Origin of the sequence: Pseudomonas nitroreducens NBRC 12694 (assembly GCF_002091755.1) — a bacterium.
In the GTDB taxonomy this organism is placed as follows: Bacteria; Pseudomonadota; Gammaproteobacteria; order Pseudomonadales; family Pseudomonadaceae; genus Pseudomonas; species Pseudomonas nitroreducens.
In genome coordinates, this window is sequence record NZ_BDAI01000002.1 from 336655 (window position 1) to 394325 (window position 57671).

The 57671-nt window shown below is 65.5% G+C and carries 46 protein-coding genes and 2 pseudogenes (2 of these 48 only partly in view); 23 read left to right on the forward strand and 25 right to left on the reverse strand.

Features of this window, described 5'->3' with window-relative positions; all coding sequences use genetic code 11:
* The 11 genes from PNI01S_RS07420 to PNI01S_RS07470 all read right to left on the reverse strand — a co-directional run.
* A protein-coding gene (locus PNI01S_RS07420; protein ID WP_084357714.1) for an acyl-CoA dehydrogenase crosses the window boundary here: on the reverse strand, window positions 1-598 show its 5' portion. 1196 nt of this gene lie to the left of the window's left edge; only the first 598 of its 1794 coding nucleotides appear in the window; it begins with the start codon at window positions 596-598; its stop codon lies beyond the left edge, outside the window.
* 122 nt (window positions 599-720) lie between these two features.
* Complete coding sequence (locus PNI01S_RS07425) at window positions 721-2157, reverse strand: patatin-like phospholipase family protein (protein WP_084357715.1); 1437 nt, start codon at window positions 2155-2157, stop codon at window positions 721-723.
* 74 nt (window positions 2158-2231) lie between these two features.
* On the reverse strand, window positions 2232-3740 hold the full coding sequence (locus PNI01S_RS07430; protein ID WP_084357716.1) for a wax ester/triacylglycerol synthase family O-acyltransferase: 1509 nt from the start codon (window positions 3738-3740) through the stop codon (window positions 2232-2234).
* Between the two features lie 30 nt (window positions 3741-3770).
* Window positions 3771-5759, reverse strand: coding sequence for an alkyl/aryl-sulfatase (locus PNI01S_RS07435; protein WP_084357717.1), 1989 nt, complete (start codon window positions 5757-5759; stop codon window positions 3771-3773).
* Between the two features lie 63 nt (window positions 5760-5822).
* On the reverse strand, window positions 5823-6647 hold the full coding sequence (locus PNI01S_RS07440) for an SDR family NAD(P)-dependent oxidoreductase (protein ID WP_084357718.1): 825 nt from the start codon (window positions 6645-6647) through the stop codon (window positions 5823-5825).
* Between the two features lie 11 nt (window positions 6648-6658).
* Window positions 6659-7078, reverse strand: coding sequence for a MaoC family dehydratase (locus PNI01S_RS07445; RefSeq protein WP_084357719.1), 420 nt, complete (start codon window positions 7076-7078; stop codon window positions 6659-6661).
* Window positions 7079-7092: 14 nt separating this feature from the next.
* Window positions 7093-7533, reverse strand: a complete 441-nt coding sequence (locus tag PNI01S_RS07450; protein ID WP_037009498.1) for a MaoC family dehydratase N-terminal domain-containing protein — start codon at window positions 7531-7533, stop codon at window positions 7093-7095.
* 18 nt (window positions 7534-7551) lie between these two features.
* Complete coding sequence (locus PNI01S_RS07455; RefSeq protein ID WP_084357720.1) at window positions 7552-8739, reverse strand: lipid-transfer protein; 1188 nt, start codon at window positions 8737-8739, stop codon at window positions 7552-7554.
* Window positions 8740-8758: 19 nt separating this feature from the next.
* Window positions 8759-9898 (reverse strand): acyl-CoA dehydrogenase family protein, encoded by a 1140-nt coding sequence (locus PNI01S_RS07460; RefSeq protein WP_084357721.1) that lies wholly within the window; start codon window positions 9896-9898, stop codon window positions 8759-8761.
* A gap of 122 nt (window positions 9899-10020) precedes the next feature.
* Window positions 10021-10848, reverse strand: a complete 828-nt coding sequence (locus PNI01S_RS07465; protein ID WP_084357722.1) for an enoyl-CoA hydratase/isomerase family protein — start codon at window positions 10846-10848, stop codon at window positions 10021-10023.
* A gap of 85 nt (window positions 10849-10933) precedes the next feature.
* A complete protein-coding gene (locus PNI01S_RS07470; protein WP_084357723.1) occupies window positions 10934-13750 on the reverse strand; it encodes a winged helix-turn-helix domain-containing protein in 2817 nt (938 codons plus the stop codon).
* A 248-nt stretch (window positions 13751-13998) separates the two neighbouring features.
* Here PNI01S_RS07470 and PNI01S_RS07475 point away from each other — a divergent pair, with 248 nt between their 5' ends.
* The 19 genes from PNI01S_RS07475 (at window position 13999) to PNI01S_RS07565 (ending at window position 37854) form a co-directional block, all read left to right on the forward strand.
* Window positions 13999-15153 carry a CaiB/BaiF CoA transferase family protein gene (locus PNI01S_RS07475; RefSeq protein WP_084357724.1) on the forward strand — a complete coding sequence of 385 codons (1155 nt, stop codon included), beginning with the start codon at window positions 13999-14001 and terminating at the stop codon, window positions 15151-15153.
* Between the two features lie 45 nt (window positions 15154-15198).
* Complete coding sequence (locus PNI01S_RS07480) at window positions 15199-16398, forward strand: acetyl-CoA C-acetyltransferase (RefSeq protein WP_084357725.1); 1200 nt, start codon at window positions 15199-15201, stop codon at window positions 16396-16398.
* Window positions 16399-16413: 15 nt separating this feature from the next.
* A complete protein-coding gene (locus PNI01S_RS07485) occupies window positions 16414-16809 on the forward strand; it encodes a Zn-ribbon domain-containing OB-fold protein (RefSeq protein ID WP_084357726.1) in 396 nt (131 codons plus the stop codon).
* Window positions 16806-17951 carry a thiolase family protein gene (locus PNI01S_RS07490; protein ID WP_024762811.1) on the forward strand — a complete coding sequence of 382 codons (1146 nt, stop codon included), beginning with the start codon at window positions 16806-16808 and terminating at the stop codon, window positions 17949-17951. Before PNI01S_RS07485 ends, PNI01S_RS07490 begins: the two co-directional genes overlap by 4 nt.
* Window positions 17952-17960: 9 nt before the next feature.
* Entirely contained in the window at window positions 17961-18707 is a 747-nt protein-coding gene (gene fabG / locus PNI01S_RS07495) for a 3-oxoacyl-ACP reductase FabG (protein WP_084357727.1), read from the forward strand.
* 3 nt (window positions 18708-18710) lie between these two features.
* Entirely contained in the window at window positions 18711-19514 is an 804-nt protein-coding gene (locus PNI01S_RS07500) for an enoyl-CoA hydratase/isomerase family protein (protein ID WP_084357728.1), read from the forward strand.
* A gap of 21 nt (window positions 19515-19535) precedes the next feature.
* Window positions 19536-20690, forward strand: a complete 1155-nt coding sequence (locus PNI01S_RS07505; protein WP_024762813.1) for an acyl-CoA dehydrogenase family protein — start codon at window positions 19536-19538, stop codon at window positions 20688-20690.
* Between the two features lie 35 nt (window positions 20691-20725).
* On the forward strand, window positions 20726-21643 hold the full coding sequence (locus tag PNI01S_RS07510; protein ID WP_024762814.1) for an SDR family NAD(P)-dependent oxidoreductase: 918 nt from the start codon (window positions 20726-20728) through the stop codon (window positions 21641-21643).
* 10 nt (window positions 21644-21653) lie between these two features.
* The gene (locus PNI01S_RS07515; protein WP_084357729.1) at window positions 21654-22886 is read left to right on the forward strand and encodes an acyl-CoA dehydrogenase family protein; all 1233 of its coding nucleotides are present in this window, start codon (window positions 21654-21656) and stop codon (window positions 22884-22886) included.
* Window positions 22887-22935: 49 nt separating this feature from the next.
* A complete protein-coding gene (locus tag PNI01S_RS07520; RefSeq protein WP_024762816.1) occupies window positions 22936-24663 on the forward strand; it encodes a long-chain fatty acid--CoA ligase in 1728 nt (575 codons plus the stop codon).
* A 40-nt stretch (window positions 24664-24703) separates the two neighbouring features.
* Entirely contained in the window at window positions 24704-26260 is a 1557-nt protein-coding gene (locus PNI01S_RS07525) for a long-chain-fatty-acid--CoA ligase (RefSeq protein WP_024762817.1), read from the forward strand.
* Window positions 26260-26700, forward strand: coding sequence for a PaaI family thioesterase (locus PNI01S_RS07530; protein ID WP_084357730.1), 441 nt, complete (start codon window positions 26260-26262; stop codon window positions 26698-26700). The genes PNI01S_RS07525 and PNI01S_RS07530 overlap by 1 nt, the downstream gene beginning before the upstream one ends.
* A 273-nt stretch (window positions 26701-26973) precedes the next feature.
* Window positions 26974-28824: a DUF1302 domain-containing protein gene (locus PNI01S_RS07535; RefSeq protein WP_024762819.1), complete on the forward strand. Its 1851-nt coding sequence runs from the start codon at window positions 26974-26976 to the stop codon at window positions 28822-28824.
* A 22-nt stretch (window positions 28825-28846) separates the two neighbouring features.
* Entirely contained in the window at window positions 28847-30214 is a 1368-nt protein-coding gene (locus PNI01S_RS07540; RefSeq protein ID WP_024762820.1) for a DUF1329 domain-containing protein, read from the forward strand.
* Window positions 30215-30525: 311 nt separating this feature from the next.
* Window positions 30526-32865, forward strand: a complete 2340-nt coding sequence (locus tag PNI01S_RS28550; protein WP_143514249.1) for a helix-turn-helix transcriptional regulator — start codon at window positions 30526-30528, stop codon at window positions 32863-32865.
* Window positions 32866-32976: 111 nt separating this feature from the next.
* The gene (locus PNI01S_RS07550; RefSeq protein WP_037006588.1) at window positions 32977-34314 is read left to right on the forward strand and encodes a coniferyl aldehyde dehydrogenase; all 1338 of its coding nucleotides are present in this window, start codon (window positions 32977-32979) and stop codon (window positions 34312-34314) included.
* Window positions 34315-34362: 48 nt separating this feature from the next.
* The gene (locus PNI01S_RS07555) at window positions 34363-35448 is read left to right on the forward strand and encodes a Zn-dependent alcohol dehydrogenase (RefSeq protein ID WP_038803184.1); all 1086 of its coding nucleotides are present in this window, start codon (window positions 34363-34365) and stop codon (window positions 35446-35448) included.
* Between the two features lie 48 nt (window positions 35449-35496).
* On the forward strand, window positions 35497-36696 hold the full coding sequence (locus PNI01S_RS07560) for an acyl-CoA dehydrogenase family protein (protein WP_024762822.1): 1200 nt from the start codon (window positions 35497-35499) through the stop codon (window positions 36694-36696).
* A 12-nt stretch (window positions 36697-36708) separates the two neighbouring features.
* The gene (locus PNI01S_RS07565; RefSeq protein ID WP_084357732.1) at window positions 36709-37854 is read left to right on the forward strand and encodes an acyl-CoA dehydrogenase family protein; all 1146 of its coding nucleotides are present in this window, start codon (window positions 36709-36711) and stop codon (window positions 37852-37854) included.
* 48 nt (window positions 37855-37902) lie between these two features.
* Here PNI01S_RS07565 and PNI01S_RS07570 read toward each other — a convergent pair whose 3' ends face one another.
* Complete coding sequence (locus PNI01S_RS07570) at window positions 37903-38244, reverse strand: hypothetical protein (protein ID WP_084357733.1); 342 nt, start codon at window positions 38242-38244, stop codon at window positions 37903-37905.
* A gap of 121 nt (window positions 38245-38365) precedes the next feature.
* On the opposite strand from PNI01S_RS07570, the gene PNI01S_RS07575 reads away from it, so the two are divergent.
* Window positions 38366-39139, forward strand: a complete 774-nt coding sequence (locus PNI01S_RS07575; protein ID WP_084357952.1) for an ABC transporter ATP-binding protein — start codon at window positions 38366-38368, stop codon at window positions 39137-39139.
* 406 nt (window positions 39140-39545) lie between these two features.
* Here the strand turns inward: PNI01S_RS07575 and PNI01S_RS07585 are convergent, their stop codons facing one another.
* From PNI01S_RS07585 to PNI01S_RS07630, 10 genes and pseudogenes are all read right to left on the reverse strand, one after another.
* Complete coding sequence (locus tag PNI01S_RS07585; protein WP_065084797.1) at window positions 39546-40742, reverse strand: MFS transporter; 1197 nt, start codon at window positions 40740-40742, stop codon at window positions 39546-39548.
* 51 nt (window positions 40743-40793) lie between these two features.
* Window positions 40794-41504 (reverse strand): annotated as a pseudogene (locus PNI01S_RS07590) (PepSY-associated TM helix domain-containing protein); the annotation flags it as partial.
* 459 nt (window positions 41505-41963) lie between these two features.
* A pseudogene (locus tag PNI01S_RS07595) lies at window positions 41964-42437 on the reverse strand (sigma-70 family RNA polymerase sigma factor); the annotation flags it as partial.
* A gap of 94 nt (window positions 42438-42531) precedes the next feature.
* Window positions 42532-43473, reverse strand: coding sequence for an aldo/keto reductase (locus PNI01S_RS07600; RefSeq protein WP_084357735.1), 942 nt, complete (start codon window positions 43471-43473; stop codon window positions 42532-42534).
* 10 nt (window positions 43474-43483) lie between these two features.
* Window positions 43484-45100 carry a gamma-glutamyltransferase family protein gene (locus tag PNI01S_RS07605; RefSeq protein ID WP_084357736.1) on the reverse strand — a complete coding sequence of 539 codons (1617 nt, stop codon included), beginning with the start codon at window positions 45098-45100 and terminating at the stop codon, window positions 43484-43486.
* A gap of 17 nt (window positions 45101-45117) precedes the next feature.
* On the reverse strand, window positions 45118-46203 hold the full coding sequence (locus tag PNI01S_RS07610) for a polyamine ABC transporter substrate-binding protein (protein WP_084357737.1): 1086 nt from the start codon (window positions 46201-46203) through the stop codon (window positions 45118-45120).
* 21 nt (window positions 46204-46224) lie between these two features.
* Window positions 46225-47004 carry an amino acid ABC transporter ATP-binding protein gene (locus tag PNI01S_RS07615; protein WP_084357738.1) on the reverse strand — a complete coding sequence of 260 codons (780 nt, stop codon included), beginning with the start codon at window positions 47002-47004 and terminating at the stop codon, window positions 46225-46227.
* Window position 47005: 1 nt separating this feature from the next.
* A complete protein-coding gene (locus tag PNI01S_RS07620) occupies window positions 47006-47773 on the reverse strand; it encodes an amino acid ABC transporter permease (RefSeq protein ID WP_024762832.1) in 768 nt (255 codons plus the stop codon).
* A gap of 11 nt (window positions 47774-47784) precedes the next feature.
* Entirely contained in the window at window positions 47785-48591 is an 807-nt protein-coding gene (locus PNI01S_RS07625; RefSeq protein ID WP_037009662.1) for an ABC transporter substrate-binding protein, read from the reverse strand.
* A gap of 106 nt (window positions 48592-48697) precedes the next feature.
* Window positions 48698-49363 (reverse strand): GntR family transcriptional regulator, encoded by a 666-nt coding sequence (locus tag PNI01S_RS07630; protein WP_084357739.1) that lies wholly within the window; start codon window positions 49361-49363, stop codon window positions 48698-48700.
* Window positions 49364-50046: 683 nt separating this feature from the next.
* On the opposite strand from PNI01S_RS07630, the gene mqo reads away from it, so the two are divergent.
* Window positions 50047-51681, forward strand: a complete 1635-nt coding sequence (gene mqo, locus PNI01S_RS07635) for a malate dehydrogenase (quinone) (protein ID WP_065084802.1) — start codon at window positions 50047-50049, stop codon at window positions 51679-51681.
* Between the two features lie 56 nt (window positions 51682-51737).
* Here the strand turns inward: mqo and PNI01S_RS07640 are convergent, their stop codons facing one another.
* Together PNI01S_RS07640 and PNI01S_RS07645 are read right to left on the reverse strand one after the other, a co-directional pair.
* Window positions 51738-54449, reverse strand: a complete 2712-nt coding sequence (locus PNI01S_RS07640; RefSeq protein ID WP_084357740.1) for a cation-transporting P-type ATPase — start codon at window positions 54447-54449, stop codon at window positions 51738-51740.
* A 77-nt stretch (window positions 54450-54526) separates the two neighbouring features.
* Complete coding sequence (locus PNI01S_RS07645; RefSeq protein ID WP_084357741.1) at window positions 54527-55249, reverse strand: helix-turn-helix transcriptional regulator; 723 nt, start codon at window positions 55247-55249, stop codon at window positions 54527-54529.
* A 217-nt stretch (window positions 55250-55466) separates the two neighbouring features.
* On the opposite strand from PNI01S_RS07645, the gene PNI01S_RS07650 reads away from it, so the two are divergent.
* Both PNI01S_RS07650 and PNI01S_RS07655 read left to right on the forward strand, forming a co-directional pair.
* The gene (locus PNI01S_RS07650; protein WP_024762838.1) at window positions 55467-56378 is read left to right on the forward strand and encodes a LysR substrate-binding domain-containing protein; all 912 of its coding nucleotides are present in this window, start codon (window positions 55467-55469) and stop codon (window positions 56376-56378) included.
* Between the two features lie 201 nt (window positions 56379-56579).
* Complete coding sequence (locus tag PNI01S_RS07655) at window positions 56580-57572, forward strand: MBL fold metallo-hydrolase (RefSeq protein ID WP_084357742.1); 993 nt, start codon at window positions 56580-56582, stop codon at window positions 57570-57572.
* Here the strand turns inward: PNI01S_RS07655 and PNI01S_RS07660 are convergent.
* A protein-coding gene (locus tag PNI01S_RS07660) for a LysR family transcriptional regulator (protein ID WP_084357954.1) crosses the window boundary here: on the reverse strand, window positions 57562-57671 show its 3' portion. Its footprint extends 766 nt past the window's final position; only the last 110 of its 876 coding nucleotides appear in the window; its start codon lies beyond the right edge, outside the window; its stop codon occupies window positions 57562-57564. The two genes, PNI01S_RS07655 and PNI01S_RS07660, sit on opposite strands and share 11 nt — an antisense overlap.

Genomic DNA, 57671 nt, shown 5'->3' on the forward strand with positions numbered 1-57671 from the left:
CGTAGGTGATGAAGATCTTCTGCCCGAACAGCTTGTAGGTCCCGTCACCCTGCGGCTCGGCTCGGGTGCGCACGGCGGCGAGGTCGGAGCCGGCCTGGGGCTCGGTGAGGTTCATGGTGCCGGTCCACTCGCCACTGACCAGCCTGGGCAACCAGGTCTGCTTCAGTTCTTCGGAGCCACGCAGTTCGATGGCCTCGATGGCGCCGCGGGTCAACATCGGGCACAGGCCGAAGGCGACGTTGGCGGCATTCCACATCTCCTCGACCAGCGCCGACACCAGTCGCGGCGCACCCTGGCCGCCGAAGTCAGGCGGGCAGGAGAGGGCGTTCCAGCCATTGCTGGCGAACTTCCCGTAGGCGTCGCGCCAGCCGTCGGCGGTATGGACTGTGCCGTCATTCCACTTCGCGCCCTGGCGGTCTCCGATAGCGTTCAGCGGTGCCAGTACGCCCTGGGCGAAGCGGGCGGCCTCATTGAGGATCGCGTCGACCAGTTCGGCGCTCATGTCTTGCTGGTTGGGCAACTGTTTCAGGCTGTCGAGCAGTTGCAGCTCACGCAGGACGAACTGCATGTCGCGCAGCGGGGCGCTGTAATCACTCATGGTGAAACTCCTGTCCGGGGGGCGTGGCTGTTATCCCTGGCCGCGGCGAGGGAAACGTCGGTCACCAACGCTTGAGACCGATGCAAGGCGGCGAAGGTGCCGTCGTCGTGCGGCGCAGACCGTCAAGCCGTCCAGTGGCGGGCGCGCAGGATGCCGTCCAGGGTGCGGCTGATGGCGGTGCAGTTGCGCACCATCTCCATGCGCTCCCAGGTCGCCTGTTCACCCTCGCGCAGCAACTGGCGCAGCTCGCCCAGAGGCATGGGGGCCAGCAGCTTGAGCGGGTTGTGCCAACGCTTGCCGAGGAAGATGTTGATATCGGCGATGTAGTCCTGCACCAGCACGCTATAGCTCAGGTGCTGCCAGCGGGCGAGGGTGGGATTGCGGATGCGCAGGTGGTCGCGGCCCAGCCGCAGCAGGTGGGTGGCGACGCCTTTGCTGAGGCGTATCTGCTGGTTGAATACACTCTGCAACAGGTTCGGCTGGGCGTTCGGGTTGGGCGTGAAGAACAGCGCGGCGGGATTGGCCATGCTGGAGATGAAGTGGTTCACCCCGTACAGGCGACCCAGGCGCTTGGCGGGCAGATCGTCGAGGAAGGAACCGTCGATCCACTGTTGTTCCGGCAGGTAGGGCACTTGGACGCCCGCTGCATTCTTCGCCTGCAGCGTTACCGGCGGGTAAATGCCGGCAATGGCGCAGGAGGCCATGACCGCCGAGCGCACCAGGACCGTCGGTGCGGTGATGGCGTTGAGCAGGCGCGGCGCCTGGCGCGGTTCCAGCCCGGTGACGGTGATGTTCAGGTGGCGACCGCTGACCTTGTGGGCTTCGGCGAAGGTCAGGTCGGGAATCAGGCGCTCCAGGTAGTTGGCCAGGTCGCCGGCTTCCAAGGCGGGGCGGGTCCTCGGCCGGCGTTTGCCGGCCCGGCCTTCCGGATGCATCAGCAGGAGTTCCGGCTGCAGCTTGTCGAGCATTTCGCTATCGGCGTGGGTGCAGGCGATGGAGGCGAGGATGGAGCCGGCACTGGAGCCGGAGATGATGCTCGGCAACATGCCTTCCTCGAACAGTGCCTTGAGCACGCCGGCATGGAAGTAGCCCAATACTGCACCGCCGCTGAGCATCAGGGCGGAGCGGCCGAAGCACTGGCTGGCGCGGAGGAAGAAGTCCTTGCGCTCGTCCAGCGCGATGACACTCTCGTCGAGGGCGTCGATGGCCTGCAGTGCCAGGCAGACTTCCTCGATGTACTGGTGGATCAGGTGCTTGGTACCCAGGTTGGCGCGGCCATAGAGCACGGCCTTGCCCATGCCGGCGAGGTTGCCGTGGATACCCTCGTTGAGGACGAACATGAGGTTGGCGTAGGCGCCGGCGTTGCGCATGCCGCGCAGGCGCTCCATGCGCTGTCGCACCGTGCGGTAATCGTAGTCGCTGGAAACTTCGTTGCCGCGCCAGTCGTCCATGCCGGTCGCGTGGTCGAGGGCGGCGGCGTGTTCCGCCCATTCCTGGTAGCTGTGGGCATGGTCCATCTTGTCGCTCAATTGCCGGACCGCTGACTTCTGCCTGAACATCGGGACTCTCCCTGTTCGCTGATGGATGACGGCGGCGCGCGGGGCGTCCCTGCTTTTCACGCGCCGCCGCAGTTTTACTCGGCGCTCGGCTCGGCCGGTTGCGAGGCGGGGCGCTTGCGCGGGGGCGCCGGGCGCTTCGTCGATTGGCTGGCCGCTTCGGCCCCGCGCTGGTGTGCCAGGGTCAGGTACTCCTCGGTCGATTCCTGAAGGCTTGCCATGTACACATCCATGTCCGGCAGCATCTGCCGGTCGGCCAGTACGCCGAGGATGATGTTGCCGTAGAGGCTGGTGATGCCGTGGCTCAGGCCCATGCCGTCGAACACCGGCACTATGGGGTAGGTGGCGAGGATCTCGGCGCCGGCGAAGTACTTCTTCTCCGCGCCGTTGGTCGGGCCCGGGACGTTGGTGATCAGGGTGTTCTGCAGGTGGAAGCGGCTCACGTAGCGGACCTGGTTCTGCAGCCAGCCGCCGAGCATGCGCATCGGCGCGGGCAGCACTTCGCCCATGGAGGTGATCAGCTCGTGCATCACTTCCTTGGCCAGCGGTGCGCCGCGCTGGGTGCGCTCGGTGATGGCCTGCAGGCGCAGTTGCGGATCGGCCATGTCGGTACCCATGCCGATCAGCATCATGGAGATCAGGTTGCCCATGTCGCGCCGGGCGCTTTCCGGACGCATCGCCACCGGGCACAGGGCGACCAGCGATTGCTCCACCGGCAGCGCCTCGCGCCGCAGCAGGTAGCGCCGTAGCCCCCCGGCGATGATGGCGATGATCACGTCGTTCAGGGTGGCGCCCTCGGCGCAGCGGCGGATCTGCTTGAGATCGGCGATCGGCCATTGGGTGGCGCCATAGCTGCGGTGTGGAGAAATCTGCGCGTTGAACAGCGTGCTGGGCACACGGTTCTGGTCCGGGCTGGCATCGCCGCGCAGCTGGGCCGCCAGTTGCAGGCTCTTGCGCGCGATGCTGAGGCTGGCCTTGGCGCTGCGCAGGGACTGGCCGAGCAGGCGCGGGACGGTCTTGGCCCACATCTGGGTGCGGGTGGGCAGGCGGTCGCTGACCGGCTGGCGGTAGGTGTTCTCGTCAAAGTCGATCTGGTCGTCCATCAGCAGGGTGGTGATCTCCACCCCCGACTTGCCATCGACATAGGCGTGGTGCAGCCGCAGCAGGAGCGCAAAGCTTCCCGGCGGCACGCCCTCGACGTTGTTCAGACCCTCGATGACGGTGATTTCCCAGGGGGCCCGTTCCATGTCCAGGGTCCGCGACATCGCCCGGGCGGTGAAGATGCACAGTTGCCGCCAGTCGCCCGGTTGCGGCAGGCCGACATGGCGGATGTGGTACTCCAGGTCGAAGTTCTTGTCTTCCAGCCAATAGGGGTCGTCGAGCCGCAGCGGCGCGTGTTGCAGGCGGCGGCGGAACAGCGAGGTGCTGCTCAGGCGGCTGTTGATGTAGCGGATGATGTCCTTGTGCCGGACCAGGCCATTGGGTGCGGAGTTCTGATCGCAGATCCACAGGCCGCCGATGACCATCGGCTGATGGGGGGCATCGGAGTAGAAGAACTGTGCATCCATGGGGGTAAGTTGCTTCATGCCTTGTGTCCTGTGTCGAAGTGGCTCGCGTCAGGGAGTGACGATGTTGAACTGGGGAGCGGGGGTGTCGATCATTCCCAGGAAGACGCCCAGGGCCTTGCCGTCGCCGTCGAGCTTGATGTCGCCTTGTTTGATGGCGGTGGGGAAGTCCAGTTTGCGCAGGCTGATCTGGTCCAGCGTGGCCTTGGCCAGGGTGATGGTCACCGTGGGGCTGGCGTTCTTCTCGTTATCACGGTGGGTGAGTACGCCGTTACGCAGGGTCACGGCGTAGTCCTTGCCCAGATCGGTGAACACCCAATTCATCACCATGTCGTGGCCCTGGGCTTTATCCGAATCCAGGCGGATCGCCAGGAAATCGAAGAACTGTCCCGGCTCCATGCTTCTCACCACGTCGGCCTTGGTGGCACCCGCGTCGTACTGCGGTACGCCGTTGCGCAGCTCCATGGCACCGGTCAGGTAGATGTTGCGCCATAGGGCGTTCTCGGACTGGTAGCCCAATTGCTCCAGGGCATCGGCCTGCAGCTTCTTCGCCTCTTCGTTCTGCGGCTGGGCGAAGACCAGGTGGTTGCCCAAGGTGGCGGCCCAGCGATAGTCGCCCTGGTCGATGGCAGCGCGGATCAGCTTGATGACGGCATCGGCACCGCCCATCGCGTCGACGTAACGGGTGCCTGCATCCACCGGCGTCAGCGGGTCGAGGTTGGCAGGGTTGCCATCATAGAAGCCCAGGTAGCGTTGGTAGACGGCGCGGGAGTTGTGGCTGAGCGAGCCGTAGTAACCGCGGGTGTACCACTTCTTCTCCAGGTCCCCCGGCAGCTTGTCCATCTTCTGGGCGATCTCGGTAGAGGTCAGGCCCTGGTTCATCAGGTGGACGGTACGGTCATTGAGGAAGGCGTACATGTCGCGCTGGTCGGCCAGCAGCGTACGTATGCGCTCACCGCCCCAGGTCGGCCAGTTGTGCGAGACGAACATGACATCGGTCTTGTCGCCGTAGCGTTCCAGGCTGGCGTCCAGGTACTGCGACCAGGCCTTGGCGTCACGCACCAGCGCGCCGCGCGGTGTGAGAATGTTATGCATCATCTGCGTGCTGTTCTCGGACATGCACAGCGCGCGATGCTGCGGGAAGTAGAAGTTCATTTCCGCCGGCGCTTCGGTGCCGGGGGTGAGCTGGAACTCGATCTCGATGTCGCCGACGGTGTGGGTTTCGTATTCCTTCTGGATCAGGTCGGTCGGCGCGATCAGAGTGAAGGTGCCGCCCGAGGGCAGCGCCTTGCCCATGCCGACGTCGACCTGGCCACGCTCGCCTCGCGGCAGGAAGGTACCGAACTGATACTGTGAGCGGCGGCTCATGGCGTTGCCGGCGAAGATATTCTCGCTGATGGCGTGTTCCATGAAGCCCGATGGCGCGAAGATCTTCACCTTGCCGCTCTTCACGTCGGCCTCGTCGACGACGCCACGCACGCCGCCGAAATGATCACCATGGCTGTGGCTGTAGCCCACGCCGATGATGGGTTTCTTCGGCCGGTTCTGGTAGTACAGGTCCAGTGCATTGCGCGCGGTTTCCGCATAGGTCAGCGGGTCGATCACGAAGAGGCCGTCCTTGCCCTCGATGATGGTCATGTTGGACACGTCCATCCCGCGCAACTGGTAGATGCCGTCCGCCACCTGGAACAGGCCCGCATGGTTGTTCAACTGGGCCGTGCGCCAGAGGCTCGGGTTGACCGTCTCCGGCGCTTCGTCCTTGTCGAGGAAGTCGTGGGCCTGGCTATCCCAAATCACCTTGCCGGCGGCGTTCTTCACCTGTCCCTTGAAGGGCGCGATCAGGCCGCGGGTGACCGACTCGTAGTCGGTACGGTCACTGAACGGCAGCACCTTCAGTACCGCGGCGTTCTTCTGCGCGGTGATCGGGCTGGCCGGCTGGTTGCCGTTAGGCTCGTCGGCGCGCAGCGGCAGGCTGATGCCAACAGCGATCGCGCCGGCCAGCAGGGTATGGGGCAGGTAGCGGGTGATCCGGGCCTTCATGGCTGACTCCGTGTTCTTGTTCTGGTGTTCGACTGAGTGCGTGACGGCGGCGTGAGGTGGCGGTTATTGCAGGTTTCCGGCCACAGCAACGGTTTGCGCGGTGATGTAGTTCGACTCCGGCGAGCAGAACAGGTACACGGCGTCGGCCGCTTCCTGCACCGTGCCCGGGCGCCCCAGTGGATTGCGCTGGGCGAACGATTTGGCGACCTCCGGGCTGATGCCCACGCGAATGTCGCGCCCGTCAATGCTTACCGTTGCGCCGGCATGGGCGTCGGCACGGGTCATGCGGGTCTCGATGAAGCCGAAGGCCACGGCGTTGACGTTGACCTTGAAACGCCCCCACTCGCGTGCCAGTGCGCGGGTCATGCCGGCCACGCCGGCCTTGGCGCCGCTGTAGTTGAGCTGGCCGGCATTGCCGTTGAGGGCCGACACCGAGGAGATGTTCACCACCTTGCGGAACACTTCTTTACCGGCCTCGGCCTCGGCCTGGGCCTGCGCCTTGATGATCGGATAGGCCGCGCGGAAGATGCGGAAGGGCGCGGTCATGTGGCAGTCGAGAATGGCGTACCACTGCTCGTCGCTCATCTTCTGCACCACGTCGTCCCAGGTGTAGCCGGCGTTGTTGACGATGATATCGATGGCCTTGAAGTGCTCCATCGCGGTGCGGATGTAGCGCTCGGCGAAGTCCGGTGCGCTGACGTTGCCGTGGCAGATCGCTGCCTGGCCGCCCAGGTCGCGGATCATAGTGGCGGTTTCCTGCGCGGGCTCCAGATCCAGGTCATTGATCACGATGCGCGCGCCTTCGCTGGCCAGCTTCAGGGCGATGGCCTGGCCGATGCCGCGTCCGGAACCGGTGACCAATGCCACCTTGCCGTCGAGTTTTGCCATGTGCTTGTTCCTCACTGCAGGGCGACGATGGCGTCGCCGACGATCTTGGTTTCGCCGTATTGGTTGGCGGTCTGGATTTCCAGCTTCACGCGACGCTCACCGTCGGCCTCGAACTTCTCCACCACCTTGCCGGTACAGGTGATCTGGTGGCCAAGATGGGTGATGCCGGCGAAGCGCACGCCGAAGCTGCGCAACTGACGTTGATCGACCCATTGGGTGAGCAGCCGGCCCAGATAGGCCATGGACAGCATGCCGTGGGCGAACACGTCGACCATGCCGGCCTTGCGGGCATAGTCGATGTCGATGTGGATCGGGTTGTGATCGCCCGAGGCCCCGGCGAACAGTGCCAGGGTGGTGCGGTTGATCGGTGCCAGGGTCAGTGGCGGCAGGCTGTCGCCAACCTGGACGGAGTCGAAGCGGACTGTGCTCATGGGGGATCTCCGGTTCAGCCGTTGCGGTGGACGAGGGTGGTGCGCAGGGTTGCCACGTGCTCGCCGCGCTGGTTGGTCACCTTCGATTCGCGCACCACGAAGCTCAGTGCGCCGCCTTTCTTGTCGTAGATATCGGTGATGCGCACGTCGTAGTGCAGGGTGTCACCGGCGTAGGCCATGCGCTGGTAGGTGAAGGACTCTTCGCCGTGCAGGATGCGCGAGGAAATGATGCCCAGCTCATCGCGCCAGGCCTGGTTTGGCATCTGGAAGGCAAGGGAGAACAGAAAGGTCGGCGGCAGCGGCAGGGCGGGGTGTCCCGCGTCGCGTGCAGCCTGCTCGTCGAGATAGATCGGGTTGGTTTCGCCGATGCTCTTGGCGAAGAAGCGCAACTGGCCAGCTTCGGCGGTAGCGCTGAAGGACGGCAGGACTTTGCCGATGTGTTTCTTGTCGATCATCTGGTAGGCGCTCCGACGTCAGTTCTTCTGGTACACGGTGACCACCCCGGCACCACCCAGGCCGAGGTTGTGCTGCACGGCGATGCGGGCGTTCGCCACCTGGCGATCACCGGCGCTGCCGCGCAACTGGTGGGTCAGCTCGTAGCATTGCGCTAGGCCGGTAGCGCCCAGCGGGTGGCCCTTGGAGAGCAGACCGCCGGACGGATTGACCACCCACTTGCCGCCATAGGTGTTGTCGCCATCGGCGACCAGCTTGGCGCCTTCGCCCTCGGCACACAGGCCGAGGCCTTCGTAGGTCAGCAGTTCGTTCTGGGCGAAGCAGTCGTGCAGTTCGATGACGTCGATATCGTTCACGCCGATACCGGCCTGCGCGTAGGCCTGCTGCGCGGCGAGGCGGGTGACCTCGAAGCCGACCACGCGGATCATGTCGCGCGTTTCGAAGGAGGCGGGGATGTCGGTGGCCATGGACTGGCCGGCGATCAGTACGTCGGTGCGCAGGCCATGTTTTTTCGCGAAAGCTTCGGAGACCACGATGGCCGCGGCGGCGCCGCAGGTGGGCGGGCAGGCCATCAGGCGGGTCAGCACGCCGGGCCAGAGCACCACGTCATTCATCACCTGCTCGGTGGTGACCACGTTGCGGAACACCGCCAACGGGTTGCGTGCGGCGTGGCGGCTGGCCTTGGCACGGATGGCGGCGAAGGTTTCCAGCTTGGTGCCGTACTTCTGCATGTGCGCGCGGCCCGCACCGGCGAACTGGCGAATGGCGTTGCTCGGTACATCGACACCGGTCACCAGTTCGCTGACGACGGCGTTGGCGCGCTCCAGCGCTGCCGGGCGGTCCGTCCAGGCGGACTTCAGGGCGCCGGGGTTCATCTGCTCGAAACCGACCGCCAGCGCGCAGTCCACCGCGCCGCTGGCGACAGCCTGGCGGGCGAGGAACAGGGCGGAAGAACCGGTGGCGCAGTTGTTGTTGACGTTGAATACCGGAATGCCGGTCATGCCGGCGTGGTACACGGCTTTCTGGCCACAGCAGGAGTCGCCATAGACGTAGCCGGCGTAGGCCTGTTGCACCAGGCGATAGTCGATGCTGGCATCGCTCAGCGCCTGTTGGATCGCCTGGGCCGCCATGACGTCATAGAAGTCGCTGGTGCCGGGTTTCTTGAACTGGATCATGCCGACGCCGGCGACGAATGCTTTCTGGCTCATGGTTGTTGTCCTTGTGTGATCAGAGCTTGCGCGAGATGAGTTCACGCATGACTTCGCTGGTGCCGCCGTAGATGCGGTTGACGCGCATGTCGACGAAGGCGCGGGCCACCGGGTACTCGAGCATGTAGCCGTAGCCGCCATGCAGCTGGACCATCTCGTCCAGCGCCTTGCCCAGGGTTTCGGTGGCGAACAGCTTGGCGATCGCCGCCTCTTCCAGGGTCAGGCGGCGGCGCATGTGCTCGCCCAGGTAGTGATCGATCATCAGGCGCACGGCGGTAGCCTGGGCCTTGATGTCGGCGAGCTTGAAGCGGGTGTTCTGGAAGTCCCAGACGGTCTGGCCGAAGGCCTTGCGGCTCTTCACGTATTCCAGGGTGTGTTCGAGCACGGTCTCCAACCGGGCGGCGGCGGAAACGGCGATGGAGAAGCGCTCCTGCGGCAGTTCGCCCATCAGGTAGGCGAAGCCCTTGCCTTCTTCGCCCAGACGGTTGCCGACCGGTACGCGCACGTTGTCGAAGTACAGCTCGGCGGTGTCCTGGGCGTGCTGGCCGACCTTGTCCAGCTTGCGGCCACGCTGGAAGCCCGGACGGTCGGTTTCCACCGCGATCAGGCTGATGCCCTTGGAGCCGGCGTCCGGGTCGGTCTTGCAGACCACGATGACCAGGTCGGCGGTCAAACCATTGCTGATGAAGGTCTTGCTGCCGTTGATGACGTACTCGTCGCCATCGCGCACGGCGCTGGTGCGCACAGCCTTGAGGTCGCTGCCGGTGCCCGGTTCGGTCATGGCGATGGCGAGAATCAGCTCCCCGGAGCAGGCACCGGGCAGCCAGCGCTGTTTCTGCTCTTCGCTGCCGCAGCGGGCGATATAGGGGGCAATGATGTCCGAGTGCATGCCCAGGCCGTTGCCAGACAGCCCGGCTCGGTTGAACTCTTCGTTGTACACCGCGCTATGGCCGAAATCGCCGCCGCCGCCGCCGTATTCCACGGGCAGAGTGATGCACAGCAGCCCTTCGCGGCCGGCCTTCAGCCAGATATCACGGTCCCATTGCCCGGCCTGGTTCCAGGCTTCCTGGCGTGGCACGCATTCGCGCTCGAAAAAGCGTCGCACCGTGGTGCGGAAGATCTCATGGTCGTCGCGGAAGACGCTGCGCTCGATATGCACGGAAGGCTCCTGACTGCCCGACCGGCGCCGCCGGTCACTGTTGTCGTGTTGCGCGAAAGGGCGCGATGGTTCGTTACGTTAGGGGGGGGCGCCGGGTGGCTACTCCACCCAGGCTGGGTGGCTCAGTCGCGGTCCCAGTCGTAGCGCGACGGCTCGCCGCGCAGGAAGGCGGAGACTGCTTCGTCGTGATAAGGCGCAGTGGAGGCGACGCCCTGGGCCAGGCCTTCCAGTTCGGCCATGGCGTTCCAGTTCGTCTCGTAGCTTTGGTTGAGCAGGCGCTTGCTCATGGCGATGGCATCGCGGGGCGAGGTCAGGAAACGGCGGGCCAGACATTGAGCCGCGGCGGGCAGTTCTTCCTGGGTGTGGATCGAATGAACGATGCCCAATTCGCGGGCTTCTTCGATCGAGACGCGGCGGGCGCTGAACAGCAATTCCTTGGCCTTCTGTAGGCCGACCGCTCGGGGCAGTGTGTAGAGCGCGCCGGAGTCCGGCACCAGGCCGAGCTTGGCGAAGGGCATGCAGAACGAGGCGCGGTTGGAGGCGACGATGAAATCCGCCAGCAGGGCAATGGCGAATCCGGCGCCGTAGGCCGGCCCGTCAACGGCGGCAATCACCGGGATCTCCAGGCCGCGCAGACGTTCCAGCCAGCCATGCAGGCGGCGGATGCGCAGGCGCATGGCGTTGGCCGAGTTGACTTCCGGGTCGGTGCTGACCTGGCGTTCCTTCAGCGACTTGATATCGCCACCGGCGCAGAAGCTGCCGCCAGAGCCGGTGATGATCAGCGCGCGCAGGCTACGGTCGGCTTCCACGCGGTCGAGCATGTCGGCGTAGTCTTCGCGCAGGTCCAGCGAGAGTGCGTTGCGCGCGGCGGGTTTCTGGTGGGTGAAGGTGGCGATGCCGTCGGCAATGGCCAGCTGGGACTCGCGAAACTCGATCACTTCGGTGCTCATGGCGGATCCTCGGGAAAGGTTCCAGCCATGCTCGGCTGCGTTGCAGCCGACGCCGCCACCCGTTGCGGGTGGCGGCGCGGTGGGGTCAGCGGTTGGCGTCTTCGGCAGTCTCCGCATCCCGCAGGCGGGCCACGGCTTCGTCGCGGCTGCCGACGCCAAGCTTGCTGTAGATGTGCCGCAGGTGCCATTTCACCGTTTCATGGGAAAGGCCCAGTGCACGGGCAATCTTCTTGTTCGGCAGGGCCTGGGCCAGTAGGCGCAGCACCTCGAGTTCGCGCTCGCTGAGCGGTTCCATGCCAGCGCCCAATTGCAGGCCGGTGGTTCGGGTTACGGGATCTGCACAGGCCTGTATGGCCGGTGCGCGGCGTGTGCCGCGCAAGCGTTCGACGTAGAACGCCAGCAGGGGGTCCAGCGGGTGGTCGCGGGTCAGTGTTTCGATCAGCTCCAGCGCATCGGGATGGGCGTCGATCACGCTGCGCAATTGGCCGTAGCGCTGGGCGACGCGTAGCAGGGCGAGGACCTTTTCCCTGGCCTGCTCGGTCTGTCCGCGCTGGGCGTCGAACACCGCGCTGAGCATTTTCAAACGGGTTACCGCCAGTTGCCGACCGTCCTGTTCCCCGGCCGCGATCATGCGGTTCAGGCGCAGGTTGGCACTGTGCAGGTCGCCGTGGGCTGCGTCCCAGCGTACGTGGGCATTCTCGACGATGATGAAGATGTCCTTGAGGTGCCGGGTGGCGGCGTCGGGATGGCGCGCGGCGATTGTGTCCAGGCGCGCCAGTTTGGTCTCGGCGGCGACCACTTCGCCCAGCAGCAGGTGCCAGTGCACCTGCCAGACCAGCGCGTGGGCCATGAGCCGGTCGAGCTTGTTGCGGCGGCCGTATTCCTCCAGGTGCTCGAGATAGGCGAAGGCTTCGCGGCGGTTGCCGGCGACCCAGTGCGCCTTGCCCAGTACTTCCAGGGCGCGCAGGACCGAGTCGGGAATCGAGATGCGCTCCAGAACATCGATCTGCGGCTCCAGCAGGGCCAGCGCGGCTTCGATTTCATTGCTTTCGTAGAGCGTGTCGCCCAGCAGGGCGGTGGCCAGGTGCAGCGCGTCCGCGCAGGAGCGGCCGTGGCGCTGCGCTTCGTAGATGACCTCGCGGTAGATGCGCTCTGCCTGGCTGATCTGGCCTTCCATCGCCAGGCTCAGGCCGATCAGGCAGCGGCCCTGCAGCGTCCCGCCGGCGGTGCCGAGCAACGGCGCACCATTGACCAGCAGGGGTGGGCGATCCAGCTGTACCTGCCGCGCCCGCTCGTATTCGCCGCGGTTCATGTACAGCCAGGAGAGGATATTCAGGCTGCCGCCGAGCATCACCGAGTTGACGCCCGGTGGCGGGTTGAGCAGCTGTGGCAGGATCGCCAGTGCCTCATCGGTGTCGTCGCGCTGCACCGCCAGCACGGCACGCAGCATCGCGAGGCGGAAGCGTGAATCGTCATCATCGACCGGCAGGTCTCGCTCCAGGCTGGAGATGCTGTTCTCGCAGGCATTGAAGTCGCGGGCGAAAACCTGCATGCGTGCCAGCAGCAGGCGCAGGCGGATGCTGGTCTGGATCTGCTCCCTGGGCAGCAGGCGCGCCAGTTCGATGAGGATACGCAGGTCGCCCTGGGCATACAGCGCCTCGAGCTGATCCTCGACCAGTTGCGCGGCCATCGCGGCCTGGCCGCCGGCTACGGCATGGCGGACGGCCTCGACCAGTTGCCCGCGATCACGCTGCCATTGCCAGGCGCGACTGTGTACCGCACTTTGCTGCTGGGCGGGCAGGCGGGCGAAGAGGCCGAGGAGCGTTTCCCGCAGCAGAGGGTGGAGGCGATACCAGTTTTCCTGATCGGGAGTCTCCAGAGCAATCAGGAACAGGTTGTCCTGCTCCAGGCGCGAGAGCAGTTCCACGGCCTCGGCAATGGCCTCCGGGCGATCGACGAGTGCTGCGCACAGGCTGGGGCAGAAGCGATTGCACACGGCGGTGTGCAGGAGCAATTCGACATCGTCGGGTTGCAGACGAGCCAGCACGGCCGATTCGAAATAGCTGGCGAAGGCCTGGTGGTCGCGCAAGGGAGATGGCGAGCCGTTGCTGCTCTGGGATGGCTTGCGCCGGCTGGCGGCGAGCAGTTGCAGGCCGGCGATCCAGCCGTCGGTCAATTCATGGATCTCACGTATCTCATCGGTAGCCAGTTCGCCCAGTTGCTGCTGCAGGAACTGCCGGGTTTCCTCCAGGGTGAAGCTCAGGTCGCGGAGATCCAGCTCCAGGACCTGTCCCTGGCTGCGCAGGCGGGCAAGCGACAGCGGCACCGCGCTGCGAGTGCCGAGCACCAGGTGCAGGTTGCTCGGCGCGTAGTCGAGCAGCCATTGCAGAGCCTGGTGGATGCCAACGTCGGTCAGGCTGTGCAGGTCGTCGAGCACCAGCACCACTTCGCGCTGGCTGCTGGCGACGCCCTGCACCAGCGTGATGATGGTGCGCTCCACCGATTCGCTGTCGAATCCGTGAGCCTCCATCAGGGACGCGTGCTGCACCATCTGCAGGTCGATCTGCGCCAGGCTGCCCAGCAGGTAGTCGATGAAGCGACCCAGGTCGTTGTCCTCCGGGCCCAGGCTCAGCCACGCGACTTCGAAACCCAGCGAGAGCAACTGCTGGCGGCAGGCGAGCAGGAGGGTGGTCTTGCCCCAGCCGGCAGGGCCCTTGATCACCGTGCAGCGACGCCGGCGGTTTTCCACCAGTTGCTGCAGCAGGCGGTCGCGACTGATGGTGCGGCTGCCGCTACGGGGAGGGACCAGCTTCGAGCGATCCAGGGCCGTGGTCAGTGCCGGTTCGTGGGGGCGGTCGTGCGGAGCTGAGACGTTTGTTGTTGTGCTGCTTGGCTTGTCCATGGCGCTTCCGAGGCAGTTTCATGCGCCCGCGATTGTTTTCAGTGTAGGCGGGCGTCGATCAGAGCATGCCCCAGTTGCCACGCTCTTCACCAGAGGCCTTCGGGAGCTCGATGAGCGGGTGGAAGGCTGCCACCCAACGCGGGTGGCGGCCCCCGCGAGCCTGGAATGTTCCATTGATGAAAAGCCGCAAAGGCGCGGCATTGCCGAGGCGCGGGCCAATTGCGCTGCAGATCAATGGGACTACGTCGATGGGTGTGTTGAGCGGTATTCGAGTTCTGGAGTTCGAGGCCATCGGCCCGGCACCCTTCGCCACCATGCTGCTGGCCGACATGGGCGCGGACGTCATCCGCATCGACCGGCCACAGGCGCACAGCGACCTGGGGCCGAAGATGAGCGGGCCGAAGGTGGATATCACCGGTCGTGGCCGCCGCTCGGTCACGCTCGACCTGAAACTCCCGGAGGCGGCGGCTGTTGCTCTGGAACTGATGGAGCATGCCGACGTACTGATCGAGGGCTTCCGCCCCGGTACCCTGGAGCGCCTGGGGCTTGGCCCCGAGCAGGCATTCGCGCGCAATCCGAAGCTGGTCTACGGCCGCATGACCGGCTGGGGCCAGCACGGCCCCCTGGCTCAGCGCGCAGGGCATGACATCAATTACATCGCGCTGTCCGGGGTGCTTTCCGGTATCGGTCCGGTGGCCGGCCGGCCCGTGCCGCCATTGAACCTGCTGGGCGACTACGGCGGTGGTGGCATGCTGCTGGCCATGGGCGTGCTGGCGGCGCTGGTCAATGTGCTGCGCGGCGGTGTCGGCCAGGTGGTGGATGCTGCCATGGCCGAAGGCGCCGCCCAGCTTGGCTCGGTGATCTGGGGGCTGCTGGCCTCCGGAAACTGGCGCGAGGAGCGCGGCAGTAATCTGCTGGATGGCGGTGCGCCCTGGTACGACACCTATCGCACCCTGGATGGGGGCTACATGGCCATCGGTCCAGTGGAGTCGCGCTTCTATGCGGAGCTGCTGGCCAAGCTTGGCCTCGATCCGGCCCAGTTGCCGCCGCAGCATGATCGCCAAGGCTGGCCGCGCCTGCGCGAGGCCTTCATGCAGGCGTTCCTCCAGCGGCCCCGTGAACAATGGTGCGAGATTTTCGCCGACAGCGATGCCTGCGTGGCGCCGGTGCTGGGGTTCACTGAGGCCGCCGAGCATCCTCATGCGCAAGCCCGAGGCAGCTTCATGCAGATCAATGGCGTGGTGCAGCCGGCGCCGGCGCCGCGTTTCCTCGGCACTCCCAATTCCGTTCCGAAGCCCGCACCGGCGCGTGGTGAGGGCGGGCTCAGCGCGTTGCGCGACTGGGGGCTGACCGACGAGCGGATCGACCGCCTGCGCCAGGGCGGATTGGGCATGAGTGCCTGACCGTCTTTGCATCCCCACGACCCGAATCGACAAGAAGAGACAGCCATGTCCAACGCCTACATCCTTTCCCCCGTGCGCACGCCCATCGGCAAGTTTGGCGGTGCGCTGGCCTCCGTGCCGGCGGCGAACCTCGCCGCGCTGGTCCTGCAGGAGGTGCTGCGGCGCACCGGCGTCGATGCCGCGCAGGTCGACGAAGCGATAGTCGCGCAGTCCTACCAGTCCAGCGAGGCACCCTGCATGGGGCGCTACGCGGCGTCACTGGCGGGGTTGCCGGACGAGGTAGCCGGCTACACCGTGGATCGTCGCTGCGGCTCCGGCCTGCAGGCAGTGATAGACGCCGCCATGCAGGTTCAGACCGGCGCTGCCGACTGCCTGCTGGTGGCCGGCGTCGAGAGCATGAGCAATATCGAGTACTACAGCACCAGCATGCGCTGGGGCGCGCGGCTGGGTGACGTGAAGCTGCACGATCGCCTGGATCGCGGGCGGGTCAATTCGCAACCGGTCAGCCGCTACGGCGAGTGCTCCGGCGGTGCGGTCGAAACCGCCGAGAATCTGGTGCGAGACTACGGCATCAGCCGTGAAGCCTGCGACCGGTGGGCCGTGGGCAGCCACCAGAAAGCCGCCGCAGCCTGGAGCCAGGGCCGCTTCGATGCCGAGGTGATGCCAGTGGCAGTGCCGCAGCGTCGAGGGGAGCCACTGGTGGTCAGGCGCGATGAGGGCATTCGCGAAGACGCCAGTTACGAGGCGCTGGCCAAGCTATCCCCGATCATCAAAGGTGGCACCGTCACCGCCGGTAGTGCCAGCCAGCAGAACGATGCGGCGGCGGGGTGCCTGGTGGTGTCCGAGCGCTTTGTCATCCAGAACGACCTGCGCCCGATGGCGCGCTTCGCTGGCTGGGCCTCGGCCGGCTGTCACCCGCTGCGCATGGGCATCGGTCCGGTACCGGCGGTGGCCAAACTGCTGAAGCGACTGAACCTCGAGATGGCGGACATGGGCCTGATCGAGGTCAACGAGGCCTTCGCCGGCCAGGTGCTCGCCGTGCTGCGCGAATGGCAGCTCGAGGACGATCCGCGCATCAATGTCAACGGTTCCGGGATTTCCCTGGGCCACCCGATCGGCGCCACCGGCCTGCGCATCATGACCTCGCTGCTCCACGAGATGCAGCGCAGCAAAGTCCGTTACGGCCTGGAAACCATGTGCATCGGCGGCGGGCAGGGGCTTGCCGCGGTGTTCGAACGCGTCTGAAGCCAAGGAGCTCCCATGAGTGAACACCACGAGGCGACACCCAGCGTCGCCGAACAACCCTGGCGCGAGCGAGATGGCCGTGTGGTTCTGCTCGCCAGCCGGCGTGCCGGCCATGCTGGCCTGCACTTTCCACCGCTACCGGAAACCTCGCCACTGTGCGAGGGCGGCGAACTGGTTGAACTGGATTCCACGCCGCGCCTGTACAGCTTCACCGTCGTGCATTTCAGCCCGAAGGCGAACAAGCCGCCGCAGCCGCTCGGCCTGGCTGACTTCCCCGAGGGCCTGCGGGTGTTCGCCCGCCTGGATTATCCCGCCGGGCGCCAGCCGCGTATCGGTGAAGCGCTGAGCCTGTGCCTGGTGGAGTCCGACAGCGGCCCGATCTATGCCTTCCGTCCGCAGGAGGACGCATGAACAAGCCCGTCTACATTTCCGGCGTGGCGATGACGCCGTTTGGCCGTCCGAACGCCTCCATGCAGGACCTCACCCAGCAGGCTGTATTGCAGGCCCTGACCGACGCTGGCGTCGAGCTGCACGAGCCGCAGGCGTTCTATGCGTGCAACGTCTTCGGCGGCATGGTCCTGGGCCAGGTACTGCTGCGTGATCTCGGGCTTTCCGGCCTGCCGATCTACAACGTCGAAAACGCCTGCGCCAGCGGTGCCACTGGCGTGCATCTGGCCTGCCATGCGCTGCAGGCGGGCATCTACGACACTGTGGTGGTGTTCGGCGTGGAGAAGCTCACCGCCTTGGGCGGCGGGACCATTCCGCTGCAGCGCAACGACTACATGACCGAGCTCTATGCCCGTGCCGGCATGGCGTTGCCGGCGATCTACGCCATGCGCGCCACCCGCTACCTGCACGAATTCGGCGTGAGCGCCGACGTGTTGGGCGAGGTGGCGGTGAAGAACCGCCGCCATGGTGCGCTCAATCCCTACGCGCAGACCCGTACCGAGGTATCCCTCGATGAGGTGATGAACTCGCGGATGGTCTTCGATCCGCTGACGCTGCTGCAGTGCTGCCCGTCAGCGGTGGACGGCGCGGCAGCGCTGGTGCTGACCACTCGCAAGCCGCAGCAGGCGCGCCCGGTACGGGTGATGGCCTCGGTGATCCAGTCCGGCCGTGCCGAGGAACCGGACGATGACATCCTGTCAGCCGAGATCACCGCCCGCGCCGCCACGCTGGCCTATCAGCAGGCGGGCGTGAAGCCGGCCGATATCGATGTCATCGAGTTGCACGACGCCTTCAGCATCGCCGAACTCATCTACTACAACGCCCTGGGTCTGTGCGGCCGCGGTGAGGCTCACGAGCTGCTGAAAAGCGGTGCCACCAGCCTGGGTGGCAAGACAGTGGTGAACCCCTCCGGCGGCCTGCTCGCCAAGGGCCACCCACTGGGCGCCACCGGCGTCGCACAGATGGTCGAGGCGGTCTGGCAGCTGCAACAGCGTGCCGGCGAACGCCAGGCCGATGGCGCCGAGCTGGCGCTGACCCAATGCACCGGCGGCGGCATCGCCGGCGTCGATCACGCGGCGTCCGCCGTACACATTCTGGGTGTTTGAGGAATTTCCATGAGCAAGCAAGTTGCAATCGTTACCGGCGGCGCCCAGGGCATCGGCCTGGGCCTGACCCGAGCACTGTTGAGTGCCGGTTATGCGGTGGCCATGTTCGATCTCAATAGCGAGGCCATGGACAAACTGGTCGCGGAAGCGGGCGCCCAGGCGCAGAACCTGATGGGCGTGAAGGTCGACGTGACCAGCGCCGAGCAGGTCAACGCTGCCGTGGCGCAGGTCGCCGCGCGCTGGAAGGCGCCGGACCTGCTGGTGAACAATGCCGGCCTCACCCGTGACAAGCGCCTGGTGAACATGAGCGAGGCGGACTGGGACCTGGTACTGGATGTCAATCTCAAGTCGCAGTTCCTCTGCGCCAAGGCCGTCGTGCCGGGGATGATCGAGCAGGGCTTCGGGCGCATCGTCAATATCTCATCGCGCGCCTGGCTCGGTGGCTTCGGCCAGGCCAACTACTCGGCGGCGAAGGGTGGCGTGATCAGCCTCACGCGCACCCTGGCGATCGAGTTGGCCAAGCATGGCATCACCGCCAATGCCATCGCTCCGGGCGCCATCGACACACCGATCCTCGCACCGCTCTCCGACGAGCAACGGGCGAAGATCATGGCGACCATTCCCGTGGGCCGCATCGGCAAGCCCGAGGATATCGCCCATGCGGTACTGATGTTCGCCGACCCGAAGGCGTCCTACATCACCGGCCAGACGCTGTACGTCTGTGGCGGCCGTTCCCTGTCCAGTCCGAGCGCGTAAGCCATGGCGATCCAGTTCCAGATCATCGGCCACGTGGCGCTCATCACCCTGGATGCGCCCGAATCCATGAACGCCCTGACCATCGGCGATCTGCGCCATCTGCGCAAGGCGCTGAACACCGCGCAGGATGACGACCAGGTGCGCGTCATCGTTCTGACCGGCGCCGGCGACAAGGCGTTCTGCACCGGCGCCAACCTCAAGGCGACGCTGCCGCCGTCCACGGGCTTCGCCAGCGGTTACTTCAAGAGCCGCGCGGCGGAGGCCGAGGAGGGCGGCTACACACGGCTGATCGACCTCGGCGACCTGGAAATCTGGAAACCGATGATCGCCGCCATCCATGGCTATTGCCTGGGGGGCGGCCTGGAGCTGGCGCTGCAGTGCGACCTGCGCATTGCCAGCGACGAAGCGTCTTTCGCTCTGCCCGAAGCCAAGGTGGCCAGCGTTCCGGCGGTGGGTGGCGTGCAGTACCTGATGCGTGCGGTACCCTCCGCCCACGCGATGAAGTTGGCACTGACCGGCGAGCGCATCGGCGCGGAGGAAGCCTTGCGCATCGGCCTGATCAGCGACTGCGTGCCGCGGGAGGGCCTGCTGCCGCTGGTCATGCAACTGGCCGAGCGGATTGCCGCCAATGGCCCACTGGCGGTCCAGGCGATCAAGCGCCTGGCGGTGGAAACCAGCCACATGGCGCCGCGCGATTTCGTCGCCCAGTCCAACCTGCATTGGGGCCTGCTGCGCGACAGCAAGGACCGTATCGAAGGCCGCAAGGCTTTCGCCGAAAAACGCTCGCCGAAATACACCGGCGCCTGAGCCCGTCAACGAGTTCCCACGATGAATTTCGCGCCTAACGAATCCCAGGAAATGATGATCGATGCGGCCAAGCGCATGGTGCGCGACCGTATCGATCCGGTGCTCTCTCGTCACCCCGTGGATAAGCCGCTACCCAAGGCGGCCATGCTGGAAATCTATGCCGCGCTGGCCGAGTTGGGCATCACCGCGCCGCGCCTGCCGGTGGAAGTCGGCGGCGGTGGGCTGAAGATGCTCGACTACGGGCTGATCCTCGAACAACTGCCGGCCATCGTCGCGTTGTCGCTGATCTCCCATGAAGGCACCGTGGCGCGCATCTACTCCGGCTGTCCGGAGGCGATTGCCGCGCAGTACCTGCCAGACCTGATCGCCGGGCGCAAGATCGCCTGCACCGCCAACTCCGAAGTGAACGCCGGCTCCGACTCCAATGCGGTGAAGACCCGTATCCGTGTCGAGGGCGAACACGCCTACATCACGGGGCGCAAGATCTGGATCACCAACGCCTCGGTGTGCGACGTGCTCAACGTCTCTTGCACCCTGGGCAACGACGAGCGCGGCCGGCCTATCGCCCAGCGCGCGTTGGTCGACCGCAGTCAGTCGCAGGTCGAGGTGCGCGAAATCGGTGTCACCGGCTTGCAGCAGGGGCACTTGAGCGAGGTGGTCCTCGAGGAGACGCGCATTCCGCGCAGCCACCTGATCGGCGAGGCGGGCGACGCGGCCAAGACGCTCACCGTCGGCTGGAATGGCAACCGTCCGCTGATTGGCCTGATGTGCGTGCACCTGGCGCAGAAGGCTTTCGAGATGTGCGTCGAGTACACCCGCGTACGCGAGCAGTTCGGCAAGCCGCTGGCCGCGCACCAACTGGTGCAGCAGGACCTGGCCGACATGGAGACCCTGATCGTCACCTCGCGCCTGCTCTGCTACCAGGCGCTGGACGCCATGGACCGCGGCCAGCGCGCCAACGGCACCTCGGCCATGGCCAAGCGCTACGCCACCCAGGCCTGCGAGCGCGCGCTGGGCTTGGCGATGCAACTGCACGGCGGCATGGGCATCACTGAGGAACTGGGCATCGAGCGCATGTGGCGTGATGCCCGGATGTTCCAGGTGCCCGACGGCATGAACGGCATCCTGGCGCTGATCCAGGGCCGCGAGATCACTGGCCTCAGCGCATTCCGCTGAGAGCCGCACAGAACAAGAATACGAGGGAGCAATCGATGAGTTCGCAGATGATGGAAGGCAAGGTCGTCATCGTCACCGGTTCCGGCCGGGGCATCGGCCGCGAGATGGCGCTGCAGATGGCCGCGCAGGGCGCGCGCGTGGTGGTCAACGACGTTGGTGTCAGCGTGACCGGGGCTGCCGATGATGAAGACCCCGGCCGCGAGGTGGTGGACGCGATCCACTCGGCGGGTGGCGAGGCGGTATTGAGCCGCGACAGCGTGTCGGAATGGGACAGCGCGCAGCGTATCGTTCAGCAGGCGCTGGACAGTTTCGGCCGAGTCGACGCGGTGGTGAACAATGCCGGTATCCTGCGTGACCGCATCTTCCATCAGATGAGTCCGGAAGAGTTCGATGCGGTGATCAAGGTGCACCTGTACGGCAGCTTCTACATGAGCCGCGCGGCCATCACCCATTTCCGTGAGCAGAAGTCCGGCGCCTTCGTGCACATGACCTCCACTTCGGGTCTGGTCGGCAATGTCGGCCAGGCCAACTACGCGGCGGCCAAGCTGGGGATCGTCGGTCTGTCCAAGTCCATCGCCCTGGACGGCGCGCGCTACGGCGTGCGCTCGAACTGCATCTCGCCCTTTGCCTGGAGCCGCATGGTCGGCTCGATTCCCGCTGCTGATCCGGCCCAGGCCGCACGGGTGGAAAAGATCAAGTCGATGACGCCGGCGCCGATCGCCGCCATGGCCACCTTCCTGGCCAGCGATGCAGCGGCCAGCGTCAACGGGCAGATCTTCACCGTGCGCAAGAACGAAGTCTTCCTGATGAGCCAGCCGCGGCCGATTCGCTCGCTGCACCGTGCCGAAGGCTGGACGCCGGAGTCGTTGGCCGAGCATCTGCTGCCGGCTTTTACGCCATCCTTCCTGCCGCTGGAAGTGTCGAGCAACGTGTTTGGCTGGGACCCGGTCTGAGGAGCGCACCATGGATTTCACGATTCCCGATGAGTGGGTCGCGGTTGGCGATGCCCTGATCCGCTTCATCCAGCAGGAAGTCGAGCCGCTGGAGAAGCAGCATGCCGTGCTGCTGCACAACGAACGCAAGTTGTACACCGAAGAAGGCCGCTACGCGCCGGAGCTGATGGCGCTACGCGCCCGCGTCCGTCAGTTGTCCGCCGAGGCCGGCTTCTACACGGCGCTGGGCGATGAGTCGCTGGGTGGCGGTGGGCTCGGCGCCCAGGTCTCGGTCTACATCCAGGAGCGTCTCAATGCCCACGTCGGCCCGTCGCGACAGCTGATCCAGACGGTGATCCTGCCATCGCCCTTCACCAATGGTTTGACGCCGGTGCTCAAGCATATGGACCCGAAGGTGCTGGCGGATTATCTGCCAGGCATCGCCAGTGGCGAGAAGACAATGTGCTTCGGCCTGAGCGAGCCGGATGCCGGCTCCGACGTCATGGCCATGCGCACCCGTGCGGTACGCGATGGCGACCATTGGGTGATCAACGGCACCAAGCAGTGGATTACCAACGCGCCTTATGCCGACTACGCGATGATTTTCGCCGTCACCGACGAAGAGAAGGCCAAGGCAGGGAAGGGCGGCATCAGCGGTTTCTTCCTGCCAACCGATACACCCGGTTTTTCCGTGCCGAGTGTCATCCCAACCATGGGGCACCTGGGCGCAGATATCGGCATTGTCAGCCTGGACAATGTACGGGTGCCGCACAGTCATCTCATCGGCCCACAGGACAAGGGGCTGAGCGTGGCGCTGGATGGCGTGAATGCCGGCCGCCTGAGCATGGCGGCGTCCTGTCTGGGACTGGCGCGCTGGGCACTGGACCAGGCGCTGGACTACGCCAAGGTCCGCAAGACCTTCGGCAAGCCGATCGCCGAGCACCAGATGGTGCAGGCCATGCTGGCCGAGTGCGCCATGGACATCTATGCGGTGAAGAGCATGGTCAGCCATTGCGCCTGGCTGATTGATCAGGACATGCCTGCGACCAAGGAAGTTTCCATCGTCAAGGCGTCCTCCACCGAGGCATTGTGCCGCGTGATGGACCGCTGCATGCAGATCCACGGCGGCATGGGGCTGACCAACGAGTTGCGCCTGGAGGAAGGTTTCCGCTTCGCTCGCACCATGCGTATTCCCGACGGCACCTCGGAAATCCAGCGACGCACCATCGCCCGACGGTTGCTCGATGGCGATACGCGCTTCTGACCGATAATTCCAACAAGCGGGCCACAACCCGCGATAGGAGGCTTTCTTCATGGCCTACAGCCATCCCTGCCCAACGGCGCCCGGGGTGATCGAGCGCCCGTCCGGACCGCTACGCGTCGACCCGCGCCACGCCGCGAATCTTCCGACGCGACAGGTGCACATCCCCGAGACGAGTATCTTCTCGCACCTGGAAACAGCTGCCCGGCGTTACCCAGGCAAGACCGCGGTGCAGTTCTTCGGCGCCGCCTATCGCTACGCCGAACTGCTGCGTGACGCCGAGCGGATGGCCGGCTACCTGCAGAACGTCTGCGGGGTGGAGCGCGGCGACCGGGTCGTGGTGTTCAGCCAGAACTGCCCGCAGTACATTGCCGCGTACTTCGCCATCCTGCGCGCCGATGCCGTGCTGGTGCCGGCCAATGCCATGCTCCGGCTCGACGAAATGGAGCATATCGTCAGCGACAGCGGCGCCGTGGCAGCCTTCGTCGCCGAAGAGCTGGTGGAGCAGGTCGCGCCGCTGATCGGGCGCACCTCGCTGCGCCATGTGATCGTGCATGCCTACGGCGATGCGTTGGGCGAGGATGATGCGGGCCTGGCTGTGCCGGACTGGGTGCGTCGGCCGTCATCGACCGAGTCCCTGTTCGCCGGTGGCGAGCGCTGGACGGCCGCCCTGGCCCAGGAGCACGCGCCGGCGCCACACCGGGCCGGGCCGGATGATCTGTGCATGCTGCCCTACACCTCGGGCACCACCGGCAAACCCAAGGCGTGCGTGCACACGCACCGCACCGTCAGCACCTCGTTCGTCGGGGGGAGCCTCTGGCGGCCCACCAATGCTTCCTCGGTGTTCCTCGCGGTGGCCCCGCTGTTCCACCTGCTGGGCCTGCAGACCAACGTCAACGCGGCGATCTTCAATGGCGCCACCATCGTGCTGATGCCGCGCTGGGACCGCGAGACCGCTGCCACGCTGATCGAGCGCCATGGGGTGACCTTCTGGGCGGCGCTGCCCACCATGCTGGTGGACTTCTTTGCCCTGCCGGGCATCGAGCAGCGCGACCTGTCGAGCCTGGCAATCATCACCGGCGGCGGGGCGGCGACACCGCAGCACATCAATGACCTGCTGAAGAATCGCTACGGCCTGGACTACATCGAAGGCTACGGCCTGACCGAGACCGCCTCGTTCCTCTGCACCAATCCGTTGTTCAGGCCCAAGCGCGGTTGCCTGGGTATTCCGACCTATGGCGTGGACCTGCGCCTGCTCGATCCGGAAACACTGCAGCCGGTGCGCCAGGGCGACGTCGGCGAGATCGTCGCGCATGCCGCGCAGATCATGCTCGGCTACTGGAACAACCCCAGGGCCAACGCCGATACCTTCATCGTCATCGACGGCAAGCGCTTCCTGCGCACGGGCGACCTGGCAAGCATGGACGAGGACGGTTACCTGTTCATGCGCGACCGCCTCAAGCGAATGATCAATGCGTCGGGCTTCAAGGTCTGGCCGGCGGAAATCGAAGCGATGCTGCATACGCATCCGGCGATTTCCGAGGCTTGCGTGATCGCTGCTCCCGACCCGCATCGCGGGGAAACGGTGAAGGCCGTCGTCACCCTCAAGCCCGGTTCCCTCCTGGGCAGCGACGAGCTGCTCGCCTGGTGTCGCGAGCACATGGCGGTCTACAAGGCGCCGCGAGTGGTGCAGATCGTCGACAGCCTGCCGAAGAACGCCACCGGCAAGATCGCCTGGCGCGAACTGCAGGAACAGGAGATGGCCCGCTGCGCCAGTTGAGCGCGCGGGTCCGATAACAACAATTCCAAGGACTCTCACCATGTATCTGACGCAAGGTCTGCAGCGTTCGCTGCAGCAAACGCCTGACAAGATCGTCACCCTGTTCGGCGCCCGTCGCCGTACCTTCCGCGAATTCGGCGAGCGCGTCGCGCGCCTGGCCGGCGCGCTGCAACAGCTGGGCATGGTACCTGGCGACCGGGTCAGCATGCTGGCGCTGAACTCGGACCGCTACCTGGAGTACATGCAGGGCACCTGGTGGGGCGGTGGCGTACTCAACCCCATCAACATCCGCTGGGCCGTGCCGGAGATCGCCTACTCCCTGGACGATTGCCACACCCGCTTCCTGCTGGTGGATGACTACTTCCTGCCGATGGTGGAGGAGATTCGCCGCCAGGTTCGTGGCCCGCTGACGCTGATCTACGCTGGCGAGAAACAGGCACCGGCCGGCCTGCTCGATTACGAGACCCTGCTCGCCGAAGCCAGCCCCGTGGCGGATGCGGGCCGTGGCGGCGAAGACCTCGCCTGCATCATGTACACCGGCGGCACCACCGGCTTCCCCAAGGGGGTGATGCAGACCCACCTGAACCTGTGGTCCGCCTGCATCCAGCGTATGGCGGAAATCCACCAGAGCGCCGAACAGCGCGATCTGCACGTGATGCCGTTGTTTCACATCGCCGGTCTGGCCCGTGTGGTGTCGGGTTTCATCGCTGGCGGCTCGCATGTGATTCAGCCGACCTTCGATGCCACGGCAGTGCTCAAAGCCATCTCGCAAGAGGGTGTGACCGACAGCATTCTGGTGCCGACCATGATTCTCGGCCTGCTGGCGCATCCGGAGTTCGACCGGTACGATTTGAGCTCGATGCAGCGCCTCACTTATGGCGCCTCTCCGACCGCCGGGGAGATGATCGAGCAGGTACTGGCAAAACTGCCGCACCTGCAGTTGTCGCATTCCTACGGCCTTACCGAAGCGTGCCCGATCGTCTCCACCAATCCGCCGCAGAACCATGGGCCGGAGGCACGCGAAAGTGGCCTGATCCGCTCCGTCGGGCGTGGCGGCCTGGGAGTCAACGTGATGATCGTCGACGAGTCCGGCGTCGAGGTGCCGCGCGGAACTGTCGGTGAAATCATTGTCCGCGGTCCGAACATCATGGCCGGCTACTGGAACAAGCCGGAGGAAACCGCCAAGGCCCTGCGCGATGGCTGGCTGTTCACCGGCGATGGCGCCTATATGGACGAGCAGGGCTACCTGTTCATCGTCGACCGCCTCAAGGACATGATTGTCAGCGGTGGCGAGAACGTCTATTCCGCCGAAGTCGAGAACATCATCGCCCGCCATCCGGCGGTGCTGATGTGCGCGGTGATCGGCGTACCGCACGAGCAGTGGGGCGAAGCGGTGCATGCCATCGTGGTGCGCAAGCCCGGCGCACAGGTCAGCGAGGACGAGCTGCGCGGATACTGCCGCGAATATATCGCCAGCTACAAGTGCCCGAAATCGATGGAGTTCCGTGAAACACTGCCGCTCACCGGTGCCGGCAAGATTCTCAAGCGCGAACTGCGCGAGCCGTTCTGGGTGGGCAAGAGCCGGGCGGTGAACTGATGATGACGACCGATGGGGGGGCGCAGCCAGCGCCCGGAAGTTTCTCGGCCCTGCCGACTCCGCCCGGGTTCGTACGCTTCTGTGGGGGGTTCTATCTGCACGACGAGCTGCCCCTGCTCGGCGTGCGGATTGGCGGTCACCTGCTCAACTCCGTGCGCATCGTCCACGGCGGCTTCCTCGCCACGCTGGCCGATACCGCCTTTGGCGTGGTGTTCAAGCGTGAATATGGCCTCGAGGTGCCGCCGATCACGGTCAGCCTGAACCTCGACTACCTTGGCGCGGTGCGTGAAGGTGACTGGCTGGAGGCTCACGTGCAGATACTCAAGTTCGGCGGCAGTTTCGCCAACGCCGATTGTCTGCTGAAAGTGGGGGAGCGCACGGTGTTGCGAGCCACTGGCATCTTTACCATCTGGAAGGGCAAGATACCCGGCAGAACCTGACGGCTACTGTTCCCCGTGATACCCAGCGCCCCGCCGGCCAACCGGCGGGGCGCTGGCATTTTCGGGGTTACGGCAAGGTTCGTGAAAGGCCTCTGGCACAAGGCTTTTCGCGCAGCCTGTCACTCTTGGTAACGCACTTTCCCAAGTGTGGAGAGAACGCGATGGCCGCCGCCGAAAAGGGACTCAAAGAATTACCCGATCGGGTGAATTGGCCCCCGCGAATGCCTCGATAGCATCAGCTCTCCCAACACTGATCCGCTTTCGGAGCGCCGCATGAGAACAATAAGAAAACGCGGAGTTTTTCAGCCGCACCTGCTGGCTGCCGCCGTCGCCCTGGGCGTCGGCTCGCAAGCCAAGGCCGTCGATTTCAACATTGGGGAGATCGAAGGCAAGTTCGACTCCTCGCTGTCCATCGGGGGCAGTTGGTCCACGCAGTCCCCCGACAAACAGTTCATCTCCAACTTCAACTCCGTGGGCGTGAAGGGCGGCAAGTCGTCGTCGCGCACCGTGGATGACGGTCGCCTGAACTTCAAGAGCGGCGAGAACTTCTCGACCATCTTCAAGGGCCTGCACGACCTGGAGCTGAAGTACGGCGACAGCGGCGCCTTCGTCCGCGGCAAGTACTGGTATGACTCCGAGCTCAAGGACGGCAACCAGCATTACTACGACATCGATGACCATGGGCGTGACCGTGCGGCCAAGTCGTCCGGCGCGATGTTCCTCGACAGTTTCCTCTACCACAACTACCAGCTCGGCGACCTGCCGGGCAACGTGCGCCTGGGCAAGCAGGTGGTGAGCTGGGGCGAGAGCACCTTCATCCAGAACGGCATCAACTCGATCAACCCGATCGACGTCGCCGCGTTGCGCCGCCCCGGGTCGGAGATCAAGGAAGGCCTGGTGCCGGTCAACATGTTCTACCTCTCCCAGGGGTTGATGGAGAACGTCAACGCCGAGGCCTTCTACCAGCTCGAATGGGACAAGACGGTGACCGACAACTGCGGCACCTTCTTCGGCACCGACGGCATCCCCAAGGGCTGCAACGACCGCCTCGTGGTCTCCGGCCAGGACCTGGCGCCGGGTGTGGCGAAGAATACCGGCGGTGCCCTGGCGATCGCCCAGGGCCTGGACGACGTCTACATCCCCCGGCAGAAGGACAACGACGCGCGCGACAGCGGGCAGTTCGGCCTGGCGCTGCGCTGGTTCATTCCAGACTGGAACGATACCGAGCTGGCGGCCTACGCCATGAACTACCACAGCCGCAACCCTTTCCTCAGCACCATTCGCACCACCGGAGCCGGTAGTCCGCCCAGTGCGCTGAATGTGCCGCGCAATGCTGGCTACTTCATCGACTATCCGGAAGACATCCGCCTTTACGGCGTGAGCTTCCAGACCAATATCGCCGGGACGTCCCTCGGTGGTGAGGTCAGCTACCGACCGAACATGCCGCTGCAGATCAGCACCCCTGACCTGCTCAGCGCCACCACCAACATTCCAGGCACCCCCAGCCTCAACCCCCTGGTCACCACTGGATACGTCAGCGGTATTCCCGGTGGGGGCGTGATCAATGGCTACAAACGCATGCCGGTGCTGCAGGCCCAGGTCACCGCCACTCAGTTCATCGACCAGGTGATGGGGGCCGAGCGCCTGACCCTGATCGGCGAGGTCGGCTACAACCGCATCAACGGTCTGGGCGACTCGGATGGCACCGACATCCGCTTCGGCCGCAACCCGGCATTCGGCTCCGGCATCCTGCCGACTGCCGCGGGCGCAACGACCTGTGCCGGCACCGCGGTGGGGCAGGCCAATGCCAGCAACCCGGCGCAGAAATGCAATAGCCACGGCTTCTACTCTGCCAACTCTTGGGGGTATCGCCTGCGCGGCATGCTCGATTACCCGGACGTATTCGCCGGGGTGAACCTTAAGCCCAACCTGGCCTGGTCCCACGACGTCGAAGGTCGCGGCCCGAACTTCGAGGAAGGTGCCAAGGCCATCAGCCTCGGCCTGGATGCCGACTACCTGAATACCTACACCGCCAGCCTCAGTTACACGAACTACTTCGATGGCGAATACAACACCCTGACCGACCGGGACTTCGTCTCGCTCAGTTTCGGCGTGAACTTCTGATTGAGCACAGGCAGAAACTCGCATGAAAAAGATCGTATTCCTGCAAACCGGCGCCCTGGCGCTGTCCCTGCTGGCCACCGGTGTGATGGCGGCCATTTCTCCCGAGGAAGTCGCCAAGCTCGGTACCAGCCTGACTCCACTGGGTGGCGAAAAGACCGGTAACGCCGACGGCAGCATTCCCGCCTGGACCGGTGGCCTGAAGCCTGGCGCCGCTCCGGTGGATGGCAACGGTTTCCTGGGCAATCCCTATGCCAGCGACAAGCCGCTGTTCGTCATCACCCCTGCCAACGTCGATCAGTACAAGGACAAGCTCACCCCCGGTCAGCTGGCGATGTTCAAGCGCTATCCGGATACCTACAAGATCCCGGTGTATCCGACCCGTCGCAGTGCTTCTTCTCCCGAATCGGTGTACGAGGCGGCGAAGAAGAGCGCAGCCAGCGCCGAACTGGTCAGCGGTGGCGACGGTATCGCCAATGTCAGTGGGCGCTACTACCCGTTCCCCATTCCAAAGAGTGGTGTGGAGGTGGTGTGGAACCACGAGACCCGTTATCGCGGTACCAACTACACCCAGCAGATTGCCCAGGCCACTCCCCAGGTCAATGGCGATTACACCATCGTGTCGCTGCAGCAGAATGTCGGCGTACCTTCCCTGATGAAGGATTTCGATCCGAAAAAGGTGGGCGATTACCTGTTCCTGCTGCGCCAGGAAGTGACCGCGCCGTCGCGCATGGCCGGCAACGTGCTGCTGGTCTATGAAACCACCGATCAGGTCAAGGAACCGCGCAGCGCCTGGTCCTACAACGCCGGCCAGCGCCGCGTGCGCCGCGCTCCGCAGGTAGCCTACGACGGCCCGGGTACGGCCGCCGACGGCCTGCGGACAGCCGATAATGCCGACATGTACAACGGCTCGCCGGATCGCTACCAGTGGAAGCTGATCGGCAAGCGCGAGATGTACGTGCCGTACAACAACTACAAGTTGTGGTCGCCTCAGGTGAAGTACGCCGACATTCTCAAGCCCGGCCACATCAACCAGGACCTGACGCGGTACGAGCTTCACCGGGTCTGGGAAGTGGAGGGCACGCTCAAGCCCGGCCAGCGCCACATCTATGCCAAGCGCCATATGTACTTCGACGAGGACACCTGGTCCCTGCTGGAAGTGGATCACTACGACGGTCGCGGCCAGCTGTGGCGCGTGGGTGAGGGTTACCAGGTCAACGACTACCAGCATGGCATCAGCCTGTACGCCGCCCAGGCCCTGTACGACCTGATCGCTGGCCGCTACCTGGTGTTCGGCATGACCAACGAATCGAAGAAGGCTACCCAGTACGACCAGAACTACAGTATGAACGACTTCACTCCCGCGGCCCTGCGCAACGCCGGTATCCGCTGAAGCAAGGCGCTTGAAGGCGGCGTGTGGGTGGTCCAGCGCCGCTCTTCTGCCGGGGCACGGCTCCTGCCCCGGCTTCTTTCATCGTGAACTCTCTCACGGGCCACTCTTGCCTCGACGCCACCTGACGTGGGGGGTGCCTTTTCCCTCGGTGTTTTGCAGCATCGTTTCCGACTCAGCGGATCGCCGTGCGTCTGCGCCGGCCGCTGTCCCTGAAACGCCGTGGATCGAGGCTCATCATGCAAGGTCTGGGTGTCAGTTCGAGCCGCGCGCAAGCGCCTCTTGCCAGAATTCCGCGACTGCCGGAGCACCATGTGCCGCGTCCGCGGCTGGCCACTGCAGTACGTGGCAGCCGTCAACGCCTGACCCTGCTGTGCGCCCCGGCGGGCTATGGAAAGAGCATCCTGCTGGCCGAGAGTCTTGCCGATGCGCCATCCGGCACCGAACTGCTCTGGCTGGCCTGCTGGGGGGAGCCGATGTCCCTGACGGAGCTCTGTGCCCGCGTTGCGGCCGGCTACGGTCTATCGCCGCTGCTCCCTCCGCAGGTACTACTGCACCAGATCGGCCAAGGCGAGCGCATTCTGCAACTGGTGCTTGATGATCTTCCAGGTAACCTGTCCATCGAGGTGAACACCTGGATCGAGCATCTGCTCCACCTGCCGGAGAGCCGCGTACGCCTGATCGTCAGTTGTCGGCAACGGCCGGCGTGGGATCTGCCGTCGCTGCTGCTCAAGGGCGAACTGTTCGAACTGGGTACCGACACGCTCGGCATGACGCGTAGTGAGTACGCCGCGATCAGCGCTCGAATTGGCGGCGATATCGCGGATGCTCGACGCGAAGAAATCGGCGTGCAAAGCGGCGACTGGTGGAGTGGTGCGCGTCTTTTGCTGGCGGGCCAGCAGCAGGGCTGGGCATTGCTGCGAGACTATCTGGAACGCGAGTTGCTCGGGCGCATGAGCGATGAGGAGCGTCGTCTGTTCGTCGGGCTGTGCAATCTGCCGCGCTTCTCCGTTGATCTCTGCGCCCAGCTCTGGGATGGCAACGCAGGCGATCAGGTCCTCCATCGCCTGCTGCGGCAGCAGGTCTTCATCCAGCCGGTCGCGCGGGATGCTGGTTGGTACCGCGTGCACCCGCTGGTGGCGGCCACGCTGCAGGATGGCATTGCCGCGCCGGAGCTGACCCGACTGCGCTTGCACGCCTGCCGCCTGCTGAGCCTCGCCGGCCACCTGCATGACGCCATCGATCAGGCCCTGCACGTGCACCAGCCGGAAGTTGCGGCCAGCTACATCGAGCGCCTGAAGCCGAGCTGGCAACTCGCTGACCTGCATCTGCGGCGTGTGCTGGACTGGCATCGGCAATTACCTTCCCACCTGATGGAAGGCACGCCCCGGCTGATCTATCTGAGCACGCTGGCCCTGTTGCTCAGTGGCCGGGTCAGTGAGGCAGAGCGTGGTCTCCAGGGGCTTTCGCGCTTTCTGCCGGCCGCCAATACAGCGGGCAATCAGCTGTTGCTCGCCCATTGGCAGGCCCTCAAGGGCAGTGCTCTGGCGTTTCGTGGTGAGTTGCTGGAGGCCGAACAGCATTGTCGCGAAGCCCTTGGGCATCTGGGCTCGGCGCCCAGGGAATGCCTCTCGCAGTTGCTGTGCCAGTTCACCCTGGGGCGGATCCTGCTGGCCAGCGAACGTGGCGATGAAGCGCAATTGCTGTGGCGCGCTGCCCTGGAGCAGGCGCGGCGGCAAGGTTGCCAGGACAGCGAGGCGCTGTTCCAGGGCGAGCGCCTGCGTGCCTTGATGCTCGCCGATGAGGCTGCGCTGGCGGACCTGCTGCTCCAGGATTGCCTGGCCAGCCGCGCCGCCACCGGGCTCGAGCGCGACCCGGTGCTCGGGCGACTGATGATCACCAGGGCCGACCTGCTGCAGCAGCAGGGGCGACTGCATGAGAGCGAGGCCGTGCTGCTGGCCGCTCAGCCCTACCTTCGCGATTGCTCGGCGCCCTTTGTGCTGTACGGCTACCTGGGGCTGGCCGAGGTAGCGGGGCGGCACGCAGATCTGGCGTTGGCGCAGGCGCAGATCCAGCGTGGCGAGCGCGCGATGCACTGTGGGCGGATCGATGAAGGTCTGTACCAGGCGGCCCTGGCGCTTCAACAGTTGAAGCTGCTGGCCCATTCACAGGACTGGCGGGCGGCGCTGGAAGCCGCCCGCCGACTGGCGCTCGAGTATCCGTTAGGAAGCGTCTTCTCCATCATGCTGCCGCCAACCCTGCCTCACCATGTCCAGTGGTTTGCGGCGATGGCGGAGCACAATCTGGGGCTTCGGGAGCAATCGCGGGCGCGGCTACAGGTGCTCGCCGAACACTGCCGGCTGGCTGGCTTCCTTCAGTTGCAGACCGAGGTGCTGGCGTTCCTTCGGCAGTGTGGTGCTGCGGACGAAGGCGAAGGAGCGGACGCTTGCGGCTACCAGGAAGAGCTCACTGTGCGGGAGGTGGCGGTGCTCGAGCTGCTGGCCGAGGGGCTGTCGAACCAGGAAATCGCCGACGCGCTCTTCCTCTCGGTGAACACCGTCAAGTATCACGCCAAGAATATCAATGCGAAGCTCGGCGCCACCCGGCGCACCCAGGCCATCGCTTGCGCCAAGGCTCGGGGCCTGCTGGCCTGAATGGAACGCCACCTGATCCGGGTGGCGTGTTCCTACAGACGAAACCTCAACCATTGCAGCCACTCCCCGGCGGCGGATGCCGCCCGATCATGCACAACAGGAGCTTCTGCAATGAGCACCCACGAGTACCTGGACGAGGCCGCGATTCGCGCCTTGCTGGAGCGCCAGCGCGCCGCGAGCCGGGCCAGCGCGCCGCCGAGTGCCGAACAGCGCGGCGAACTGATCGACCGCGCCATCGAGCTGCTGGTGCGCTATGAGCAGCCCCTGATCGAAGCGCTCAATGCCGACTTCGGCCAGCGCAGCCCGACCTTCTCCCGGCACAGCGACGTGTTGTCGCCCTTGGCGACCCTCAAACAGACCCGCGCCGAACTGGCCGGGTGGATGCAGCCCGAGCGCCGCCCGGCACCCCGTGGCGAGGCCTGGGTGGAATACCAGCCGTTGGGCGTGGTAGGTATCGTCACCGCCTGGAACGTACCGGCCAACATGGTCTTCAAGGGCCTCGCCGGCGCTCTGGCGGCGGGCAACCGGGTAATGATCAAACCGTCGGAATTCAACCCACAGACTTCGACGCTGATTGCGCAGATGATCGGTGAGGCCTACGCCCAGGACGAAGTGGCGGTCGTCACCGGCCCCGCGGAAGTCGGCCAGGCATTCTGCCGGCAACCCTTCGACCACCTGATGTTCACCGGGGCAGCGAGCATCGGCCGCCACGTGCTTCGGGCCGCGGCCGAAAACCTGGTTCCGGTGACCCTGGAGCTGGGCGGCAAGTCGCCGACCATCATTTCCCGTTCGGCGGACCTGAAGACCGCGGTGAGCAAGATCATCGTCGGCAAGCTGATGAACGCCGGCCAGCTGTGCGTCGCACCGGACTATGTATTCGTCCCCGAAGAGTCGATGGATGCTTTCGTCGAGATCGCCCGTGCGTTAGTAGGCAAGGTGTTCCCCACCCTGGCCGGCAACCCCGAGTACACCGCGATCCTTAACGACCGCCACTATCAGCGCCTGCAAGGGTATCTGGAGGAGGCGCGTGCCGCAGGCGTCGACGTGGTCGAGCTGAACCCGGCCGGTGAAGTGCTCGATCCTGCGCGCCGCCTGATCGCCCCGACCCTGCTGCGCAATCCGGATGATCGATTGCAGGTCATGCAGGACGAGATATTCGGCCCGCTGCTGCCGATCAGGCCCTACCGCGACTTCGCCGAGGTCATTGCCTGCATCAACGCGCGCCCGCGCCCGCTCGGCCTGTACTGGTTCGGCAGCGATGCCGACGAGGAGCGCCAGGTGCTCGAGCGCACCTGCTCCGGTGGCGTGACGCTCAACGAGGTGATGCACCACGCCGGCCTGGAAAGCCTGCCCTTCGGCGGCGTCGGCCCCAGTGGCATGGGTGCCTATCACGGCATCGACGGCTTCCGCACTTTCAGCCACGCCAGGGCGGTTTATCGCGCGGGCTGACCGCTGCGATTCACCGCTGTCGATTTCCCCTACTCGAGAACGAACATCATGAAAGCAGCTGTATTCCATCAGGTCGGCGCGCCGCTGAGCATCGAGGAAGTCGGTATCAGCAAGCCGGGGCCACGCGAGGTCTTGATCCGCACCGTCGCCGTCGGCGTCTGTCATTCCGACCTGCACGTGATCGACGGGTCCTATCCGTATCCGGGCCCGCTGGTGCTCGGCCACGAGGCGGCCGGTATCGTCGAGCAGGTCGGTGCGGAGGTCCGCACTGTCAAGCCCGGCGACCATGTCGTGACCTGTCTAACGGTCTTCTGCGGCCATTGCGAACACTGCGTGACGGGTCACCTGTCGCGCTGTGTTTCGCCGGAAACAAAGCGCGGCAAGGACGAGGAGTCGCGTCTGACCTACGTGCAGAAGCCGATGCCGCAGTTTGTCAACCTGTCGGCCTTCGCCGAGCAGATGCTGGTACATGAGAACGCCTGCGTGGCCATCCGCCGCGACATGCCGCTGGACCGTGCTGCGCTGCTGGGCTGCGCTGTCACCACCGGCACCGGCGCGGTGTTCAATACGGCCAAGGTGCGGCCCGGCGAGACGGTCGCGGTGATCGGCTGCGGCGGCATCGGCCTGGCTGCGATCAATGGTGCGGCGCTGGCCGGGGCAGGGCGGATCATCGCCATCGACATGCTCGACTCCAAGCTTGAGCTGGCCCGCCAGTTCGGCGCCACCGACGTGGTCAACGCGAAATCGGGCGATGCGGTGAAGCAGGTGCAGGAGCTCACCCGTGGCGGGGTCCAGCATTCCTTCGAGTGCATCGGCCTCAAGCAGACCGCCGAGCAGGCCTTCGCCATGCTGGCACGCGGCGGCACCGCCACCATCATCGGCATGATCAAGCCCGGCCTGAAGATCGAGGTCGACCCCTATCAGTTGCTCCACGAGCGCCGGCTGCAGGGTTCGCTGATGGGCTCCAACCGTTTCCCGGTGGACATGCCGACGCTGGTGGATTTCTACATGGCCGGCCGCCTCAAGCTCGACGAAATGATCTCCCAGCGTATCCGCCTGGAGCAGATCAACGACGCCTTCGACGAATTGCGGCGCGGCGAGCTGGCGCGCTCGGTGATCGTCTTCGACCAATGACCCGCACGGGCCGCCCCAAGCGGGCGAGCCCCTGCCAGGAGTTCGCTGATGGATATCCATTTCACGCCTGAAGAACAGGCTTTCCGCGAGGAGGCGCGTGCCTTCCTGCGTGCCGAGCTGCCCGAGCGGCTGGCGAGCCGCATCCTCCAGGGCAAGCGCCTGAGCAAGCAGGACCAGGTGCTGTGGATGCGCAAACTGAACGCACGTGGCTGGCTCGCGCCTGGCTGGCCGGCCGAGTACGGCGGCCCCGGCTGGAGTGCTGTGGAGAAGCATATCTTCGAGGAGGAGTGCTTCGCCGCCGGGGCGCCGCGAGTGGTTGCCTTCGGGGTGAAGATGGTGGCGCCGGTGCTGATCAGGTTCGGCACGCCCGAGCAGAAGGCGCGTTTTCTGCCGCGCATCCTCGACAGTTCCGACTGGTGGTGCCAGGGCTATTCCGAGCCGGGGGCAGGCTCCGACCTGGCATCGCTGAAGACCCGCGCGGTGCGTGAGGGTGACCACTATGTGGTGAACGGCCAGAAGATCTGGACCACCCTGGCGCATTACGCCGACTGGATGTTCTGCCTGGTGCGCACCGACCCGGATGCCGCGCAGCAACGCGGCATCAGTTTCCTGCTGGTCGATATGAAGACGCCGGGCATCACCGTGCGGCCGATCATCACCCTGGATGGCGAGCACGAGGTCAACGAGGTGTTCTTCGACAATGTGCGCGTGCCGGCGGAAAACCTGGTGGGCCGCGAAAACGAAGGCTGGACCTGCGCCAAGTACCTGCTCACCCACGAGCGCACCAGCATCGGCGGCATCAACCAGACCAAGGTGTTGCTGCGCAAGCTCAAGCAGGTGGCCGGACAAGAGTTGCGCAATGGTCGGCCACTGATCGAGGACCCGCTGTTCCGAGCTCAGGTCGCTGCCGTGGAGATGCAACTGATGGCCGCTGATATGAGCAACCTGCGCGCACTGGTAGCCGCCCGCGATGGCGGGGTGCCCGGTGCGGAAAGCTCGATCCTCAAGATCAAGGGCACTGAGGTGCGCCAGCAGATCGTCTATCTGCTGACCAAGGCGGTGGGCACCTATGCGCTGCCGTTCCTGGAGGATGAGCTGGGCTTCGAGGCATCGCAGGAACCGGTGCTGCACAGCGCCGACAGTGCCACCGCCACCTACCAGTACCTGGATTCGCGCAAGGCTTCGATCTATGGCGGCTCCAACGAAATCCAGAAGAACATCATCGCCAAGATGATCCTCGAGCTGTAAGGAGCCCAACGCATGGACTTCAAATTGACCGAAGAGCAGCAGATGCTGCAGGACACCGCAGCCCGCCTGGTTCGTGACCATTATGCTTTCGAGCAGCGCGAGGCCTATCGGCGCGAGCCTGGCGGTTTCAGCCGGGCATTCTGGGCCCGGCTTGGCGAGCTGGGCCTGTGCGCGGTGCCGTTCGAGGAGGCCCATGGCGGCTTCGGCGGCCAGGGTGTGGAAATGGGCCTGATCTGCGCCGAGCTTGGTCGTGGCCTGTGCCTGGAGCCGTACCTGCAGTCGGTGATTTTCGGCGGCGGCCTGCTGGCGCAATTGGGCAGCGCCGCGCAGCGTGATGAGCTGCTGACTCGTGTGGCCGCAGGCGAGTTGCAACTGGCGGTCGCCCTGGAGGAGCCGCAAAGCCACTATCAGTTGCACGATGTTTGCTGCACCGCGAGCCCGACTGCCGACGGCTGGCTGCTGGACGGGCGCAAGAGCGTGGTGTTCGGTGGCCAGAGCGCCGGGTTGATCCTGCTGTCCGCGCGCACCGCTGGCGGCGCCCGGGACGAGCAGGGCATCAGCCTGTTCCTGGTCGATCCGGCCAGCACGGGCGTCGTCCGGCGCGAATTTCCCACGCTCGACGGGCGCATGGCCTGCGATCTTTACCTGGATCAGGTTTTCGTCCCGCGTGCCGCGCTGCTGGGCCTCGAGGGCGAGGCGCTGCCGGCGTTGCGCTACCAGCAAGGCCGGGCCGTCGCGGCGCAGTGCGCCGAAGCGGTCGGCAGCATGGAAGCCGCCTGCGCGCTGACGCTCGATTATCTCAAGACCCGCCAGCAGTTCGGCGGCGTCATCGGCAAGTTCCAGGCGCTGCAGCACCGCATGGTGGATATGCGAATCGAACTGGACCAGGCCAGCTCCATGGCGCTGCTCGCGGCCTGCATGGCGGACGAGCCCGACAGCGATGAGCGCAGCCGGGCGCTGGCCGCGGCGAAGTACATCGTCAGCCGCGCCGCGCGCCTGATCGCCGACGAAAGCGTGCAGCTGCATGGTGGCATCGGCCTGACCTGGGAGTACCAGCTATCGCACCACGCCAAGCACCTGTGGATGGTGGCGCGTCAGTTCGGCGACGATGATCATCACCTTCAGGTCTTCAGCGAACTGATGGCGCCGGCAGACTGAGCAAGCGTCCAGGAGTCCCTTCTCGGGCCACCGCGGGTGACCCTTTTTTCAGGGTGTCGGGGTGGAGGTCATCGCCCAGGTGATGAAGCCGGCATTGAAACCGGTGAACACCAGCGCGAACAGGAATACTGCATCAGCGATGTGCATCATCCGCCGGCCGCGCAGGGTACGGTGGGTGCGCAGGCTCCAGTAGGAGCAGAAGGCCGAGACCACATAGAACATCATGTTGACGGCCACCATGTCATCGATGATCAGGTCTTCCCGGCGCAGGGTGAGGATCACCCGTATGATCCCGATCACGGTCAGGCACACGCCGACCATGGTGGCCGAGACGGAGAAGATGTGGACGCAGATGTCGTCGTCCAGGGAGGGCGTTTCCGGCTTGTTCATGACGCGCGCTCGCTGTCGTGGAAGGTGTGGAAAGCGTAGTTCCGATTCAACCAGGGCTTGAGTCGCTCGCCCAAGGAGCCTACTGTCAGCGGCTGCCCCAGGCCCGGATATGAAACGCCCCATGATCGACTTCAACAACGTCACCGCCTACCAGCAGCAGACCCGCGTGCTCGATGGTTTTTCCCTGCATATCGGCGAAGGCGAGAAGGTCGCCATCCTCGGCCCCAACGGCGCCGGCAAGAGCACGCTGCTCAAACTGATCAGCCGCGAACTCTACCCGGTGGATCGCCCGGACAGCTCGCTGAACCTGTTCGGTCTGCAGAACGTCACCCTGTGGGACCTGCGCAGCCGCATCGGCTTCGTCTCCCAGGACTTGCAGGAAGACTACACACCCTTCACCCAGGCGCTGGACGTGGTGATCTCCGGTTTCTTCGGCGCCATCGGCAGCCACGGTCACCTGCAGCCAACGCCGGAACAGGCGGAGAAGGCGCGCGAGATGCTGGCCCAGGTGGAGATGGACGGCTACGCCGAACGCATGTTCCAGCGCCTGTCGACCGGGCAGAAGCGCCGCCTGCTGCTGGCCCGCGCGCTCATCCACGAACCCCGTGCGCTGATCCTCGATGAGCCGGCCAATGGCCTGGACATGGGCGCCAGCCTGCAGATGCTCACCCTGCTTCGACGCTTCTGCGGCCCGGAGCACGCGATGATCATCACGACCCATCACCTCGACGAGATCATTCCGGAAATCGAACGGGTGGTGCTGATCGCCAACGGCAAGGTCGTGGCCGACGGGCCGAAGGCGGAGATTCTCACCAGCAAAAACCTGTCGGCGCTGTACCAGGCTCCGCTGAAAGTGACCGAGCAGGATGGCTGGTATCGCTGCTGGCATGCGTGATTCGATGCTGGCCTTCTGAGCCAGACCAACCCTGTCGCGGACGTGCGTTCATGGAGGCTCCTGCAGGAGCAGACTCTGTCCGCGATGGGCGCCCGCGCGTGCCGATCCTCGATCGGATTTTTGTCCAGCGCCCGCCACTGCGCCTGCATCGCACGAATGCGCTATCCGCTGAGCCTTGCCGGCGGGGACGCCGAGCAGGCCGGTGCGGCTGGGGTCGATCAGCCCGAAGTCACGCACGCCCACCGGATAGGGCCGCTGGACTTGGGCATCGGTGACACCGGGAAGACGCACAAGGCGGCGACGGCCACACTCACCAGCAGGGTGAAGCATATCCCCGACCAGACCGGTACCCGCGCAGGGCGCTTTTTCCGCAACAGCAGCCAGGGCAGCAGGCCGGCGGCGATCGTCATGCAACGGCGCCCTTGCGCGGCAGCACGGTCCAGACCACGCCAAGGACCAGCAGCACGGCAATCAGCAGGTAAGGTGCGCGGCTATCGACCTGGTGCAGCAGGGTGCCCAGCAGCGGGCCAGTGATCATGCCCAGACCGTGCACGGCGACCAGGCTGCCGGCGGCGGCGCCCTGTTCGTCGGCTTCCACGGCGTTGGCGTTGAGCGCCGAGACGGCGGGGAAGACCCAGCCCATGCCGGCAGCAGCGACGAAGCACGATGCGTAGAGCATCCACGGTGCGACGGCGATGCATACCGAGGCAAAGCCCAGTGCCGAAATCACGCCGCCCACGCCGATCAGCCGCAGCGGTGCCCAGTTCAGCTTGCGTACCAGCATCTGCGCGCAGATCAGCGCCACCCCCACCGAGGTCAAGGCGATGCCGGCGACGCGGGCGGCATCGGCGGGCGGCAGTTGCAAGCGGTCGAGGGCGAAGAAACCGACGGTCATCTGTGCGACGGTGACGCAGACCATGGCGATAAAGCCCAGGGTCAGCGAGCGGCGCAGACGCCGGTCGCTGATTGCCAGGGCAGGGCCCTTGCGTTCGCTGAGGCGCTGGCTGTCGGGCAGCCATTTCCACAGCACGGCCAGGGCCAGCAGCGGCAGCAGGCAGGTGAGCAGCAGCGGCAGGGCCAGACCGAGCATGGCCAGCAGGCCGGCGAAGCTCGGGCCGACCACCATGCCCACGGCGCTCGCCGCGCCGAGCCCGGCCATGGCGGAAGCGCGCTTGTCGGCGCTGACATGGTCAGCCACCAGTGCCGCCGAGCAGGCCGGCACGGCGGCGTAGAAACCGCCCGCCAGTCCGCGCAGTGCAACGATGCCGATGAATGCCGGCAGCGGTGACATCGAGGTGTTCAGCGCCAGCGCCATGAAGGCGCAGAGCAGGGCGTAGGTCAGCGCAAAGCCGGCCAGGCCGCCGAGCAGCACGCGGCGGCGGCCCAGGCGGTCGCTGGCGATGCCCCAGACGCGGGCCATGAACATCCAGGCGATGCCGCCGACGGTCACCGTCATGCCCGCCTGCCAGGGCGCCAGTCCCAGGGTGCGCGCCACCGGGCCGATCAGCGCGACGAAGGACATCACGGCCACCGTGCAGACGAAAGTCTCGAACATCAGCGGGCGGAGGTTCAGGGTCGGCGCCTGGGGTGGCATGGCGGTCATTTCAGCGGGTCTCCTTGGGTCGGCGGGGCACTCTCATCCCTACAAAGACGATCAGCAGCAGCGGAACACCAAGGGAAATCCACGACAGCACGTCGAAAACCCCATATCCAGTTCCGCCAGGCGTTTCTCGACGGGCGTGCGGCGTCGGCCAAGACAAAGGTACAGGCCGCTGGCGAGGATGACGATGCTGACGATATCCAGCAGCGCCCAGACGATCTTCAGCGGCATGCCGCCGTAGTCACCGAAGTGCAGCGGCTGGGACAGCAGCGTCTTCACGTACAGCGGCATCTCGCGCATGTCGGTCAGTTCGCCGGTTTCGGCATCCACCAGCGCGGGCTTGAGCAGGCGTTCGGTGAACGGCGTGTTGCCGCGCATGAACACGGCGTAGTGTTGCTTGCTGCTGAACTGCGTGCCGGGGAAGCCGACGAAGCTGACCTCCATGTCCGGCGCGGCCTTGCGGGCGGTATCGATGGCCTTGTGCTGCGAGCCGAGGCTTTCCAGCGGCGGCGCGTCCTTGTGGGGCGCGGTCATTTCCGCCAGCTGGCCACCTTGCCAGAGCATCAGGATCGGCAGCGCCAGGGTGTTGATCACCCCGGTGACGCCGACCACCAGCACCCAGGCGAGGGTGACGATGCCCAGCACGTTGTGCAGGTCCAGCCACTTCGGCCGCGAGCTGCGCTGGGAGCGCACGGTGGCGAAGTCCAGCTTGCGCATGAACGGCGTGTAGACCACCACGCCGGAAACCAGCGACGCCACCAGCAGCGTCTGCAAGGGCATGCGGTCGGCCATCAGCATGCCGTGGGTCCAGGCGTCCGGGGCCGGCGAGGGGGCGACCGAGGTGATGCCCAGTGCTGACAGCAGCACGGAGTCCCCGGCGCCCAGCCCTTGGCCGGCTCCGTGCGACGACACTACTTCGACGCGGCCCTCGACAACGGCAACGCGGGTCGCCCCTTGGTCCTGGCGCACATTGAAGCGCGCTTCGCGGGTCGTGACCAGGAAAGGCCGGCTGTCCACGCGCGCATCGAGGAAGATCTCCCCCGCAGCAGGTGCACCAGGCGCGGCGCGGGGTGAAGGCGATGTCCACGGCACTGTCGGTGTTGAGCGTCAGCAGGCTGCCATCGGGCAGCAGCCATTTGCCAACAGCAGGGCAAGCTGCTTGAGTGCCCGGCGGCGGTCGAGCTGGCGTTCACGGCCCAGGGTTGGCATGGCCAGTGCGGGCGGCAGGCTGCCGAGATGCCCCATCAGGCGCTCGGCACGATCCCAGGGATACGCCCAGGCGCTTGGCGATAGCCCCTCGACCTGCGCCAGCAGGAAGGCCTGGCGCACCGGGTCGGGCAGGTGCGGGAGCAGGGTGTCGATCTCGTGCAGGGTTTCCAGCACCAGGTAGCGCTGTTCCGGCGAGGGTGCGAGCTCTTCGGGGATGCTGGCGAGGGCTTCGAGGTAGGCGCGCTCCAGCGACTGGCGCTGGAACCAGTTGATCATCTGCCCCTTGGCCACCGTGGCGAGATAGGCTCGCGGCTCGCGAGCCTCCAGCACACGGCGTGAATCGAGCAGGCGAGTGAAAGTGTCCTGGGCCAGGTCCGCCGCCTGTTCGTGGCAGCCCAGGCGCCGGCGCAGCGTGCCCTGCAGCCAGCCGTGATGGTGCTGATAGAGGTCACTGACAGGAGCGTGGAGCGGAGCGTCGACCGAGGGCATGGCGGAGCTTTCATCATTTGAGAATGCTTCTCCTGATAGTGGTTGCCAAGGCCTGCTCACAAGCCCCGGAAGGAGGCGCGCTTGTGACAGTTGCTCAGGATATTCCGCTGGCGAGGTCGAGCATTGCCAGGTGGGAGTCTGAAAGGCTCAGTCGGGTCGCTCGCCCCAGACTGGCTAGCTGGTGTTCGCTGGTGGCGCTGGCGATGGGGGCGGTGATGCCCGGCTGTTGACGCAGCCAGGCGAGGGCGACCTCGGCCGGCGACGACTGGGTTTCCTCGGCGACCTGGTCAAGCGTCGCGAGAATCTTCAACCCTCGAACATCGAAGTAGCCCTCCAGGTCTTCGCCACGAGCACTTCCAGTGAGGTCGCTGGTGGCGCGGTACTTGCCGGTGAGAAAGCCCGAGGCGAGGCTGAAGTAGGTCACCACAACGTTGCCGTGCTCGGCAGCAATGGCTGCGGTTTCCGTTTCGTGGCCTGCGCGGTCGTAGAGGTTGTACTGGACTTGGAGCGCCGAGTACGCGGGGAGGTCGTTACTGCGCGCAGTTGCCGCGGCCGCTTCCAGTTGATTTCGGCTGAAGTTGGACGCACCGATGGCGCGCACTTTTCCCGAGGCGATCAACTCTTCGTAGGTGCGCAGGGTTTCCTCGTGGGGCGTGCTGTCATCCGGGTAATGACTGAAGTACAGGTCGATGTAGTCGGTGCGCAGGCGCCGAAGGGAGTCCTCGACTCCCTGCAGAATCCATCGGCGCGACAGGCCGCGCCGCTGTACCGAAAGTTCGGCGCCGATCTTGGTGCATAGCGTCACCTCGGTGCGGCGCCCCGGCTGGCTGGCGAGCCAGCGGCCGATGATGGCCTCCGACTCGCCGCCCTCGTGACCCGGTACCCAGACCGAGTACATATCCGCGGTGTCGATACTGCTCAGCCCCGCGTCGAACGCCGCGTCCAGCAGGCGTCGAGAAATGGCTTCGTCCACCGTCCAGCCGAATACGTTGCCGCCCAGTATCAGTGGCGAAAGGTTGAGGTCACGAGCATGCATGGCTGTCTCCTCAGCACACCGCGATATGCGAATCCGCGCGCGGTTCGGTGCCGCCGCAGAGCACGCCGGTCTGCGGGTCGCGGACGATAATCTGGCCGCGGCCGTAGTCGGTGAGGTCGCAGGCAATCTCCACCTCGTGGCCGCGTCGCGCCAGGCCGAAGGCGAGATCGCGGTTGGCGTGCTGCTCGATGCCGACCTTCATGCCACCCAGCCATTGCCAGCGCGGGGCGTCCAGCGCAGCCTGCGGGTTGAGGCCGAAGTCGACCAGGTTCATCACCATCTGCACGTGGCCCTGGGGCTGCATGTAGCCGCCCATCACGCCGAACGGGCCGACGGCCACGCCATCCTTGCTGAGGAAGCCGGGGATGATGGTGTGGAAGGTCTTCTTGCCCGGCGCCAGGGCGTTGGAGTGCGTTGGGTCGAGGCTGAATTCCGAGCCGCGGTTCTGCAGGCCGATACCACTGTCGGGCAGTACCACGCCGGAGCCGAAGCCGTGGTAGGCGCTCTGGATGAAGGAGACCATGTTGCCTTCGCCGTCGGCGGTGGCGATGTACACGGTGCCGCTGGAGAGTGGGTCGCCATGCCTGGGTTCGGCGGCACGCTCGCCGATCTCGGCGCGACGGCGTGCGGCATAGTCATCGGAGAGCAGCGCGGCGGTGCTGACCCGCATGTGCTCGGCGTCGGTGATGTAGTGCAGGCCGTCGGCGTAGGCCTTCTTCATCGCTTCGAGCTGGCGGTGCCAGGTGAGCTGGCTGTCGCGCTGGTCGAAGTCATAGCCCTGGAGGATGTTCAGGGTCATCAGGGCGATCAGGCCCTGGCCGGCCGGCGGGATTTCCCAGACGTCATAGCCGCGGTAGTTGGTCTTGATCGGCTCGACCCACTTGGGCTTGTAGCCGGCCAGGTCAGCGGCGCTCAGCTCGCCACCGGTGGCGGCAGAGTGAGCGGCCAGGCGCTGGGCGAGGGCGCCACGGTAGAAGCTTTCGCACTTCGTCTCGGCCAGCTCGGCGAGGGTTTTCGCCTGGGCCGGGTTGCGGAACAGCTGGCCGGCGCGCGGCGCTTCGCCGTTGACGGTGAAGGTGTCGAACCAGGCTTCCAGGGCCGGCACGGCGGCGCGGCTTTCCTGGTATTCGCGGCGGGCGATTTCCCATTGGTGGGCGACCACCGGGGACACCGGGGAACCGTCGCGGGCGAGGGCGATGGCCGGTTGCAGAAGGTCGGCGAAGGGCAGCTTGCCGAAGCGTGCGGACAGCTCGGCCCAGGCCGAGGGAATGCCCGGCACGGTGACTGGCAGCCAGCCGTGAACGGGCATCTTGTCGTGGCCGGCGGCTTTCACCTTGTCGATGGAAATGGACGCCGGTGCGTGGCCGCTGGCGTCCAGGCCGTGCAACTGGTCCTTGACCCAGACCAGGGCAAAGGCGTCGCCGCCGATGGCGCAACCGGTGGGTTCGACCACGGTCAGCGCGGCGGCGGTAGCGATGGCGGCGTCGATGGCGTTGCCGCCGGCACGCAGCATGGCGATGCCGGCCTCGGCAGCCAGGGGCTGCGAGGCGGCGACCATGCCGTTACGGGCGAACACGCTCTGGCGCTGGGAAGCGTAGGGGTACTCGTGGGCAGAGAAGCTCAGCATGGAAAACTCTCTTCGGTTCAGCGGTCAGTCTTGATACGGGTCCATTCGCGGGTGATCACGCGCTGGATTTTCGGCGGCAGGTCGGCGGAGACGTAGAGCTTCTCGATCACCGCGTCGCTGGGGTAGATGCCGGGGTTGTCACGCACTTTCGGATCGAGCAGCGGTGTGGCGTCCGGGTTGGGGTTGGCGTAGCCGACGTAATCGCTCACCGGGGCGATCACTTCCGGGCGCAGCAGGTAGTTCACCAGCTCGTGGGCGCCCTTGGGGTTCTTCGAGTCGCGCGGGATGGCGAGCATGTCGAACCAGAGGTTGGCGCCTTCCTTGGGAATCACGTAGCGCACGTCGATCTTCTTGCCGGCTTCCTGGGCGCGGGTCTGCGCCTGCATGACGTCGCCCGAGTAGCCGACGGCCACGCAGATGTCGCCGTTGGCGAGGTCGGTGGTGTACTTCGAGGAGTTGAAGTAGGTGATCGACGGGCGCAGCTTCTGCAGCAGCGCGGAGGCCTTGGTGTAGTCCTCGGGATTCGTGCTGTTCGGGTCCAGGCCCAGGTAGTGCAGCGCCTGCGGGATGATCTTCACCGGTGCGTCGAGGAAGGCCACGCCACAGCCGTGCAGCTTGGCGAGGTTTTCCGGCTTGAAGATCAGGTCCCAGGAATCCAGCGGCGCGTTGTCGCCGAGGGCGGCCTTGACCTTGTCATAGTTGTAGCCGATGCCCACGGTGCCCCACATGTAGGGCACGGCGTACTGGTTGCCCGGGTCGGCGGCTTCCAGGCGCTTCATCAGGCGCGGGTCGAGGTGCTTCCAGTTGGACAACTGGGCGCGATCGAGCTTCTGGTACACGCCGGCGTTGATCTGCTTGGTGAGGAACTGGCTGGACGGCACCACCAGGTCGTAGCCCGAGTGCCCGGAGAGCAGCTTGGCTTCGAGCATCTCGTTGGTGTCGAAGACGTCGTACTGGACCTTGATGCCGGTGTCCTTCTCGAAGTTCTTCAGGGTGTCCGGGCCCATGTAGTCGGACCAGTTGTAGAAGCGCACCAGCTTGTCGTCGGCTTGGGCTGCGGTGGCGCAGGCGAGAAGGGTGAACAGCAGAACTCCATTACGCATGAGCTTTCCTTTCTTCATTAGTCAGAGAACACGGCTGAGGAATTCCCGCGTACGCAGGTGGTGCGGATTGCCGAAGACCTGCGCGGGCGGGCCTTCTTCGATGAGTTCGCCCTGGTGCAGGACCACCACGCGGTCGGCCACTTCGCGGGCGAAGCCCATTTCGTGGGTGACCACCACCATGGTCATGCCTTCGTCGGCCAGCTCCTTCATCACTTGCAGCACCTCGCCGACGGTTTCCGGGTCGAGGGCGCTGGTGGGTTCGTCGAAGAGCATCGCCTGGGGCTTCATCGCCAGGGCGCGGGCGATGGCCACGCGCTGCTGCTGACCGCCGGAAAGCTGGCCGGGATAGTGCTCGGCCTTGTCCGACAGGCGCACGCGGGCGAGCAGCCGGCGCGCCTGCTCCAGCGCTTCGCCCCTGGACACGCCGAGCACCTGGGTCGGCGCCTCGATGATGTTTTCCAGCACGGTCATGTGCGGGAACAGGTTGAAGCGCTGGAACACCATGCCGATGTCGCGGCGACGGCGGGCGATGTTGCTTTCCGAGTCACGCACCAGCTTGCCGTCGGGACGCTCGCGGTAGCCCATCAGCTCGCCGTTGACGCGGATGCTGCCGCCCTGGATGTCTTCAAGGTGGTTCATGCAGCGGATGAAGGTGGTCTTGCCCGAGCCGGAGGCGCCGATCAGCACCACCACTTCGCCGCGGTGCACTTCCAGGGAAACACCCTTGAGGATTTCCAGCTCGCCGAAGGCCTTGTGCACGTCGCGGGCCTGGATCACCACGTCTTTCATATCCGGGATCATCTCAACGCCCCCTCAGCAGTTTCATGGCCTGGCGGCCGAACATGCGGTTCGGTGCGGCGGCCTGGCCGTCGGATTTGCCGAAGCGCACTTCCAGCCAGCGCTGGAAGAAGCCCCACAGGGTGGTCAGGGCGAGGAAGTAGATCGCCACGACCAGGTACAGCTCGAACACGCGGAAGGTCGCGGAGGTGACCATCTGGGTGCTCAGCAGCAGTTCCTGCACACCGATCACGCTGACCAGCGTGGTGTTCTTCAGCATCACGTTGAACTCGTTGCCCAGCGGCGGAACGATCACCCGGAAGGCCTGGGGCAGCACGATGCGACGCATCAGCCTGGGGAAGGTCATGCCGAGGGATTTGCCGGCTTCGTACTGGCCCTTGTCCACCGCGCCGATGCCGGCGCGGATGATCTCGGCCATGTACGCGCCTTCGTTGAGGCCCAGGGCGATGATCGCCGCCTGGATGTTGCCGGGCAGGATGAACAGCCCCAGGTCCAGGTCCTCGAAGCGGAAGAGGCCGCCGGCGGCCAGTGCGGTGTAGAGGAAGACGATCTGCACCAGCAGCGGCGTACCGCGCATCAGCCACACGTAGAAGCGCACCGGGTATTGCAGTAGCGGGTTGGTCGACAGGCGCATCAGCGCCGCCAGCAGCCCGAGCACGCAGCCCAGGAGCATGGCGCTGACGGCAATCACGCAGGTCAGCCAGAGGCCGTAGAGGTAGATGTCGCTCGGCCGCAGCAGGTACTGCCAGAACACGTCCCAGCTGAAGTTCATATCTCGTTACCTCAGTCCAGTTTGTCGCCTTCGATGTGCCACTTGGCCAGGAGCGCGGCGTAGCTGCCGTCGGCCTGCATGTCCTTGATGATCTGGGTGACGGCTTCGCTGAGCTGCTTGTCTTCCTTGCGGATGCCCAGGCCGGTGAGGATGCGCGCGAAGGCCGGCACGCCGATCTCGAACAGGTCCGGGGCCATGCTCTGGTAGTAGCCGGCGGTTTCCACGGTGGTGCCGTAGGCATCGGTCTGGCGGATACGCAGGGACTGGAAGGCGTCGGTGTCGGTGTTGTAGACCACCACCTTCATCGGCGGCTTGCCGGCCTTGGCCAGTTTCTCGTTGTGGGCGTCGAGCAGGGTGCGGATGGTCGAGCCATTGAGCACGGCGACCTTCTTGCCGGAGAGGTCGTCCAGGCTGCGGATGCCTTCGGGGTTGCCCTTGCCGACGACCACGGCCTGGCTGGAATACATGTAGTTGACCATGTCGATCACTTCGCGCCGCTCGGGCTTGTCGAACAGCTGGTCCACCAGCATGTCGCACTGGCCGGCGAGCAGCGCCGGGATCAGCCCGGAGAAGGGCGTGATGCGCCAGTCGATCTTCTTGTCGCCCAGGCGCTTGGCGATGGCTTCGCCGAGGTCGATGGTGACGCCGGTGAGTTTCTGGTTGGCGTCATAGAAGCCCATGGGCGGGGAGTCCATGCCGCCGCAGAAAGTGACTTTGCTGGCGTTCTGCAAGCGGTCGGGAATCTTCACTTCGGCGTGCGCCAGCGGGGCGGCCAGGCAAAGGGCGAGAAGGCACTGCGGGATCCTGCGTTCGAACATGTTGCTCTCCGGGGTGGGGTTGCCAGGGGCAGTTCAGGGACACAGAAGTACGGGTCTAGGCGCCCGTTGCTTCAAAGGACTTGCGCTTGCTCAGGAGGATTGTGCCTCAGGAGGCTTGTGCTTCAAGGAAATGGGCCAGGGAGGGGATGGTTCCCTCGATGTGGTCGCAGATCACCCGCTCGGCTTCGCGGGCATCGCCCGAGCGCAGGGCGTCGAGGATCACGGCGTGCTCCTCGCGGGCGCTCATGGGCTTGTCGACGTGCTGCAGCCACAGCCGCATGTGCGGCTCGATCACCGAATACAGGGCGGTGATCTGGCGCAGCAGGCGAGGGCGCCCGGCGAGGCTGCAGAGGTATTCATGGAAGGCGCGGTGGCGGCTGACCCACTGCGCGCTGTCGTCGCGGTAGTCGTCCATCTCGTCGAGCATGCGCTCCAGGCGAGAGATGTCGCGGTCGCTCAGGTGCGGCACGGCAATGCGGACGGCCAAGCCTTCCAGGGCGCTGCGCATTTCGAAGACTTCACGCATCTCCTCGATGTTCAGGCCGCTGACGATGGCGCCGCGATTGGGCCGCAGGGTGACCAGGCCTTCGGCGTCCAGGCGCTTGAAGGCACCGCGCACGGGCATGCGGCTCATGCCGATCTCACCGGCGATGTCCTCGGCCACCAGGCGGTCGCCAGTCTTGTAATGGCCGGTGCAGATGGCCTGGAGGAGGTAGTCGTAGGCCTCGTCTTCGGCACTCATCGGTGGGCGGGCAGTGGGCACCAGGCGCATGGGGATGTTTCCTCGTGGATTTTTGGATCCAATTATCCATGCATGCAAATAAGCAGATGCCGTGCCAATGATGGCGAAGTGATTGGAAGTCGGCGGGGTAGAGCGGCGGGCGCCTGAAATTGGCGTAGGAGACATGGAGGGAGAAGGGGCGAAACGGTAACGGATGGGGCTGTTGGTGCGCGCTCGCGGTGCGCTTCGGTAACGTTGTGGTGCAGGGCCGGTGTAGCAAGGGCGCCGCATTTTGTAGGAGCGAGCTTGCTCGCGAAGGATTACCCGGCGATACCGGCGCTGAGGTCGGTTCGCGAGCAAGCTCGCTCCTACAGCTTCGGGCCGGGCTCCGCGTTCATTGGAGAACACACCTACACACAAACCGGCTGGTCGATAGTTGACCAAGACGCTTGGTGAATGGCTGCGGCTTTCTATAGAATGCACAAACGTTTCAGCAGACCATGCATCCCTCCCACAACAAAAGCCAAAGCCGAAGGCTTTGCGTGTCTCTCTGCGCAGGACGTCCCTCATTCCATCAAGCAGGCCTCAGAGCCGGCGGAGGAGGGAACTGAGTCCCGACTCATCCTCGTCATCTGTCGCCTTGCCCATCGCTCGCACGCTGTGCGCCGGGTCCGGCCTTCACGCTGAATGACGCCGGTGGGGAAGGCCAAGCCCTAACGACGAGAAACCTTTCGATGATCAAGAAAGTTAGCGGGGCGCTGCTGGGCCTCGCTCTGGCAGTGAATTGCGCGCCCGCCTTTGCGGATACCAAGAAAGTCGACGTGCTGCTGATCGGCGGCGGCATCATGAGCACCACCCTGGGCGTCTGGCTCAATGAGCTGGAACCGGGTTGGTCGATGGAAATGGTCGAACGCCTCGACGGCGTCGCCCAGGAAAGCTCCAACGGCTGGAACAACGCCGGCACCGGCCATTCGGCCCTGGCCGAGCTGAACTACACGCCGGAAGACAAGGACGGCAACGTCACCATCGCCAAGGCCGTGGAGATCAACGAGTCGTTCCAGATCTCCCGTCAGTTCTGGGCCTGGCAGGTGCAGAACGGCGTGCTGAAGAACCCGCGCTCATTCATCAACTCCACCCCGCACATGAGCTTCGTCTGGGGCGACGACAACATCGCCTTCCTCAAGAAGCGCTATGAAGCGCTGCAGGCCAGCCCGCTGTTCCGCGGCATGCAGTACTCCGAGGACCCGGCGCAGATCGCCAAGTGGGTGCCGCTGATGATGCAGGGCCGCGATCCTTCGCAGAAGATTGCCGCCACCTGGACACCCATCGGCACCGATGTGAACTTCGGCGAGATCACCCGCCAGTTCGCCGGCTACCTGCAGACCAGGCCGAACTTCAGCCTGAAACTCTCCAGCGAAGTCGAGAACATCACCCGTAACGACGATGGCACCTGGCGCGTCGAGTACAAGAACCTCAAGGACGGCAGCGTTACCGAGACCGACGCCAAGTTCGTCTTCATCGGTGCCGGCGGCGGCGCGCTGCGTCTGTTGCAGAAGTCCGGTATCGAGGAAGCCAAGGACTACGCCGGCTTCCCGGTGGGTGGTTCGTTCCTGGTCACCGAGAACCCGACCATCGCCCAGCAGCACCTGGCCAAGGCTTACGGTAAGGCGTCGGTTGGCGCACCGCCGATGTCCGTGCCGCACCTGGACACCCGCGTGCTCGACGGCAAGCGCGTGATCCTGTTCGGGCCGTTCGCCACCTTCTCCACCAAGTTCCTCAAGGAAGGCTCGTACCTCGACCTGCTGGGCAGCACCAACGTGCACAACGTCTGGCCGATGACCCGCGTGGGCATCGACGAGTACCCGCTGGTGGAATACCTCGCCGGCCAGCTGATGCTCTCCGATGACGACCGCCTCGCCGCGCTGCGCGAATACTTCCCGGAAGCCAAGGCCGAGGACTGGCGCCTGTGGCAGGCCGGCCAGCGCGTGCAGATCATCAAGCGTGATGCGGACAAGGGCGGTGTGCTGAAGCTCGGCACCGAGATCGTCGCTTCCGCCGACGGCAGCATCGCCGGCCTGCTGGGCGCTTCGCCGGGTGCATCCACTGCGGCGCCGATCATGCTCAACGTGCTGGAGAAGGTGTTCAAGGACAAGCTCGCCACGCCCGAGTGGCAGGCCAAGGTCCACCAGATCGTCCCGAGTTACGGCACCAAGCTCAACGACAGCGCGGAGAAGACCTACGCCGAATGGAGCTACACCGCCAAGGTCCTGCAACTGGACCCGCCGCCGGCGATCGACCAGGCACCGGCCGTGCAGCCGACCGACGCCGCCCCGGCTGCGGAAAAAGCGGCCAGCGACATGGCGCTCTGACCCCCGCAAAAGAAAACCGGAGCTGATGCTCCGGTTTTCTTTTCTGCGCTTGGAAATTAGCCGCGCGAAGCTTTCCAGCGGCGGATCACCAGTTTCTCCAGTTCCACCGCGAAGAACACCACGATGCCGATGCCCAACGAGATCAGCCAGCCGCTGAAGGGCAGGGCGACCGTATGGAAGGCGGTCTGCATGAAGGGCACGTAGATCACGAAGCACTGCAGCAGGATCAGCGCCAGGGTCACCGTGAGCAGAGCGCCGTTGCGCAGCAGCGCCCAGTTCAGCGAGAACTCCTCCTGCAGGCGGCAGTTGAACAGGTACGCCCACTGCGCGGTGACCAGGGTGTGCAGGATCATGGTGCGGATGTAGTCGGTATCGTGGCCGTTGCTGACCAGCCAGGCTTCCAGCAGGAAGGCCGCGGCGGTGAGCAGGCCGCCGACGTAGAGCACCCGCCAGACGGCGAAGCCGTTGAGGATCGACTCCTTCGCGTTGCGCGGCGGCCGGCGCATCATCCCCGGCTCGCCGGGCTCGAAGGCCAGGGCGAAGGACAGGGTGGTGGAGGTCGCCATGTTCATCCAGAGGATCTGCAGCGGCGCCAGCGGGATCACCGCGCCGGCGAGGATCGCCATGACGATCAGCAGACCCTGGGCCATGTTGGTCGGCAGGATGAACAGCACGGTCTTCTTCAGGTTGTCGTAGACCCGGCGGCCCTCGCGCACGGCGCCGGCGATGGTGGAGAAGTTGTCGTCGGTGAGCACCATGTCGGCGGCTTCCTTGGTCACCTCGGTGCCCTTGATGCCCATGGCGATACCGACGTCGGCCTGCTTCAGCGCCGGGGCGTCGTTGACCCCGTCGCCGGTCATGCCGACCACTTCCTCGTTGGCCTGCAGCGCGCGCACCAGGCGCAGCTTGTGTTCGGGGCTGGTGCGGGCGAACACCGAATACTGCAGGGCGAGGGATTTCAGCTGGGTGTCGTCGGCCTGCTCCAGTTCCTGGCCGGTCATGGCACGCAGGTCGTTGCCCATGCCGAGCATGCCGGCGATGGCGACGGCGGTGTCCGGGTGGTCGCCGGTGATCATCTTCACCTGGATGCCGGCGCGCTTGCACAGGGCGATGGCTTCGATGGCCTCCGGGCGCGGCGGGTCGAGCAGGCCGGCGACGCCGAGGAAGATCATGCCGTCCTGCACGTCCTCATGATCGATCACGCCGTCATCGGGCTGCACCGGCTTGTAGGCAGCGGCCAGCATGCGCAGGCCTTGCCCTGCAATGAAGCACATCTCGCGCTCCCAGTACTCGCGGTCCAGCGGCTCGGCGCCGTTGGCGCCCAGTTGCTGGTTGCACATGCGCAGCAGCACGTCCGGCGCGCCCTTGAGGTAGATCAGGCTCTGCCCGGCGACGTCACAGCGGCGCGCCATATACTTGTAGGCGGAGTCGAAGGGGATCTTGCCGAATTTCTGGAAGTCGATCTCCGGCAGGGTCGCCTTGCGTGCCAGGACCTTCAGTGCGCCCTCGGTGGGGCCGCCGACCACGCCCCAGCGGCCTTCTTCATTGAGCTGCAGACTGCTGTCGTTGCAGATGTCCACCGCGCGGATGAAGGCTTCCAGCGAGCCGTGTTGCGACCAGTCCAGCTCGTCACTGGTGCCGCCGAAGGTGATACGGCCCTTGGGCTCGTAGCTCTGGCCCTCGACGCTGTAGAGACCCTTGGCGAGCAGCACGCTCTTCACGGTCATCTCGTTCATGGTCAGGGTGCCGGTCTTGTCCGAGCAGATCACGCTCATGGCGCCCAGCGTTTCCACGGTCGGCAGCTTGCGGATGATCGCCTTGTTCTGCGCCATGCGCTGTACGCCCAGGGACAGGATGATCGAGACGATGGCCGGCAGGCCCTCCGGCACCGAGGCCACGGCCAGGCTGATCAGCGACAGCAGCAGCTCGCCGAACGGATAGTCATGCCAGAAGAAGCCGATGATGAAGAGCACCACCATCATGCCGACGATCAGCTGGAAGATGCGCTTGCCCAGCTCGGCGATCTGCCGCAGCAGCGGCGTTTCGCTTTCATCGACGTTGGCGATCAGTTTGTTGATGCGGCCCAGCTCGGTGTTCGCTCCGGTCTCGATTACCACGCCGCGCGCATTGCCGGCGCTGACGTTGGTGCCGGAGAACCCGAGGTTCAGGCGGTCGGCCAGCAGCGCCTCCTTGTCCAGCGTGTCGGCCTGCTTGCCGACGGTGAGGGATTCGCCGGTGAGCATGGATTCCTCGACCTGCAGGTGGTGCACGTCGAACAGGCGCACGTCGGCGGGAATCTTGTCGCCGGGGCGCAGGATGACGATGTCGCCGGGTACCAGCTGGGCGGCGTCCATCTCGATCTTCTTGCCATTGCGCACCACGTGGGCGGTGCTGCTGAGCATGCCGCGCAGCGCGGCGAGGGATTTCTCCGCCTTGTTCTCCTGGAAGAAGCCGATACCGGCGTTGATCACCGCCACCAGCAGGATGACGATGGTGTCCGTCCAGTGGCCCATCAGCGCGGTAGCCACGGCGGCGGCCAGGAGGATGTAGATCAGCACGTCGTTGAAGTGCCGGGCGAAGCGCAGCCAGAGCGGATCGACGTCCTTGGCCGGCAGCGCGTTGGGACCGACGCGCAGCAGGCGTGCGCCGGCATCGTCAGGGGAAAGGCCTTCCGCGCTGGTTTGCAGGTCGGCCATGGTCTGCTCGACGCTCTTGCGGTACCAGTCGGTGGCTTGCGGTTTGTGGTCGGTGGTTTGCGGTGCAGTCATGCTCTGACTCCCGGCTCCTGCATGTTGGGAAAGTGGGACTGCACCCAGATTAGACGGTGGGGATTGCACCGGGCCTGTCATATCTCAAGGTTCGGCGGATCCTCGCTGAACCGTTGCTGAATAGCGTGGGATTTGTCATCAGAGGTAGGGATTGGCGTAGCAATGGACTCAGTGCGTGTTCGGGGCAGCGTCGCTCCGGGCCGTGGTGAGGTGGGCGATACCCTCGCGAACGGAGTCCGTTCCTGCAAGGTCGATGGCTCCAGTTCCCGCGTTCCGCCCACCCGGCTGGCTTGCCGCCAGCGGTTCGGCGTGCAGCCCACGAGCTTGCGGAAGCTGCGGCAGAAGTGCGACTGATCGGCGAAGCCGCATTCCTGCCCGACCTGGGAAATCGGCGCGTCGCCGCTGGCCAGCAGCTCGCGGGCGCGGTCGATGCGCAGGCGCAGCGCCCATTCCCGCGGCGCGAAACCGGTGGCCTGCTTGAACGCACGGGAGAAATGGCTGCGCGACAGGCCGCATTGCTCGGCGACATCGGCGATGTACAGACGGCTGAGCAGGCAGCCGGCGAGGATTTCCTTGGCCTTGCGCTCCTGCCAGGGGGCGAGGGCGAGGCGTTCGCCATCGCTGCGCGCGTCGTTGCACGGATCCGGCATGCGGTAGTGCTCCAGCAGATGCCGGCAGAGGCGCTGGCTGGCTTCGTGCACGCCTTCACCGGGGGACTGCAGTTGCTCCATGAGCTGCAGGACCAGGCGGTGTGTCGCAGGGGCGAGCATGGTCGCTACCTGGTGGGCAGGTGCGGGCATGATGTCTCTCTTCTCGTCGGCTTCCAGTGGCGGCAAAAGCCGCCTGATAAAAAGGAAAATTCAAGGTAAATCAAGGTGATCCGATGCTCAATCGAATTCGCCGGAGGCAGCGCTTTCCAGCACATCCGTCCAAGAAAAACCTCGTGGGGCATGGTCGACTGGCGCGACCCTCGTCTTGTGCCAAGATGCCCAATTCCACAGCCCCGAGCGACCAGCCATGAACCGAAACGACCTGCGCCGCCTGGACATGAACCTGCTGGTGATCTTCGAATCCCTGATGCTGGAGCGGAATTTGACCCGCGTCGGCGAGAAACTGTTCATCACCCAGTCCACTGTCAGTGCTGCGCTGGCGCGCCTGCGCGACCTGTTCGACGACCCGCTGCTGGTGCGCGCCGGCCGCGCCATGGAGCCCACCAGCCGGGCGCTGCACATCTTCGAGGAGCTGCGGCCGGCGATGGATGTGATCTCCGCCGCGGTCAGCCGCGCCAAGTCCTTCGAGCCCCAGAGCAGCTGCAATATCTTCCGCCTGGGCCTGTCCGATGACGCGGAATTCGGCCTGTTCCCCGCGCTGCTGGCGCGCTTGCAGCAGGAGGCGCCGAACATCACGGTGGTGGTACGCCGGGCCAATTTCCTGCTGATGCCGGCACTGCTCTCGTCCGGCGAGATCACCGTTGGCGTCAGCTACACCACCGACCTGCCGGCCAACGCCAAGCGCCGCAAGCTGCGCGATATCGGCGTGAAGGTGCTGCGCGGCGACGACCGCCCCGGCCCGCTGACCCTGGACGAATACTGCTCGCGGCCGCACGTGATGGTGTCCTTCTCCGGCGACCTCAACGGCGCCATCGACCTGGACCTGGAGCGTATCGAGCGCCGCCGTCGGGTGGTGCTTGCCGTGCCGCAGTTCGGCAGCCTGCGCGCGCTGCTGCGCAACACCGAGATGATCGCCACCGTGCCGGACTACGCCGCCTGCGCCCTGGTGGAGGACAGTTGCCTGCGCGCCGAGGAGCCACCCCTGGAGATCAAGCCGGCGGAGCTGTCGATGGTCTGGAGCGCCGCCCACGACAACGACCCGGCCGAGCGCTGGTTGCGCGAGCGGATGGTGGAATACATGAGCGCGGCGGTACCCTGAATCCCGCTATCCGCTATCCGCTATCCGCTATCCGCTATCCGCTATCCGCTATCCGCTATCCGCTATCCGCTATCCGCTATCCGCTATCCGCTATCCGCTATCCGCTATCCGCTGTCGGTGCGCTTCCGACACAGGCGTCCAAGAATCGGGCGGGCAAAACGGAGCAGCATGGCGCCATCATCTTCCAAGGAGGCGCCCGCCATGCCGGCATCCCGCAGCAACCCTTGCTTGACGCTTTTGGCCAGCACACTGCTGGTCTCCACCGTTGCCTGGTCCGAGCCGCCGGCCGCGCCGAAGACCCAGGCGCCGGGCTATTTCCGCCTGGCCGTGGGCGATTACGAAGTCACCGCGCTGTACGACGGGTACAACGATCTGTCGCCGGGCCTGTTGCTGGGCCTGAGTCGCGAGCGCATCGGTGCTCTGCTGGCGCGCAGCGCCATGGGTGACGAGCGTGTGCAGACCAATTTCAATGCCTTCCTGGTCAATACCGGCAAGCACCTGGTGCTGGTGGACAGCGGTGCCGGCCAGTGCATCGGCGGCACCGCCGGGCACCTGCCGGAGAACATGAAGGCCGCTGGCTACGCGCCTGAACAGGTGGACAGCATCCTGCTCACCCATATGCACCTGGACCATGTCTGCGGCCTGGTGGACGGGCAGGGCCGGGCGCTGTTCGCCAACGCCACCGTCTACGCGACCCAGGCCGAGGCGGATTACTGGCTGGACGAGAAGCGCCGAGACCAGGCGCCGGAAAAGGCCCGCGAGTTCTTCCAGGTGGCGCAACAGTCGCTCGCGCCATACCGAGCCACCAATCGCCTGCGGACGTTCGTGCCACCGGCCTCGCCTTTGCCCGAGCTGCAGACCGAGGCGACCAGTGGCCATACGCCGGGCAGCACCAGCTACCGCTTCGAGTCCGGTGGAGAGGCTATCGTCTTCATCGGCGACCTGATTCACAACGTCGCCGTGCAGTTCGCCCACCCGGAGGTGGCGATCCGTTTCGACACCGACCCGAAGCAGGCGGTGAAGGCTCGCGAGGCGGAGTTCGGCGCGCTGGCGAAAAACGGCGCCTGGGTGGCCGCCGCGCACCTGCCGTTCCCTGGCATCGGCCATATCACCCGCGACGGCAAGGCGTTCAACTGGGCACCGGCGGTTTACGGCCCGTACCAGCGTGCGCAGGAGGTGCCGTTCATCCAGTGACGGGCAGGGCGAAAGCCTGTGCGATGGCATCGATCACTGCCCGCACCCGCGCCGTATGGCGCACGTCCTTGTGGGTGACCAACCACACGTCATAGGGCA

Excerpts from the sequence above, each read along its gene's own strand:
- PNI01S_RS07570 (WP_084357733.1), bottom strand. The coding sequence starts at position 38,244 with ATGAACAAGCCGGAAACGCCCTCCCTGGACGACGACATCTGCGTCCAC.
- mqo (WP_065084802.1), top strand. The coding sequence starts at position 50,047 with ATGATCAAGAAAGTTAGCGGGGCGCTGCTGGGCCTCGCTCTGGCAGTG.
- PNI01S_RS07500 (WP_084357728.1), top strand. The coding sequence starts at position 18,711 with ATGGCGATCCAGTTCCAGATCATCGGCCACGTGGCGCTCATCACCCTG.
- PNI01S_RS07610 (WP_084357737.1), bottom strand. The coding sequence starts at position 46,203 with ATGCGTAATGGAGTTCTGCTGTTCACCCTTCTCGCCTGCGCCACCGCA.
- PNI01S_RS07535 (WP_024762819.1), top strand. The coding sequence starts at position 26,974 with ATGAGAACAATAAGAAAACGCGGAGTTTTTCAGCCGCACCTGCTGGCT.
- fabG (WP_084357727.1), top strand. The coding sequence starts at position 17,961 with ATGAGCAAGCAAGTTGCAATCGTTACCGGCGGCGCCCAGGGCATCGGC.
- PNI01S_RS07525 (WP_024762817.1), top strand. The coding sequence starts at position 24,704 with ATGTATCTGACGCAAGGTCTGCAGCGTTCGCTGCAGCAAACGCCTGAC.
- PNI01S_RS07585 (WP_065084797.1), bottom strand. The coding sequence starts at position 40,742 with ATGACCGCCATGCCACCCCAGGCGCCGACCCTGAACCTCCGCCCGCTG.
- PNI01S_RS07480 (WP_084357725.1), top strand. The coding sequence starts at position 15,199 with ATGTCCAACGCCTACATCCTTTCCCCCGTGCGCACGCCCATCGGCAAG.
- PNI01S_RS07620 (WP_024762832.1), bottom strand. The coding sequence starts at position 47,773 with ATGAACTTCAGCTGGGACGTGTTCTGGCAGTACCTGCTGCGGCCGAGC.
- PNI01S_RS07470 (WP_084357723.1), bottom strand. The coding sequence starts at position 13,750 with ATGGACAAGCCAAGCAGCACAACAACAAACGTCTCAGCTCCGCACGAC.
- PNI01S_RS07465 (WP_084357722.1), bottom strand. The coding sequence starts at position 10,848 with ATGAGCACCGAAGTGATCGAGTTTCGCGAGTCCCAGCTGGCCATTGCC.
- PNI01S_RS07550 (WP_037006588.1), top strand. The coding sequence starts at position 32,977 with ATGAGCACCCACGAGTACCTGGACGAGGCCGCGATTCGCGCCTTGCTG.
- PNI01S_RS07455 (WP_084357720.1), bottom strand. The coding sequence starts at position 8,739 with ATGAGCCAGAAAGCATTCGTCGCCGGCGTCGGCATGATCCAGTTCAAG.
- PNI01S_RS07510 (WP_024762814.1), top strand. The coding sequence starts at position 20,726 with ATGAGTTCGCAGATGATGGAAGGCAAGGTCGTCATCGTCACCGGTTCC.
- PNI01S_RS07645 (WP_084357741.1), bottom strand. The coding sequence starts at position 55,249 with ATGCCCGCACCTGCCCACCAGGTAGCGACCATGCTCGCCCCTGCGACA.
- PNI01S_RS07485 (WP_084357726.1), top strand. The coding sequence starts at position 16,414 with ATGAGTGAACACCACGAGGCGACACCCAGCGTCGCCGAACAACCCTGG.
- PNI01S_RS07640 (WP_084357740.1), bottom strand. The coding sequence starts at position 54,449 with ATGACTGCACCGCAAACCACCGACCACAAACCGCAAGCCACCGACTGG.
- PNI01S_RS07505 (WP_024762813.1), top strand. The coding sequence starts at position 19,536 with ATGAATTTCGCGCCTAACGAATCCCAGGAAATGATGATCGATGCGGCC.
- PNI01S_RS07540 (WP_024762820.1), top strand. The coding sequence starts at position 28,847 with ATGAAAAAGATCGTATTCCTGCAAACCGGCGCCCTGGCGCTGTCCCTG.
- PNI01S_RS07650 (WP_024762838.1), top strand. The coding sequence starts at position 55,467 with ATGAACCGAAACGACCTGCGCCGCCTGGACATGAACCTGCTGGTGATC.
- PNI01S_RS07475 (WP_084357724.1), top strand. The coding sequence starts at position 13,999 with ATGGGTGTGTTGAGCGGTATTCGAGTTCTGGAGTTCGAGGCCATCGGC.
- PNI01S_RS07560 (WP_024762822.1), top strand. The coding sequence starts at position 35,497 with ATGGATATCCATTTCACGCCTGAAGAACAGGCTTTCCGCGAGGAGGCG.
- PNI01S_RS07565 (WP_084357732.1), top strand. The coding sequence starts at position 36,709 with ATGGACTTCAAATTGACCGAAGAGCAGCAGATGCTGCAGGACACCGCA.
- PNI01S_RS07515 (WP_084357729.1), top strand. The coding sequence starts at position 21,654 with ATGGATTTCACGATTCCCGATGAGTGGGTCGCGGTTGGCGATGCCCTG.
- PNI01S_RS07435 (WP_084357717.1), bottom strand. The coding sequence starts at position 5,759 with ATGAAGGCCCGGATCACCCGCTACCTGCCCCATACCCTGCTGGCCGGC.
- PNI01S_RS07605 (WP_084357736.1), bottom strand. The coding sequence starts at position 45,100 with ATGCTGAGCTTCTCTGCCCACGAGTACCCCTACGCTTCCCAGCGCCAG.
- PNI01S_RS07630 (WP_084357739.1), bottom strand. The coding sequence starts at position 49,363 with ATGCGCCTGGTGCCCACTGCCCGCCCACCGATGAGTGCCGAAGACGAG.
- PNI01S_RS07430 (WP_084357716.1), bottom strand. The coding sequence starts at position 3,740 with ATGAAGCAACTTACCCCCATGGATGCACAGTTCTTCTACTCCGATGCC.
- PNI01S_RS07520 (WP_024762816.1), top strand. The coding sequence starts at position 22,936 with ATGGCCTACAGCCATCCCTGCCCAACGGCGCCCGGGGTGATCGAGCGC.
- PNI01S_RS07615 (WP_084357738.1), bottom strand. The coding sequence starts at position 47,004 with ATGATCCCGGATATGAAAGACGTGGTGATCCAGGCCCGCGACGTGCAC.
- PNI01S_RS07530 (WP_084357730.1), top strand. The coding sequence starts at position 26,260 with ATGATGACGACCGATGGGGGGGCGCAGCCAGCGCCCGGAAGTTTCTCG.
- PNI01S_RS07490 (WP_024762811.1), top strand. The coding sequence starts at position 16,806 with ATGAACAAGCCCGTCTACATTTCCGGCGTGGCGATGACGCCGTTTGGC.
- PNI01S_RS07625 (WP_037009662.1), bottom strand. The coding sequence starts at position 48,591 with ATGTTCGAACGCAGGATCCCGCAGTGCCTTCTCGCCCTTTGCCTGGCC.
- PNI01S_RS07450 (WP_037009498.1), bottom strand. The coding sequence starts at position 7,533 with ATGATCGACAAGAAACACATCGGCAAAGTCCTGCCGTCCTTCAGCGCT.
- PNI01S_RS07555 (WP_038803184.1), top strand. The coding sequence starts at position 34,363 with ATGAAAGCAGCTGTATTCCATCAGGTCGGCGCGCCGCTGAGCATCGAG.
- PNI01S_RS07425 (WP_084357715.1), bottom strand. The coding sequence starts at position 2,157 with ATGTTCAGGCAGAAGTCAGCGGTCCGGCAATTGAGCGACAAGATGGAC.
- PNI01S_RS07440 (WP_084357718.1), bottom strand. The coding sequence starts at position 6,647 with ATGGCAAAACTCGACGGCAAGGTGGCATTGGTCACCGGTTCCGGACGC.
- PNI01S_RS07575 (WP_084357952.1), top strand. The coding sequence starts at position 38,366 with ATGATCGACTTCAACAACGTCACCGCCTACCAGCAGCAGACCCGCGTG.
- PNI01S_RS07655 (WP_084357742.1), top strand. The coding sequence starts at position 56,580 with ATGCCGGCATCCCGCAGCAACCCTTGCTTGACGCTTTTGGCCAGCACA.
- PNI01S_RS07600 (WP_084357735.1), bottom strand. The coding sequence starts at position 43,473 with ATGCATGCTCGTGACCTCAACCTTTCGCCACTGATACTGGGCGGCAAC.
- PNI01S_RS07445 (WP_084357719.1), bottom strand. The coding sequence starts at position 7,078 with ATGAGCACAGTCCGCTTCGACTCCGTCCAGGTTGGCGACAGCCTGCCG.